This is a genomic window from Flavobacterium anhuiense (assembly GCF_900101855.1).
Classification (GTDB): domain Bacteria; phylum Bacteroidota; class Bacteroidia; order Flavobacteriales; family Flavobacteriaceae; genus Flavobacterium; species Flavobacterium anhuiense.
Genome location: NZ_FMVC01000006.1, coordinates 57,672 through 115,342, shown reverse-complemented (window position 1 = coordinate 115,342; position 57,671 = coordinate 57,672). Strand labels below are relative to the sequence as shown.

Annotated in this window: 65 protein-coding genes (2 of these 65 cut by a window edge); 1 reads left to right on the top strand and 64 read right to left on the bottom strand. The window is 31.4% G+C overall.

Annotation, left to right across the window (positions count from 1 at the left end; genetic code table 11):
* From BLP44_RS16515 to BLP44_RS16340, 36 genes are all read right to left on the bottom strand, one after another.
* Window positions 1-620 carry the 5' portion of a CatB-related O-acetyltransferase gene (locus BLP44_RS16515; RefSeq protein WP_091134580.1) on the bottom strand. It extends 73 nt beyond the left edge of the window, so the window shows 620 of its 693 coding nt (coding positions 1-620); it begins with the start codon at window positions 618-620; its stop codon lies off the left edge, out of view.
* A gap of 6 nt (window positions 621-626) precedes the next feature.
* Window positions 627-2,051 carry a class I SAM-dependent methyltransferase gene (locus BLP44_RS16510; protein WP_066033569.1) on the bottom strand — a complete coding sequence of 475 codons (1,425 nt, stop codon included), beginning with the start codon at window positions 2,049-2,051 and terminating at the stop codon, window positions 627-629.
* 5 nt (window positions 2,052-2,056) lie between these two features.
* Window positions 2,057-3,337 (bottom strand): ABC transporter ATP-binding protein, encoded by a 1,281-nt coding sequence (locus BLP44_RS16505; protein WP_066033568.1) that lies wholly within the window; start codon window positions 3,335-3,337, stop codon window positions 2,057-2,059.
* A complete protein-coding gene (locus BLP44_RS16500) occupies window positions 3,338-4,204 on the bottom strand; it encodes an ABC transporter permease (RefSeq protein ID WP_091134578.1) in 867 nt (288 codons plus the stop codon). It abuts the gene before it with no gap.
* Between the two features lie 150 nt (window positions 4,205-4,354).
* Complete coding sequence (locus BLP44_RS16495; protein ID WP_091134576.1) at window positions 4,355-6,322, bottom strand: polysaccharide biosynthesis protein; 1,968 nt, start codon at window positions 6,320-6,322, stop codon at window positions 4,355-4,357.
* Window positions 6,323-6,407: 85 nt separating this feature from the next.
* The gene (gene rfbA / locus BLP44_RS16490) at window positions 6,408-7,292 is read right to left on the bottom strand and encodes a glucose-1-phosphate thymidylyltransferase RfbA (protein ID WP_091134574.1); all 885 of its coding nucleotides are present in this window, start codon (window positions 7,290-7,292) and stop codon (window positions 6,408-6,410) included.
* A gap of 47 nt (window positions 7,293-7,339) precedes the next feature.
* Window positions 7,340-8,185 (bottom strand): dTDP-4-dehydrorhamnose reductase, encoded by an 846-nt coding sequence (rfbD, locus tag BLP44_RS16485; RefSeq protein ID WP_091134572.1) that lies wholly within the window; start codon window positions 8,183-8,185, stop codon window positions 7,340-7,342.
* The gene (gene rfbC, locus BLP44_RS16480; RefSeq protein WP_091134570.1) at window positions 8,185-8,733 is read right to left on the bottom strand and encodes a dTDP-4-dehydrorhamnose 3,5-epimerase; all 549 of its coding nucleotides are present in this window, start codon (window positions 8,731-8,733) and stop codon (window positions 8,185-8,187) included. Before rfbC ends, rfbD begins: the two co-directional genes overlap by 1 nt.
* A 15-nt stretch (window positions 8,734-8,748) precedes the next feature.
* Complete coding sequence (locus BLP44_RS16475) at window positions 8,749-9,876, bottom strand: DegT/DnrJ/EryC1/StrS family aminotransferase (RefSeq protein ID WP_091134568.1); 1,128 nt, start codon at window positions 9,874-9,876, stop codon at window positions 8,749-8,751.
* Window positions 9,876-10,298 carry a WxcM-like domain-containing protein gene (locus tag BLP44_RS16470; RefSeq protein ID WP_091134566.1) on the bottom strand — a complete coding sequence of 141 codons (423 nt, stop codon included), beginning with the start codon at window positions 10,296-10,298 and terminating at the stop codon, window positions 9,876-9,878. The genes BLP44_RS16475 and BLP44_RS16470 overlap by 1 nt, the downstream gene beginning before the upstream one ends.
* Window positions 10,288-11,259, bottom strand: coding sequence for an MraY family glycosyltransferase (locus BLP44_RS16465; RefSeq protein ID WP_091134564.1), 972 nt, complete (start codon window positions 11,257-11,259; stop codon window positions 10,288-10,290). The genes BLP44_RS16470 and BLP44_RS16465 overlap by 11 nt, the downstream gene beginning before the upstream one ends.
* A gap of 9 nt (window positions 11,260-11,268) precedes the next feature.
* A complete protein-coding gene (locus BLP44_RS16460; RefSeq protein WP_091134562.1) occupies window positions 11,269-12,201 on the bottom strand; it encodes a GDP-L-fucose synthase family protein in 933 nt (310 codons plus the stop codon).
* Window positions 12,202-12,240: 39 nt separating this feature from the next.
* Window positions 12,241-13,359 (bottom strand): GDP-mannose 4,6-dehydratase, encoded by a 1,119-nt coding sequence (gene gmd / locus BLP44_RS16455; RefSeq protein WP_091134560.1) that lies wholly within the window; start codon window positions 13,357-13,359, stop codon window positions 12,241-12,243.
* A gap of 15 nt (window positions 13,360-13,374) precedes the next feature.
* Window positions 13,375-14,292 (bottom strand): NAD-dependent epimerase/dehydratase family protein, encoded by a 918-nt coding sequence (locus BLP44_RS16450; RefSeq protein ID WP_091134557.1) that lies wholly within the window; start codon window positions 14,290-14,292, stop codon window positions 13,375-13,377.
* Complete coding sequence (locus BLP44_RS16445; protein WP_091134556.1) at window positions 14,293-15,495, bottom strand: glycosyltransferase family 4 protein; 1,203 nt, start codon at window positions 15,493-15,495, stop codon at window positions 14,293-14,295.
* A 3-nt stretch (window positions 15,496-15,498) separates the two neighbouring features.
* Window positions 15,499-16,344 (bottom strand): sugar nucleotide-binding protein, encoded by an 846-nt coding sequence (locus tag BLP44_RS16440; RefSeq protein WP_091134554.1) that lies wholly within the window; start codon window positions 16,342-16,344, stop codon window positions 15,499-15,501.
* Between the two features lie 19 nt (window positions 16,345-16,363).
* Window positions 16,364-17,485: a non-hydrolyzing UDP-N-acetylglucosamine 2-epimerase gene (gene wecB / locus BLP44_RS16435; protein WP_091134882.1), complete on the bottom strand. Its 1,122-nt coding sequence runs from the start codon at window positions 17,483-17,485 to the stop codon at window positions 16,364-16,366.
* Window positions 17,486-17,529: 44 nt separating this feature from the next.
* Window positions 17,530-18,567, bottom strand: coding sequence for a polysaccharide biosynthesis protein (locus tag BLP44_RS16430; RefSeq protein WP_091134552.1), 1,038 nt, complete (start codon window positions 18,565-18,567; stop codon window positions 17,530-17,532).
* Window positions 18,568-18,569: 2 nt separating this feature from the next.
* The gene (locus BLP44_RS16425; protein ID WP_091134550.1) at window positions 18,570-19,616 is read right to left on the bottom strand and encodes a glycosyltransferase family 4 protein; all 1,047 of its coding nucleotides are present in this window, start codon (window positions 19,614-19,616) and stop codon (window positions 18,570-18,572) included.
* Between the two features lie 9 nt (window positions 19,617-19,625).
* Complete coding sequence (locus BLP44_RS16420) at window positions 19,626-20,516, bottom strand: glycosyltransferase family 2 protein (RefSeq protein WP_091134548.1); 891 nt, start codon at window positions 20,514-20,516, stop codon at window positions 19,626-19,628.
* 3 nt (window positions 20,517-20,519) lie between these two features.
* Window positions 20,520-21,335, bottom strand: a complete 816-nt coding sequence (locus tag BLP44_RS16415) for a glycosyltransferase family 2 protein (RefSeq protein ID WP_091134546.1) — start codon at window positions 21,333-21,335, stop codon at window positions 20,520-20,522.
* A gap of 3 nt (window positions 21,336-21,338) precedes the next feature.
* A complete protein-coding gene (locus BLP44_RS16410) occupies window positions 21,339-22,457 on the bottom strand; it encodes an EpsG family protein (protein ID WP_091134544.1) in 1,119 nt (372 codons plus the stop codon).
* Window positions 22,454-23,458 carry a glycosyltransferase family 92 protein gene (locus BLP44_RS16405; protein WP_162927260.1) on the bottom strand — a complete coding sequence of 335 codons (1,005 nt, stop codon included), beginning with the start codon at window positions 23,456-23,458 and terminating at the stop codon, window positions 22,454-22,456. The genes BLP44_RS16410 and BLP44_RS16405 overlap by 4 nt, the downstream gene beginning before the upstream one ends.
* A 5-nt stretch (window positions 23,459-23,463) precedes the next feature.
* Complete coding sequence (locus BLP44_RS16400) at window positions 23,464-25,005, bottom strand: lipopolysaccharide biosynthesis protein (RefSeq protein WP_091134540.1); 1,542 nt, start codon at window positions 25,003-25,005, stop codon at window positions 23,464-23,466.
* A gap of 143 nt (window positions 25,006-25,148) precedes the next feature.
* Window positions 25,149-26,216 (bottom strand): Wzz/FepE/Etk N-terminal domain-containing protein, encoded by a 1,068-nt coding sequence (locus BLP44_RS16395; RefSeq protein ID WP_091134537.1) that lies wholly within the window; start codon window positions 26,214-26,216, stop codon window positions 25,149-25,151.
* A gap of 6 nt (window positions 26,217-26,222) precedes the next feature.
* Window positions 26,223-28,718, bottom strand: a complete 2,496-nt coding sequence (locus tag BLP44_RS16390) for an SLBB domain-containing protein (RefSeq protein WP_091134535.1) — start codon at window positions 28,716-28,718, stop codon at window positions 26,223-26,225.
* 42 nt (window positions 28,719-28,760) lie between these two features.
* A complete protein-coding gene (gene rfbB / locus BLP44_RS16385; protein WP_091134533.1) occupies window positions 28,761-29,807 on the bottom strand; it encodes a dTDP-glucose 4,6-dehydratase in 1,047 nt (348 codons plus the stop codon).
* 16 nt (window positions 29,808-29,823) lie between these two features.
* Entirely contained in the window at window positions 29,824-30,831 is a 1,008-nt protein-coding gene (locus tag BLP44_RS16380; protein WP_091134531.1) for a mannose-1-phosphate guanylyltransferase, read from the bottom strand.
* A 29-nt stretch (window positions 30,832-30,860) separates the two neighbouring features.
* Window positions 30,861-32,150, bottom strand: a complete 1,290-nt coding sequence (locus BLP44_RS16375; RefSeq protein WP_170830255.1) for a nucleotide sugar dehydrogenase — start codon at window positions 32,148-32,150, stop codon at window positions 30,861-30,863.
* Between the two features lie 282 nt (window positions 32,151-32,432).
* Window positions 32,433-32,897 (bottom strand): UpxY family transcription antiterminator, encoded by a 465-nt coding sequence (locus BLP44_RS16370; RefSeq protein ID WP_091134529.1) that lies wholly within the window; start codon window positions 32,895-32,897, stop codon window positions 32,433-32,435.
* A gap of 73 nt (window positions 32,898-32,970) precedes the next feature.
* Window positions 32,971-34,362: a UDP-glucose 6-dehydrogenase gene (locus BLP44_RS16365; protein ID WP_091134527.1), complete on the bottom strand. Its 1,392-nt coding sequence runs from the start codon at window positions 34,360-34,362 to the stop codon at window positions 32,971-32,973.
* A gap of 26 nt (window positions 34,363-34,388) precedes the next feature.
* On the bottom strand, window positions 34,389-35,372 hold the full coding sequence (locus BLP44_RS16360; protein WP_091134524.1) for an SDR family oxidoreductase: 984 nt from the start codon (window positions 35,370-35,372) through the stop codon (window positions 34,389-34,391).
* An 11-nt stretch (window positions 35,373-35,383) separates the two neighbouring features.
* Window positions 35,384-37,831 (bottom strand): polysaccharide biosynthesis tyrosine autokinase, encoded by a 2,448-nt coding sequence (locus BLP44_RS16355; RefSeq protein ID WP_091134522.1) that lies wholly within the window; start codon window positions 37,829-37,831, stop codon window positions 35,384-35,386.
* A 14-nt stretch (window positions 37,832-37,845) separates the two neighbouring features.
* Complete coding sequence (locus BLP44_RS16350) at window positions 37,846-38,634, bottom strand: polysaccharide biosynthesis/export family protein (RefSeq protein ID WP_066033535.1); 789 nt, start codon at window positions 38,632-38,634, stop codon at window positions 37,846-37,848.
* A gap of 68 nt (window positions 38,635-38,702) precedes the next feature.
* A complete protein-coding gene (gene recR, locus BLP44_RS16345) occupies window positions 38,703-39,323 on the bottom strand; it encodes a recombination mediator RecR (protein WP_091134520.1) in 621 nt (206 codons plus the stop codon).
* 151 nt (window positions 39,324-39,474) lie between these two features.
* A complete protein-coding gene (locus BLP44_RS16340; RefSeq protein WP_008464347.1) occupies window positions 39,475-39,840 on the bottom strand; it encodes a CoA-binding protein in 366 nt (121 codons plus the stop codon).
* A 153-nt stretch (window positions 39,841-39,993) separates the two neighbouring features.
* On the opposite strand from BLP44_RS16340, the gene BLP44_RS16335 reads away from it, so the two are divergent.
* The gene (locus BLP44_RS16335; RefSeq protein WP_008464345.1) at window positions 39,994-40,620 is read left to right on the top strand and encodes a MarC family NAAT transporter; all 627 of its coding nucleotides are present in this window, start codon (window positions 39,994-39,996) and stop codon (window positions 40,618-40,620) included.
* An 83-nt stretch (window positions 40,621-40,703) separates the two neighbouring features.
* On the opposite strand, the gene ctlX is transcribed toward BLP44_RS16335, so the two are convergent.
* The 28 genes from ctlX to rplV all read right to left on the bottom strand — a co-directional run.
* Window positions 40,704-41,639 carry a citrulline utilization hydrolase CtlX gene (gene ctlX / locus BLP44_RS16330; RefSeq protein ID WP_091134518.1) on the bottom strand — a complete coding sequence of 312 codons (936 nt, stop codon included), beginning with the start codon at window positions 41,637-41,639 and terminating at the stop codon, window positions 40,704-40,706.
* Window positions 41,640-41,715: 76 nt separating this feature from the next.
* Complete coding sequence (locus BLP44_RS16325; protein WP_008464340.1) at window positions 41,716-42,630, bottom strand: dimethylarginine dimethylaminohydrolase family protein; 915 nt, start codon at window positions 42,628-42,630, stop codon at window positions 41,716-41,718.
* Window positions 42,631-42,692: 62 nt separating this feature from the next.
* Window positions 42,693-43,970, bottom strand: coding sequence for a citrate synthase (locus BLP44_RS16320; RefSeq protein ID WP_091134516.1), 1,278 nt, complete (start codon window positions 43,968-43,970; stop codon window positions 42,693-42,695).
* A 153-nt stretch (window positions 43,971-44,123) separates the two neighbouring features.
* Window positions 44,124-45,416 carry a phosphopyruvate hydratase gene (gene eno / locus BLP44_RS16315; RefSeq protein WP_008464336.1) on the bottom strand — a complete coding sequence of 431 codons (1,293 nt, stop codon included), beginning with the start codon at window positions 45,414-45,416 and terminating at the stop codon, window positions 44,124-44,126.
* A 111-nt stretch (window positions 45,417-45,527) separates the two neighbouring features.
* The gene (carA, locus tag BLP44_RS16310) at window positions 45,528-46,637 is read right to left on the bottom strand and encodes a glutamine-hydrolyzing carbamoyl-phosphate synthase small subunit (protein ID WP_091134514.1); all 1,110 of its coding nucleotides are present in this window, start codon (window positions 46,635-46,637) and stop codon (window positions 45,528-45,530) included.
* Window positions 46,638-46,882: 245 nt separating this feature from the next.
* On the bottom strand, window positions 46,883-47,374 hold the full coding sequence (rplQ, locus tag BLP44_RS16305; RefSeq protein ID WP_008464331.1) for a 50S ribosomal protein L17: 492 nt from the start codon (window positions 47,372-47,374) through the stop codon (window positions 46,883-46,885).
* 62 nt (window positions 47,375-47,436) lie between these two features.
* A complete protein-coding gene (locus BLP44_RS16300) occupies window positions 47,437-48,429 on the bottom strand; it encodes a DNA-directed RNA polymerase subunit alpha (protein ID WP_008464329.1) in 993 nt (330 codons plus the stop codon).
* 21 nt (window positions 48,430-48,450) lie between these two features.
* Window positions 48,451-49,056, bottom strand: coding sequence for a 30S ribosomal protein S4 (gene rpsD / locus BLP44_RS16295; protein WP_008464326.1), 606 nt, complete (start codon window positions 49,054-49,056; stop codon window positions 48,451-48,453).
* A 92-nt stretch (window positions 49,057-49,148) separates the two neighbouring features.
* Window positions 49,149-49,532, bottom strand: coding sequence for a 30S ribosomal protein S11 (rpsK, locus tag BLP44_RS16290; protein ID WP_008464324.1), 384 nt, complete (start codon window positions 49,530-49,532; stop codon window positions 49,149-49,151).
* Between the two features lie 8 nt (window positions 49,533-49,540).
* Complete coding sequence (gene rpsM, locus BLP44_RS16285) at window positions 49,541-49,915, bottom strand: 30S ribosomal protein S13 (RefSeq protein ID WP_008464322.1); 375 nt, start codon at window positions 49,913-49,915, stop codon at window positions 49,541-49,543.
* 2 nt (window positions 49,916-49,917) lie between these two features.
* Window positions 49,918-50,034 (bottom strand): type B 50S ribosomal protein L36, encoded by a 117-nt coding sequence (gene ykgO, locus BLP44_RS16280; RefSeq protein WP_002987490.1) that lies wholly within the window; start codon window positions 50,032-50,034, stop codon window positions 49,918-49,920.
* A gap of 12 nt (window positions 50,035-50,046) precedes the next feature.
* Complete coding sequence (gene infA / locus BLP44_RS16275; protein WP_007136545.1) at window positions 50,047-50,262, bottom strand: translation initiation factor IF-1; 216 nt, start codon at window positions 50,260-50,262, stop codon at window positions 50,047-50,049.
* Window positions 50,263-50,269: 7 nt separating this feature from the next.
* Window positions 50,270-51,616 (bottom strand): preprotein translocase subunit SecY, encoded by a 1,347-nt coding sequence (gene secY, locus BLP44_RS16270; protein ID WP_008464318.1) that lies wholly within the window; start codon window positions 51,614-51,616, stop codon window positions 50,270-50,272.
* A gap of 13 nt (window positions 51,617-51,629) precedes the next feature.
* Window positions 51,630-52,082: a 50S ribosomal protein L15 gene (gene rplO / locus BLP44_RS16265; RefSeq protein WP_008464317.1), complete on the bottom strand. Its 453-nt coding sequence runs from the start codon at window positions 52,080-52,082 to the stop codon at window positions 51,630-51,632.
* An 11-nt stretch (window positions 52,083-52,093) separates the two neighbouring features.
* Window positions 52,094-52,276 (bottom strand): 50S ribosomal protein L30, encoded by a 183-nt coding sequence (gene rpmD / locus BLP44_RS16260; protein WP_008464315.1) that lies wholly within the window; start codon window positions 52,274-52,276, stop codon window positions 52,094-52,096.
* 12 nt (window positions 52,277-52,288) lie between these two features.
* Window positions 52,289-52,813, bottom strand: a complete 525-nt coding sequence (gene rpsE, locus BLP44_RS16255; protein WP_085949269.1) for a 30S ribosomal protein S5 — start codon at window positions 52,811-52,813, stop codon at window positions 52,289-52,291.
* A gap of 3 nt (window positions 52,814-52,816) precedes the next feature.
* Window positions 52,817-53,167 (bottom strand): 50S ribosomal protein L18, encoded by a 351-nt coding sequence (gene rplR, locus BLP44_RS16250; RefSeq protein ID WP_008464310.1) that lies wholly within the window; start codon window positions 53,165-53,167, stop codon window positions 52,817-52,819.
* An 11-nt stretch (window positions 53,168-53,178) separates the two neighbouring features.
* Window positions 53,179-53,721, bottom strand: a complete 543-nt coding sequence (rplF, locus tag BLP44_RS16245; RefSeq protein WP_008464308.1) for a 50S ribosomal protein L6 — start codon at window positions 53,719-53,721, stop codon at window positions 53,179-53,181.
* Window positions 53,722-53,740: 19 nt separating this feature from the next.
* A complete protein-coding gene (gene rpsH / locus BLP44_RS16240; protein WP_008464306.1) occupies window positions 53,741-54,139 on the bottom strand; it encodes a 30S ribosomal protein S8 in 399 nt (132 codons plus the stop codon).
* A gap of 78 nt (window positions 54,140-54,217) precedes the next feature.
* Window positions 54,218-54,487 (bottom strand): 30S ribosomal protein S14, encoded by a 270-nt coding sequence (gene rpsN, locus BLP44_RS16235; RefSeq protein WP_008464305.1) that lies wholly within the window; start codon window positions 54,485-54,487, stop codon window positions 54,218-54,220.
* Window positions 54,488-54,490: 3 nt separating this feature from the next.
* A complete protein-coding gene (gene rplE / locus BLP44_RS16230) occupies window positions 54,491-55,042 on the bottom strand; it encodes a 50S ribosomal protein L5 (RefSeq protein WP_008464302.1) in 552 nt (183 codons plus the stop codon).
* Between the two features lie 2 nt (window positions 55,043-55,044).
* Window positions 55,045-55,359 (bottom strand): 50S ribosomal protein L24, encoded by a 315-nt coding sequence (gene rplX, locus BLP44_RS16225; protein ID WP_008464300.1) that lies wholly within the window; start codon window positions 55,357-55,359, stop codon window positions 55,045-55,047.
* 11 nt (window positions 55,360-55,370) lie between these two features.
* A complete protein-coding gene (gene rplN / locus BLP44_RS16220) occupies window positions 55,371-55,739 on the bottom strand; it encodes a 50S ribosomal protein L14 (protein ID WP_007803649.1) in 369 nt (122 codons plus the stop codon).
* 2 nt (window positions 55,740-55,741) lie between these two features.
* Complete coding sequence (gene rpsQ, locus BLP44_RS16215) at window positions 55,742-56,002, bottom strand: 30S ribosomal protein S17 (RefSeq protein WP_008464298.1); 261 nt, start codon at window positions 56,000-56,002, stop codon at window positions 55,742-55,744.
* Window positions 56,003-56,019: 17 nt separating this feature from the next.
* Window positions 56,020-56,211, bottom strand: coding sequence for a 50S ribosomal protein L29 (gene rpmC, locus BLP44_RS16210; RefSeq protein WP_008464297.1), 192 nt, complete (start codon window positions 56,209-56,211; stop codon window positions 56,020-56,022).
* A gap of 12 nt (window positions 56,212-56,223) precedes the next feature.
* The gene (rplP, locus tag BLP44_RS16205) at window positions 56,224-56,649 is read right to left on the bottom strand and encodes a 50S ribosomal protein L16 (protein ID WP_008464295.1); all 426 of its coding nucleotides are present in this window, start codon (window positions 56,647-56,649) and stop codon (window positions 56,224-56,226) included.
* A 19-nt stretch (window positions 56,650-56,668) separates the two neighbouring features.
* The gene (gene rpsC / locus BLP44_RS16200) at window positions 56,669-57,427 is read right to left on the bottom strand and encodes a 30S ribosomal protein S3 (RefSeq protein ID WP_008464292.1); all 759 of its coding nucleotides are present in this window, start codon (window positions 57,425-57,427) and stop codon (window positions 56,669-56,671) included.
* Window positions 57,428-57,432: 5 nt separating this feature from the next.
* On the bottom strand, window positions 57,433-57,671 hold the 3' portion of the coding sequence (gene rplV, locus BLP44_RS16195) for a 50S ribosomal protein L22 (RefSeq protein ID WP_007803631.1). Its footprint extends 175 nt past the window's final position; the window shows 239 of its 414 coding nt (coding positions 176-414); its start codon lies off the right edge, out of view; its stop codon occupies window positions 57,433-57,435.

Here is a 57,671-nt window from a genome sequence, read left to right as displayed (position 1 = left end):
AAATCCCACCACTTAATTTTCAAAAGTTGCTCAATCTTAGCATCATCAAATCTATATTTTATTATTTTGACCGGATTTCCAACTGCAATTGCATACGCAGGGATGTCTTTAGATATAATTGCGCCAGCACCTATTACAGCACCATCGCCAATTTTTACACCATCTAGGATAGTGACATTCATTCCTATAAAAACATCGTTACCAATTACAATATTTTTTGTTTCTTTAATTTTATCAACTTCACTTAATGTGGTACCATTTTGTTTTTGTGTTGAGTAAAACATAGGATGTGTTGATAAGCCGTTAGTAGGATGTATTCCCCAGCCAGAAAGTAAATTTGGGCCTATTGAACAAAACTTGCCTATTGTAGTATTATTAAGAATCACATTATTTGCGATATATGTGTATTCTCCAACATTTGAATTCACAAGTCTGTAAGGTGTATATAACTTAACATTCTCATCTAAAATACTATTGTGAATCTGTTCTTTTTCTTTTAATTCTATATCATTAAAGAGTAATTTATAAATATTTGAATTAACTCCATAGACAGCTATTATAGTTTTTTTTATAACAAAATCTAAAAAGGAAATAATTTTATTTTTAATTACTTTTTTCATTTACCTCTATTTAATTTTTCCCACAAAAACAATTCTGTTTTCTTCTAATTGTTCTTCAATGATCAAACTGAAAGACTTTATAAACTCATCTCTAAACCATTCAATAGTGTACCATTCAGGCAATACTTGTTTTATTTTTGTTTCAATACTCCATAGCCCTAGAGGCATAAATTCTACTATCACATATTTATTGGAAAACATAATAAGTCTTTCAAAAATTGCTGCTAAAGAAAATTTACCAGTTAATATTAAATGATGTGTTACAGCCAAAGAAACAGCCAAATCGGACTTTAGCCTTTTAGAAGTTCCTAATAAATCAGGTGTAAACATGAAATTTAATAAAAGAGGCGTAACATTATTAACATTTAATTTCTTACTATTTAAATATGCTTCATTTATAGCATTTTCATCATAATCAACTAAAATAATTTTTTTTAGATTCATTTCTTTAGACAATAAAAAAGAAAAATAACCTTCATTACCTGCTAAATCGATAACTGTTTCAACATCTCTCAATTCATTGATAATTTCTAATAATCTTTTAAATCTATAAGAGTAATTAACATTTTCAATATCATTGTAAAACTTACCATGGTAACCTTTCCATTGACTATCTACGATAGATTTTGAAAGTAAATCTATATTGTTCTTTATTTCCTTTTTTGGAAAGTTATCTGTTAGTCTATTTACTTTTAGATCATATCTAAAAAGTTTACTTTTTTTATTAAAAATAATTTTTAATATCTTGTTTGTAGCTTTTACAAGAAAGCTTACAATGGTAATATGTTTTCTTGATGAAAATAATACCTTTTTTCTAAAAGAAAAATTGTATCTATCAACTAATAGTAATTTATACAATCCTGATTCTTCTATATTTTGATAAGGAATTGTGAACATTCTATGAAAATTACTTTCCAATAATTTTCTAACAATCAGAAGTTCATTTTTACTCCAAAATAATAGCGGGATAAAAAACGAATTTAAAAATTCCTCGTAAGCAATCCAATGATTTTTAGATCTGATTACATCTATACTTCCAATATCTACAAAAACAGGCTTATTGTTATTAAATAAGACATTTAAGGTATGAGCATCCTTTAATTCGTACCCATATTTATTACAAATGTCATTAATTTCTAACACCATTAAGGCAGCATCCTTAAACATTTGAAAGGTCCATTCATGTTGCAAACTTTCAACTAGTCGTTCATGTTCTAAAATAAGTTGTTTACTTTCTGGAAATTCGTCTGATACAAAGGTTTGAGGTATTAACTCTTTTTTGGCTAACTCTTTAAACATATCTGAGTTAAGCAATTCCAAACAAGTATTTTGTTTTTCTTTTGATATCTGTCTGAAAACTCTATTATTATAAAAAAAAACTCTGCCAAAATCATCTATCATTGACTTATGAGAGTATTGAATATTATCCATTTAATTTATTTTAACTGTGACCACTTATGTTTATAATATACTCTTGATAATTCTGAATCTTGTAAATTTTTACCAGTATTAAAATAATCTGCGTTTTCTATAGTAAACTCAAAAGCGTTCGTTAAATAATCGATTAAAACATTCTCGCTGAAAACTGCTATATTCAAATAATAATTATCAGGTTTAATATTTAAAGATTCCTCCAATTCACAAGAGATTTCTGATTCACTTTTATCAAGGCAAATAGCGAAATTTAATAAATTGGTATCAAATCTTAAATATCCTTCATCCATGAAATTATATATTCCAATAACAATTCTCACATTTTTTAAGCTGTCTTGTTTAAGCTGTTTTAACAATAAATTAATTGTAATCTTTTCTCCAAGAAAAAAGGTGTTCTTCTTTTCACCACTTGAAATCAGATTTAGACCTGAAACTCGATATTCTCCTGTTCCTTTTCTATTAAAATCTAAAAGTTTAGTGGTTATTTTTTGCGTTAAAGTTTGGTACTTTTTTAAACTTTCATCAATTCCTCCTTTAAAAATTACCTTTCCATGTTCCAAGACAATACCCTTAGTACATAAACTTTTTACAGCGGCCATATTATGACTAACAAATAATACCGTCCTACCTTCTCCTTTAGATATATCCTGCATTTTCCCAATTGCCTTTTTCTGAAATTCAGCATCTCCAACTGCCAAAACCTCATCAATTACTAAAATTTCAGGTTCTAAAAAAGCAGCCACAGCAAACGCTAAGCGAACTGTCATTCCAGAGCTATATCGTTTTACTGGCGTGTCAATATAACGTTCGCAACCAGAGAACTCAATAATTTCATCTATTTTTGAAGCGATTTCCTTTTTAGTCATTCCTAAAATAGCGCCATTTAAATAGATATTTTCACGTCCTGTCATCTCACCATGAAAACCAGTTCCAACTTCAAGAAGCGATGCAATTCGCCCACGAGATTTAATACTTCCTGTAGTTGGTGCAGTAACCTTAGATAATATTTTTAAAAGTGTAGACTTACCTGCACCATTTTTTCCTATAATCCCTAAAACTTCTCCACGTTCAACTTCAAAATTAATATCCTGCAAAGCCCACACATATTCTGAAGTTCCTTTAGTTGAGCGATCATTTACATCTCCTATTTTTAAATATGGATTTTCTTTTCCACGAATCTTATACCACCAGCGATTTAAATCGTGTTTTATTGTTCCTGTTCCGACTTCACCTAAACGATATTGTTTTGAAATATTTTCGGCTTTTAATATTATATCTTTCATTTATACGGTATCTATAAAGCTTTTTTCTGTTCTATTAAAAACCAATAATCCAGCAAAAAAAACAGCTAATGTGAGTGCCATTGTATATACTAAACCTAAAATTGATATACTTCCAATATTTAAGAGCATATAACGAGAAGTTTCTATAACATATGCTAATGGATTGTATTCCACAATCCAGCCAAATTTTGGCAATTTGGCTTTTATTAACTCCATAGGATACATTACGGCAGAGATATACATCAGTAATTGAATTCCAAAACCAAGTAAATTATTCAAATCTCGATACTTTGTAACCATGGATGAAATAAGCATTCCAAGACCAAGTCCCAAAATTCCCATAAAAGCAATTAGGATAGGAAAGAACACTAATGAGCCATTTAAGCTTAAATCTGCTCCCTGAAAATAAAAGAAAATGTAAAATACAACAAATATGAAAAACTGGATTCCAAATTTGATCAAATTTGAAATTACTATTGACAATGGAGTTATGATTCTTGGAAAGTAAACTTTACCAAATATTGCGGCATTAGATTTAAAAGTATCCGAAGTTCCAGTCAAGCAAGATGTGAAGTAGTTCCATACCATGATTCCTGCTAGATTAAATAAGAATGGAGGAATGGCTCCTGTATCGATACCAGCAACCTTATTAAAGATAATCGTAAAAGTGATCGATGTAAATAAAGGTTGAATTAAATACCATAGTGGTCCTAAAACAGTTTGTTTATAAACTGTGATTATATCTCTTTTTACAAACAGAAATAATAAATCTCTATATCTCCAGACTTCTCTAAGGTTAAGTGAAAAGAATTTGTTTTTGGGTGTTATTTCAAACAGCCATTCATTAGAATTTGGGGTAGGGTTCATTTTTAATTACATCAATTTGTAATAGGTTGTATATACAAAAACTTTTTAAATTAACAAGATTTTTAAACTTTTTCGAAATTCTCTAAAATAGAAAAAGGCGTTTTAAAAAAAAACACCTTCTTAATATTAAAATTTTGCCCAAATGTAAAATTATTTATCGAGAACTTCAAAAGTAGAATTCATACTTTTAAATTCTGGAACAATTTTTTTCATCTTTGCTACTATATCATCATTTTCGTAAAAATCAGCAATGCCAATTAATTCATCAACATCATTATGAAGGGTTTCGTACTCATCTTGAATCTCTTGTGCAATCATGATCTTATTATGATATGTTGGAAGAGTTTTAGAAGTGTCATTCAATAATTCTTCATAAAGTTTTTCTCCAGGTCTTAGACCAACAATTTTAATTTTAATTTCTTTATCTGGTATAAAACCGGCCAATTTAATCATTTTTCGTGCTAAATCAATAATTCTAACGGGTTTACCCATATCAAAAATATAGATTTCTCCACCATTACCCATCGCACCTGCTTCCAATACCAATTGGCAAGCTTCTGGGATTGTCATGAAATAACGAATAATATCTTGATGTGTAATGGTTACTGGCCCTCCTTCTGCAATTTGTTTCGTAAATAAAGGAACAACGGATCCATTTGATCCTAGAACATTTCCAAAACGAGTCGTAATAAATTTCGTGCCTCCTTCAACATTCTCTCTTTGATTTTTTAAGAACAAAGATTGAACATATTTTTCAGCAATGCGTTTACTTGCGCCCATTACGTTACTTGGATTCACAGCCTTATCTGTAGAAACCATTACAAATTTCTTCACTCGATACTTACAAGCTAAATCTGCAAGGTTTTTAGTTCCTTTTATGTTAGTTTGAATTGCCTGAGCAGGGTTTTCTTCCATTAAAGGCACATGTTTATATGCAGCAGCATGAAAAACAACATGTGGATTATAATTTTTAAATACTTTCTCAAGTGCTTTCTTGCTTCGTACATCTGCAATTACAGCAACAATTTTTGTGCTGAAATTCATTGCTTGCGTTTCTAAGCACAAATTATGCAATGGAGTCTCAGCATGATCCAAAACAATAACATTTTTCGGATTGAAATTCAGAACCTGTCTTACAATCTCGCTTCCAATTGAACCAGCAGCGCCAGTAATTAAAATTGTTTTGTCTTTTAATTGTTTAGAAATTGATTTACTATCTAGAACTATAGGTTTTCTTTCCAATAAATCTTCAATCTGTATATTTTTTACTTTTTGAGAAATTTCTTTTTGGTTTTCCCAATCAGATATTAGTGGAACGGTATATACTCTGTAGTTAAACTCTAAACACTGATCAACAATAATAAGTTGCTCGTCTTTAGTCAAGCTTTTGTCAGCAATAATTACACCTTCTGCAGCGACAGAGCGCATAAGAGCTGGAAGCTTTTTTCTTAAAATTAAGATAGGCAGATCAAGCATACGTTTAGACGCATTCTGATTATTCTTATCTACAAATCCAACAATTTTAAATCGTGAAGGAGTTTCAAATTTTAAAGCATTAGCTACTGAAATTGCATTTGCATCTGTACCATAAATAACTGTTCGCACGAGCTTTGTTGTAGCTTTTTCTGAAAAATACATTTCAAAAGTCTGTTTTACAATTACACGATATAAAAACAAACCACAAAAAGACAAAACTAAATTAATAAAAAGGGCAGTATTTAGAAAAGCTTTATGTCCTGTGTACAATTCAAATACTAAATTCACAAATAAGAAAAACACTAAAACTGACATCTGTGAAAAAAGCAGTTTTATGGCATCTATATAGGAAGAGTGCCTAATAATTCCAGAATATGTTCTAAAAAGCCAAAAGAAAAATATATTGACCGTTATTAAACTGGCTACAAAATAAAAATCGTGCGATGTTATAATATATCCTATTGCGGTTCCATCAAAGAGCAAATAAGTGAATGAAAATGAAAAGAACAAAACCATTACATCAATTGCAACAATAATCCATCTCGGCAAATAACTCAAATTATTGATATTTGCCCTAAGATTTCTTGGAGAAAAGGTTTTATACAATAAAGAGGTTATATTATTTGGTTTTTCTGTATTCAATTTAGCTTTTTTTAAGTCAGTAAAATTTGAACTTTATACAAAAATACAAATTAAAGGTTTTAAATAATTACTTAATAGGTGTAAATTAAATTTTAACACCTCTTTTCTTTTGTTTCAAAAACTCCAATAGGTAAGTTCCATAACCTGATTTAAGTAGTGGTTGAGCCAATTCCTCAAGTTGAGCATCATCAATAAATCCTTGTCGCCAAGCAATTTCTTCGATACAACCAACTTTTAAACCTTGTCTTTCTTCTAAAACCTGAACAAATTGTCCAGCTTGCATTAAACTATTAAAAGTTCCTGTATCTAACCAAGCTGTTCCTCGGCTTAATATTCCTACTTTTAGTTTTCCTTTTTCTAAGTAAACCTTATTCACATCTGTAATTTCATATTCACCACGGGCGCTAGGCTTAATATTTTTGGCAATTTCAACAACAGAATTATCGTAGAAATAAAGTCCTGGAACGGCATAATTTGATTTTGGCTCTAAAGGTTTTTCTTCTATAGAAATGGCATTTTTATTTTCGTCAAATTCAACTACTCCATATCTTTCTGGATCTGCAACATGATAAGCAAAAACTACTCCTCCTTCTGGATCAGCATTATCTTTTAAAAGTTGTTGCATATTAGTTCCAAAGAAAATATTGTCTCCGAGTACTAATGCCACCTTATCTTTACCAATAAATTCTTCGCCTATTACAAAAGCCTGTGCCAAACCATTCGGATCTGGCTGTTCTGCATAGCTAAATTTACAACCAATTGTGCTTCCATCACCTAAAAGTTTCTTGAAATGAGGTAAATCATGAGGGGTAGAGATAATTAAGATCTCATTGATTCCGGCCATCATTAAAGTAGATAATGGATAATAAATCATAGGTTTATCGTAAACAGGCATTAATTGTTTACTTACAGCTAATGTTAATGGATGCAATCTTGTGCCGGAACCTCCAGCTAATATAATTCCTTTCATAATCTTAATTTCAGATTTTTAACCTCAAAAATTCTAGTCTTAGATTTTTAAACAAACATTTTTTTTAAACTTTTTCTATAATCTGGAATATTCAGATTATAGACTGTTTTTATTTTTTCCTTATTTAATAATGAAAAGCTTGGTCTTTTTGCTGGAGTTGGGTAAGATGAAGATGGAATCCCTCCAACTTTACAATTATACCCTCCAAGCTCTTTAATGCTTAACGCAAATTCATACCAGCTGATTTCTCCTTCATTCGAATAATTATAAATCCCTGGAATCCATTTTGCAGATCCGATAATATCAATCATTGCTTGCGCAAGATCGGCAGCATAAGTTGGTGAACCAATCTGGTCATTTACCACATTAATTTCATATCTTTCCTGCATTAATCGTTGCATCGTTTTAACAAAATTATTTCCGAACGTGCTGTAAACCCAAGAAGTTCTAATAATAATTGATTCTGGGTTTTCTTTCAAACAAGCAATTTCACCAGCCAATTTACTTTCTCCATAAACATTTATAGGACTAGTTTCAGCTTCTTCATTTAAAGCTATAGACGAATCGCCATCAAAAACATAATCTGTCGAAATATGAATTAGTTTAGCGCTATTTTCTTTAGCATATTTTGCTATTAACTCTACTGCTAAATGATTTACTTTAAAAGCCAAATCTTTTTCTGATTCAGCTTTATCAACAGCTGTATAAGCACCGCAATTTAATATAATGTTTGGGTTAATTACTTCTAATTGAGATTGAAGTATTTCTAAATTATCTAATGTAATTTGAGTTCTATCTGCAAATACCCATTCATATTGAGTATGCAAAGGCGCTAAAACTGAAAGTTCAGATCCTAATTGTCCTGTGGCGCCAGTTACTAGAATTTTTTTCATTAAAATAAACTATTACAGTTTTCAATAAATGGCAAAATTTGATCTTTTTCCGAAACAATAGCCTCCTCAAGATTCATTCCCCAATCAATATTCAAAGATGGATCATCATATTTGATTCCTCCTTCAGAAGCTTTGTTATAAAATTGATCACATTTATACATAACCGAAGCAGTTTCACTAATAACAGAAAATCCGTGAGCAAATCCTTGAGGCACCAATAATTGTTTTTTATTCTCTGCTGATAGTAAAATGCTAAATGATTTCCCATAAGTTGGAGAATCTTTTCGTAGATCTACTGCAACATCAATAATTTCTCCTTCCAAAACACGAACTAATTTTGTCTGCGCAAAAGGAGGATTTTGGTAATGCAATCCTCTTAAAGTTCCTTTTTTTGAGAATGACTGATTATCCTGAACAAATTCAATGTTAATTCCTAAATCTTCAAGCTTAGTTTTACTATAGGATTCAAAAAAGTAGCCTCTTTCGTCTCCAAATACTGTTGGCTCTACAATTACCAAATCTTTTATAAATGTTTCTTCGATTTTCATTTTCTAATTTTATATTCATTTACAGAAATTAGTAATAACTTCTTTTATTCTACTTTTATCGGTATTAGTTAAATTTGATCCTGATGGCAAGCATAAGCCTCTTTCAAATAACTCTTCAGCAACTTTACTTCCATAATATGGGTATTTTTCAAAAATTGGCTGTAAATGCATTGGCTTCCATAATGGACGACTTTCGATATTGGCTTCATTAAAAGCAAGCCTTAACTTTTCTTTTTCTTCTTTTGTTTCTAGTAGTATTGTATTAAGCCAATAATTAGAAAAGAAATCATTGTTTAGATTATCAAAAAGTCTTACACTTTTAACTTCTTTAAAGGTTTCTTGATAAAACAAATGATTGTCTTGTCTTAAACTAATATTCTTTTCTAAGATTTTCATTTGTCCAAGACCAATCCCAGCGCAAATATTACTCATTCTATAATTGTAACCTATTTCGCTATGCTGGTAATGTATCGTTGAATCTTTTGATTGAGTAGCATAAAAAATTGCTTTCTCCTTGATCTCTTTAGACTTAGTTATTAATGCACCCCCGCTAGAAGTGGTGATAATTTTATTCCCATTAAAAGACAAAACGCCAAAAGTGCCAAAACTTCCACATTTTTTCCCTTTATAACTACTTCCAAGTGCTTCAGCGCTATCCTCAATAATTGGTATTTCATATTTATCAGCAATTGAATGTATTTCATCCACTCTATAAGGCATACCGTATAAATGAACCGCTATAATTGCTTTCGGTTTTTTTCCTTTCTCGATTCTATCTTTTATAGCGATCTCAAGATTTTTGGGACAAATATTCCAAGTATCTATTTCACTATCTACAAATATTGGAATTGCATTTTGATATAAAATTGGATTTGCCGAAGCTGCAAAAGTCATACTTTGGCAAATTACTTCGTCTCCATTTTTAACACCTAAGAGAATTAATGCTAAATGAATAGCAGACGTTCCTGAATTTGATGCTGCTACAAAATTTTCATTATTAAAATAATTCTGAAGTTCATCCTCAAATTCATCAACATTTGGTCCTCCAGAAGTAATCCAATTCGATTTTAAAGCTCTATCAATATATTCTTGCTCATAACCGCTTTCTTGAGATAATGACAAGTAAATTCTATTATCTTTCATTATTTGAATAACCAATAACTTGGTGGATAGCGAACATCATCATCGATTACATTTGCTAAAGGCAATGTAGAAAAGGATATTAATTTTGAATTCTCTTCAAGAGATTCTACTGCATTTGCATAACCGGCCGGTATGTGAACAATTTTGCTATCAGATTCTGTAACTAAAACAGTCTCAATAGCCAAATCTTTTGAAGGATTCTCCCAATTGTCAATTTTTATAAAATGAATTTTAAAAGACCCTGAAAGACAATAAAAATTTTTAGTATCTAATTTATGTCCTTGCCAAGCCCGAATTGGATTTTCTGTCGAATTACTTATAATATAAAACCTTTCAATATCTGTAAAGCTAAACTCATTCACATATGAGATACTTCCTCGATGATCTGAAAATTTTCCTCCCTGAATTATTTTAGGCTCCATGATTCAATCTTAAATTACTTTTGTTTAACAAATAAAATTTTGATGAATAAAGCAACATTAATGGTAAAATTACAATTAAGAATATAATCTCATCTTGAACTTTTTGATAAAGAAAAATCACTAAAAAAGAAGTTACTGTCTGAACTAAAGCATAAAAAAGAGATACTAACCGATGTTGGATTTTATATTCATTACTCAACACTTGATACAAGTGCAATCTATGTGCTTCAAAAATATTTTGTTTAAGGTAAAGTCTATGTAAAATTGTGCAAACTGCATCAACTCCATAAACTGCTAAAAACAATAACCAAATAAGCGATTCTGTTACTAGAATTAGTTTTACAACCAAATAAATTATCCAAAAAGCGATGGCAATACTTCCTACATCACCTGCAAAACATTTTGCTTTCTTTCTATAATTAAAAAATAGGAAAACTAAACTCGCAAGCATTGCATATTTTATAAACATTACATCAGTAAAAAGCTGAATTTTTATATTGACATACAATAATGATCCCATTACGACTAAAGTATACAGACCTGTAATACCATTAATACCATCCATAAAATTATATGCATTAATGAGTCCGATAGCTAAAACATATGCAATTACAACAACCCAAATAGGCATTAAATGAAACAAGTCTAGATCATAAAAAATTAATGTGATTGCTAGAAAATGAATAGATATTCGGATTTTATTTGATAAACTTTGAATATCGTCCCAAAAACTGACTAAACTAACTAAGGTTATTCCAGTAAAGAAAAAATAATTAGTTTGAATATGTTGCGCAAAATAAAGCAAAGCTGAAAACCAAAAAATTATTCCGCCGCCACGCAACGTGATTTCTGTATGGGAACTTCTTTGATTGGGTTTATCAATTATATTAAAATGATCTGCTACTTTAAAATAAAGTAGCATAATAATCATTAAAACAATTCCTAAAAGTGTATATTCCATTTTATGAAATTATTCCCAGTTAGTATCTTTTACTTCGTCATAAACTTTTTGAATACCTTCTTCTAAACTCATTTTAGCTTTCCATCCAAAACTGTTTAATTTTGAAACATCCATAAGTTTGCGTGGAGTTCCATCGGGTTTAGAAGTATCTGTTAGAATTTCTCCTTCGAAACCAACTATTTTTTTTACTAAAATAGCCAAATCTAAAATTGATATATCTTCGCCCACGCCAATATTCACTAATCCCTGTTCATTATAATTTTCCATTAAATACAAACAAGCCTCTGCAAGATCGTCTGCATGTAAAAACTCTCTTTTCGGACTTCCTGTTCCCCAAATAGTAACAGAAGCTTCATTATTGCGTTTTGCAGTAATAAATTTTCTTAGCATTGCTGGAAGAACATGAGAGTTTTTTAAATCATAATTATCATTAGGGCCATATAGATTTGTAGGCATAACAGAAATAAAATTACAGCCAAACTGGTCTCTGTAAGCATCACACATTTTAATTCCTGCAATTTTTGCGATTGCATACGGTTCATTAGTTGGCTCTAATTCCCCTGTAAGCATATATTCTTCTTTTAAGGGCTGAGGAGCCATTTTAGGATAGATACAAGAAGACCCTAAAAACATCAATTTCTTAACATTGTTTAAGTAAGATTGATGAATGACATTATTTTGTATCATAAGATTCTCGTAAATGAAATCTCCTTTGTAAGTATTATTCGCGATAATTCCTCCAACTTTTGCCGCGGCTAAAAAAACATAATCTGGCTTTTCTTCAGCAAAGAAATCTGCAACAGCTTGTTGATTTCTCAAGTCCAATTCTGAAGAAGTCTTTAATACGAAATTTGTATATCCTTTAGCTTTTAATTGACGTAAAATAGCAGAACCTACCATTCCACGATGCCCAGCTATATATATTTTATCTTTTAAATTCATATTCTTAATTTCAAGAATAAATTATTCTGATTTCTTAACTTAATATCTTATTGCTGATCTTACTTCACTTAACATCTTTTCTCTTTTAACATAATCAAGATCAGACATCATCATTTCTTTAACTAATCCTGCCAAATCATATTTAGGAATCCATCCTAATTTTGTTTTTGATTTAGTAGGATCACCAATAAGTAAATCTACTTCAGTTGGACGGAAATATTGTGGGTCAACAGAAATTACTTGCTTGCCAATTTCTATTTGATAATTTGGATTACTGCAAGAAGCTACATAACCTTTTTCATCTACCCCTTCCCCTTTAAATTCAATATCTATTCCTACTTCAGCAAATGACATTCTAACGAAATCACGTACATAAGTAGTTTCTCCCATAGCAATTACATAATCTTCTGCGACATCTTGCTGAAGAATTCTCCACATAGCTTCTACATAATCTTTTGCGTGTCCCCAGTCTCGTTGAGCATCTAAATTACCTAAATATAAGCACTCTTGCTCTCCCAATGCAATAGCAGCAGTAGCCATTGTTATTTTACGAGTTACGAAAGTTTCTCCTCGACGTGGTGATTCATGGTTAAATAAAATACCATTACAAGCAAATATATCATAAGCTTCGCGATAATTTTTCGTGATCCAAAAACCGTAAATTTTTGCTACTCCATAAGGTGAACGTGGGTAAAAAGGTGAGTTCTCGTCATATAATCCTTTTTCATTTTTATTCGCAGCCAAACCACCATATAATTCAGATGTTGATGCTTGGTAAATTCGTGTTTTCTTTTCCAATCCTAAAATACGAATAGCTTCTAAAATTCTTAACGTGCCAATACCATCCACATTTGCAACATATTCTGGCAAATCAAAAGATACTTTCACATGACTCATTGCTCCCAAATTGTATATCTCATCAGGTTGTACTTCCTGAATAATACGAATTACATTTGTAGAATCAGTCAAATCTCCGTAATGTAATTTAAAGTTCACATGCGTTTCATGCTGATCTTGATAGATGTGATCAATACGTTGCGTGTTAAAAGAAGAAGCTCTTCTCTTTACACCATGAACCATGTATCCTTTTTCTAATAATAACTCTGCTAAATATGATCCATCCTGACCCGTAATACCTGTAATAAGTGCTACTCTCATTTTTTTAAATTTAATTTAAAAGTTGTAATTTGATTCTTTACTTACAAAACTTTTAATTGTTTTTTCGAGTCCTTCTTTAGCTGTAAATGGGAGCTTTTCAATTCCAATAGCTAATTTTATTTTTTTATTTGAAACCCTATAATTTTCAGTCAACTTTTGAATGGTTTCAGAATTTAATGGTAATTTGAGTAAATCTCCCACTTTTGCTAGACTGGTTATTAATCTTTTTGGAATTTTAACTAACTTACTTCTTTTGTTTAAAACAGACGACATTATCCCTACTACATCATTAGTAGATAAAACTTCATCGTCAGAAAAATTATAAACACCCGAAGGAATTTCTTTATTTTCAAGAATTTCTTTAATTAAGAAATTGAGATTATCAATACCTAAAAAAGATCTCTCATTGTTAAAAGACCCTAAAGGATAAGGGACTCCCTTTTTAACTAAATTAAAAAGTAAATTTAAATTCCCTTTGTTTCCAGGACCATGGATCATACAAGGTCTTATTATAAAAATTCGCTTCCCTTCAGGGAGCTTCTTTGCCAGAATATAGTTTTCTGCTTGCCTTTTAGACTCACCATATGGTGTCTGAGGTTTAGTATTTACATCTTCAAATAGTATATCTTGAACTCTGTCAGCTACAGCCTTTACGCTGCTAAAATAAATAAAATCTCTTATGTTACTTTCTAAAAATGCATCAAATAATTCTTTTGTTAAATTTGTATTTATTTCAAAATAACTTGTGGCATCACTTGTATTTTTTACATCGTGAGCTTTACCTGCTAAATGAATTATGGCATAGCCTTGCAACTTCTGTCTCCAGTCATTATTTCTAAGTGAAATACTATTGATTGAAAAATTAAAATTAGATAAATAACTAACTAAATTTTGTCCAACAAAGCCTGAAGCACCAGATATAAATATTTCCATTTAATTTTTTAATATTTCAAGAAGTTTATCTATTAATTTTTCTCTTTCAAATTCATTTTTAAAATATTTCAAAGCATTATCTTGCATTTGAACTCTTTCTTCTAAAGACAAATTATAAAATTTAATAACATTTTCCGCAAATGTTGATGCATCTTCTGCAGGTGAAGAAAAACCTGCTTTTGATTCCTGCACGATTTTTGCGCCTTCTCCATCTAATGAAGCTAAAATAGGTTTCCCACAAGCTAAATAAGATTGTAATTTAGAAGGGATCGTCAAAGAAAATATTTTATCTTTTTTTAATGAAACGATTAAAGCATCTGAGCAAGAAAAAAAACTGGGCATTGTATTAGCTGGAAATGAACCAAGAAAATAAAAATTAGATTCCAAATCTTTTTCCTTTACTTTATTTATATAATATTCTTTTTGACGTCCATCACCTAAAAAGACCCAATTTACTTCAACTTTCTTTTCTTTGACAATCTTTGCAGCCTCAATTAATGTATCGATACCTTGTGCTTCACCTAAATTACCTGCAAATAAAAGTTTAAAGCCTTTAGGCAACATAGATTCATAATCTAAAGTAGGAATTAAAGGTTTATATAATTTTTCAGCAGAATTAGGATAGTAAATAAGCTTTTCTTTAAAGTCTCCTTGTGAATTAATGTAACCTTCAAAGCCTTTTGATTGAACCAAAATCTTTTTTGCGTTGCTGTATATTGTCTTTGTAATTCTATTAAAAAAATTTAAAACAAATTTGTTTTTTATTCCACCCGCTGCAGACAAGCTTTCTGGCCATAAATCCTGAACCCAAAAATAAAATGGTATTTTCATTTTTCGACTTGCTACAATTGCAGGAATTCCAACGGTTACTGGCGAAGGTTCATAAACAAATATTTTATCGAACTTTTCTTTAATAAAAAAGATCTTTATACTACAAAAGAAAACAAATGAAATATAGTTCAACAATAATCTTGCACTTCCGTTTCCTCTTGAAAATATTTTAGATCTATAAATTTTAATTCCATTCCACTCTTCATCATTATTTTTCCAAAAAGAATAATCCTCAAAAAAATCTCCTTTTGGATAATTAGGAATAGCTGTTAAAATTGAAACTTCATGCCCTCTCTCTTTTAGTCCTAATGCTAAATCATTGATTTTAAAACTCTCAGGCCAAAAATATTGCGTAACAATTAATATTTTCATTAACTAGTTATAATCATAATTACCCCTATCTACCCATTGTTTCATTTCTAAAATCATTTCTTCATAAGGCACAGCCTCATAATCAAAATCATTTCTAGAACTTTTCATGCTTTTATCTACCTTATAATTAGTATTTTCTAAAACTGTTAATGAGTTATTTCGAAAAATTTTATTGAAGATTTTTAACAAACTAAATTTATCAATTTTATTTTTACCTGAAACAATTATTAAACCTTTTAAATCTTGTAAAATTGCCCTATTAATCACTTTTGCTAATTCTACAGTTGTAATTCCTGACCAAAAAGCTTGCGAATATCCGTTTACTTCATTCTTTTGATTCATAAACCAGTGAAATAGCCCTATACCCTCCTTATTTAATTCTGGTCCAATAATCGATGTTCTAATTGTCAAATCTTTTTCGTTAACAATTTCACCTAAAGCTTTTGATGTTGCATAAAAGCCTTGGCCATCTTTAAAATCTAATTCAGTATAGTCTCCTCTTTTTCCTGAAAAAACACAATCTGTACTAATACTAATTACTTTTGTCTTGGTGTTTTTAGTAATTGACTCCAATAAGTGAGGAAAATAACTATTAAACCATATTGCTTTTTCAGGGTGATCTTCTGCATCTTTATTTAAAATTCCAATACAATTTACTATTATGTCAAAATTTATATTGATAATTTTCTTTAATTCTTCAACATTGTAAACATCAAGGTTAAAGATTCTATCGGTCGTTTCTATATTTCTGGCAACTCCATAAACATCATATTCTCCTAAAGTTGGCAGCATTTTAAACAATATGTGTCCTGCCATTCCCTTAATACCAATTATTAATACTTTTTTCATCTGAAATGATTTTAAATAATTATTTATCCCAAATAACCTTGTTCACGATTGGAGTATAACTTTGAATTATTCTTACTACTCGTTCTGAAGTATTTTTCACGGTATATTCAAATGGCAATTGTGAACTATCATCTATAGAAAGACCTTTAGTAATTTCAATTGAGTTAATCATACTTTCTTTAGTAATGCCTCCTAAAACAATTGTTCCTGCGTCAACTGCTTCTGGCCTTTCTGTACTTGTTCTAATGCTTACCGCAGGAAATCCCATCATAGCTGCTTCTTCGCTAATAGTTCCACTATCAGATAAAACTACATATGCATCTTGTTGTAACTTAACATAATCGAAAAAACCTAGAGGAGCAACATTTAATATTAAAGGATTAAAAACAATATTCGAATTTTCTATCTTTTTTCGTGTTCTTGGGTGTGTCGAAAAAATAACTGGCATCTTATATTTTTCAGCAACTGTGTTTAATGAATCGACTAAAATTTCAAAATGATTTTTCAAATCAATATTTTCTTCTCTATGTGCACTGACGACAATATACTTTCCGTTCTCTAATTTTAACTTTTCAACAATATTTGAACTTTTGATTTTAGTTTCGTTTTTCTTTAAAACTTCAAACAATGGTGAGCCTGTAACAAAGACATGGTCCTTTCTAAAGCCTTCACTCAATAAATACCTCCTACTATGTTCTGTATAAGTAAGATTTATATCTGAAATATGATCTGAAATTTTTCTATTAATTTCTTCTGGAACATTTTGATCAAAACATCTATTCCCAGCCTCCATATGAAAAATTGGAATTTTAAGCCTTTTAGCAGCAATTGTACTCAAAACACTATTTGTGTCACCTAATACCAATAAAGCATCTGGTTTTTCTTGTATAAGTATTTCATAAGATTTTGAAATAACGTTACCGATAGTCTCACCTAGATGATCTCCTGCAACGTTTAAGAAAAAATCAGGTTTTCTTAATTCTAAATCCTCAAAAAAAATTTCATTTAACTCGTAATCATAATTTTGACCTGTATGTATAACAACATGTTCAAAATACTGGTCACATAATTTAATACATTCTGCCAATCTAATAATTTCAGGACGAGTCCCCATTATAGTTGCCACTTTAATCTTTTTCATATTCATTTTTAGTTAAAATATTTTTCTATAAAAAATTCTTATTTTTAATTAGCTGAAACAAAAATATCTTCTCCAAAAACTTCTTTTCGGATTAATGGTAAGTTTGACAACAATTTCTTCATTCCTTGCACTCCAAGTTGTTCTGTGTTGTGAGAATGATAATCCTCAGCAGTTGCAATTTCTTCCTCACCTTCTGAAAAATACTTTGCATAGTTCAGATCACGATTATCTGCAGGAATACAGTAGAAATCTCCCATATCTATGGCTTTTATCATTTCTTCTCTAGTGCATAGCGTTTCATAAAGTTTCTCACCATGACGTGTTCCTATAATTTTAATTTCTGTATCTGCCTGACACAAATCTTTTAAAGCTTGAGCTAAATCTCCAATTGTTCCAGCAGGGGCTTTATTTACGAACAAATCTCCAGGATTTCCATGTTCAAAAGCAAATAGCACTAATTCTACCGCTTCATCTAATGACATTAAGAACCGTGTCATTTTTGGATCTGTAATTGTTATTGGGTTTCCTTCTTTAATTTGTTTTAAAAATAATGGAATAACAGAACCCCTTGATGCCATTACATTTCCATATCTTGTTAAACAAACAGTAGTATCGATTAAATTTCTAGCTGCTGCAATGGCAACTTTCTCCATCAAAGCTTTAGAAATACCCATCGCATTTATTGGATAAGCAGCTTTGTCTGTACTTAAACAAATTACTTTTTTAACTTTATTAATTCCTGCGGCATCAATAACATTTTGAGTTCCTAAAACATTTGTTTTTGTAGCTTCCAAAGGAAAGAACTCACACGAAGGAACTTGTTTTAAGGCGGCTGCATGAAATACATAATCTACCCCCCTCATAGCGCGTTCAACACTATTATAATCTCTAACGTCTCCGATATAAAACTTTAGTTTTTCATTTTTTAACTGATTACGCATGTCATCTTGTTTTTTTTCGTCGCGAGAAAAAATACGTATTTCACTAAAATGATCTGTATGTAAAAAACGATTAAGAACTGCATGACCAAACGATCCTGTTCCTCCTGTAATTAAAAGTGTTTTCTGTTTAAAAGTAGGCATAATTATTTTTTTAATAGTTTTTTATAATATAACAAGTGGTTTTCAGCCATCTTTTCTGCTGTAAAAAACATAGTTACTTTAGAGTTTGCTCGTTCTCCTCTTTGAAGGCGTTCTAAATACGCTGTTTTGATCGAGTTCCTTAACGAATTTAAGTTGTCTAATTCAAAAAAACATACTTCATCTGAATTAAAAATCTCATTGAAAGAAGGTATATTAGAACAAACTATGGATTTTTTTGCTAATGCAGCTTCAACCATTGCTAAACCAAACCCTTCAGAATAAGAAGGCATCATGTATACATCCATTAGACTTAAATAAGAATACGGGGCTTCAATATATGGTATAAATAATACTTGATTCGACAATTTGAATTTCTCAACATAACTTTTTATTGTTTCCAAATACGGTCCTTCTCCTATAAGCACAAAAACATAATCAGGAAGCAAATCAAGAACTTTTACAATTTGTAAAAGTCCTTTCCCTTGGGTAATCGTTGCATATGCCCCAAGAACTTTATACTTATGATTTTTATATTGTCTGATCAAATTCTCAATCTCTATCTGTGTTTTTGCTTCAGTTATGTCGCAACCGTTATAAATTGTTGTTATCTTTCCAGATAAGAGTTTATTATATTTATTCTTTAATTGGTTTGAAATTGCAACAACACCATCAAACTGACGCTGAACATAACACCAATAAAGTGTTATTATCGATGAGATAAATCTATTATATCTTATCGAAAAACTTGCAAAAGTGTCTTGATGTATAGTGGTTAATATTTTAGCTTTTTTGATCTTATTCTTCCATTTATAAACATACAGATCTGATCTAAGAGTATGACTATGGATTATATCGTACTTATCGAAATCAATAAATTGTGTTTTAGATATTTGATAGATATCGCACTCAAAATTTAAACTTGAGTTAGATTCATCAAAATAATAAACATCAATTAAATCTACACTCTTTTTGAGATTTTTTACAATATTATGTACTACAATTATTGGTCCTTTATTCACTAAAGACGGCAATATAAAAGCAATTTTCATCGACTTTTTTTATTTAATAACTTCCTTTATCAAAGAAAACCTTTCTTCCCTTGAATAATTAAGTTTCATTAAATCTTTTATTAAAATTAAAAACGAGAGAGTAAGAATCTGAAATTTGTAAATACCTCTAAAATGTTTATTAATGTAAAGTTTCATACCTTTTGTCATCATCATTTTTCTTCTAAAAGGCAACTTTTCTTCGAAGCTACCTCCTTCTAAATGAATTATATCTCTAACATTAATGATATATCTTTTTAAATTTAATTTAGACATACGTTTTTGGAGATCTGTTTCTTCATAATACATAAAAAAATCATGATCAAAACCATTTACCTTGTTAAAGGCCGTTTTAGGAATAAATAAGTCTGCTCCTGATACAAAATCAACTTCTAAAAATCCATTTTTTATAAGTTTTGCATATGTCTCTACCTCAAATTTATTTTTAAAGATTTTAAAGGTCTCTAATAGTCTTCTATAAATTCTCTTAGAAGTTATAAATTGCCCAAACGAAAGAGCATCCTCTTTATTTGAATTAATCAAACATGTTCCAACTGCTCCTAAATCCTCCTTTGAATACTTCTCAGCAAAAATAAAAAGCTTACTAATCACATCATCTAAAAGAATAGTATCAGAATTTAACAAAAAAATGTATTTCCCTTTAGACGCTTCAGCCCCCACATTGTTTGCTCTACCAAAACCAATATTTTCTTCCAAATATAAATACCTAATTCGTTTATCATTTGAGAAAAAATCTTTACTGCCATCGGTTGATGCATTATCAACTAAAATAATCTCTATATTTACATTTTTAGTAAATTTATGCAAACTATCAATACATTCATTAGTCATTTTCATAGTATTGTAATTTACAATAACCACAGAGACATCAACCTTTTCCATTTTTTAAAACTTTAAATAATAAGTTATTCTTAAAATAAAATACTTAGCAAAACCAATATCATATTTTGTGCGGATTACATTATATAGATCGTATGAATAGCTAAAATCTGGTATATGAAAATATCTTTGAAGAATAGGAAATCTATGTTTTTTATATGAAGCTCCAATAGCGTTATTGGTATGCTGCCTATAATAAATTGTCGGAATAGGTAAAGAAACAATAACTCCATTAGAAGAATCTACACAAAGGCTTATCCAGAAATCATGCATCAAAATATTACCAATATACTCTATAGATAAATCCCTTGCTTTACGGTTAAACATCATTGTGCATCCCGTCACATAATTCACTAATTTTAAGTATTTTCTTGTTATTTTTGCTGGAGTTATATTATCGTTTTCCCACAAAGACTTAGCTATAATATCCAAATTATTATCTGTAACTATAAGGTCAGTATGCACTATTATTGCTTTTTCATTAGATCTTTTGCTCTCAGATTCTAAAGCATCTAAGCTAATTTGCACCTTAGAAGGAAACCAGATATCGTCCTGATCACAAAACATATAATATTCTGCAGTAACATTTTTTAACAGCCACATAAAACTTTCACAAGCTCCCAAATTTGTTGTTTCACTCTTAAACACCCTAATATTTGAGTATTTACTAGCATATTCTTCCAAAATACTTATCGTAGAATCGGTTGAGCCATCATCTCTCACGAATAATTGGAACTCACTGTATGTCTGGCAATACAAACTTTCCAATTGATCGCGTAAATATTTCTCTCCATTATAGGTTGACAATAATATTGCTATCATAACTTAATAATCTCTATCAATAAATTTATTACTCTCAGATTCATAACTAAAAACAGAATAGTAAGGTATCCATTTAACATAATATCCCGCTGGCCAATAAAATGACATATAACCACTTGTAAACAAAATGAAAACAAATGTCGTTATTACAAATAGCTTGCTTGATGTAATAATTTTTTGTCTAAAAAATGGAATCATCACATCTGCTAATGTAATACAGTAAAATAGCATTAAATAATTAGTGAAACGGGTAAAAATTATAGTATTGAAAATTGAACAAACTCCCAATAATCCAAATACACAAATTAAGTACTCATATTTTATTACAATATTAAATTTATTTTTTGCCCAATAAAAAAGCCCTATTGGAATAAGAGTTCTAGTAGCAAAGAATAAAAAGGTAGATTTCCAGCCATACGAAGCTTCTGAATAATCATTCACCTTTTTATTAATTTTATCAATATTTTCAAAAAAAGTAAAAAGATAATTTAGTTGATTTAAAGCCAATAAAATAACAATCAACAATAAAATATAATGTCGATTAATACGCAAAAATTTCAAAAAAGGCAAAACTATCAAAAAAACTGCTGAAAGATGAAACATAATTGCAATAAAAACACCAATATAATATCGAATCCACTTGTTATTCTCAAGATTTTTATAGTTAATTATAAAAACCATTATTGCAAGAGATTCACGTAAAATTTCAACTGTAAAATTGATATAAAACATCAACAAACACAAAAATAAAACACTAAAGCGAAGTTTTGAATTTTTCCATATATAATAAAAAAGACAACTATTGATTATTAATACATGAAAAATTTGGAAAGTTGTAAAGCTAGAGTAAATAGCTTTAGCAAGAGAATTTAAAATGGTAAAAAGAGGTTGATATTCAGAATCCCATGAAAAATCTAATATATTATTGGTCGAAATATTATTAAAATATAACATATAAAAATAACTATCACCTCCAACCATATAGCGCAAACCTATTAAGCCAGATAAATAAATATAAAGCCCCATCCAAACCAAAAATTCAGCATTATTTTTATACTTACAGATATCAAATACTATTGCAGCAACAATTGTTACTAAAAATGGAATGATATAGGCAATCATTTAAAATTAAAATAATTAGAGTTATTTGTTAATTTTGTGTATAGCAGAAAACGTTGAATTTTATAGTCTCTAACTGTACACATTGATTCATGAGATCTTAATAATTGCCTTCTAGATTGAGCCATTTTAATATCATCTTGATGATAAACATCGCTACGATTTATTTTACTTTCAACAAAACTATCGTAAGCTTTACCCCAATAATGATTAATTTGTATTGTGGAACTCTGAAATGAAAACTTTAAATTCATACCTAAACTCATGATATTTTTATATTGATTGATTGGCGGAACTCTAAAACCAAAAACTTTTGAATTAAGAACATGTGGATTTTCAAACTCTGAAATTGGAAAATTCATATTACAAAACATCTTTGTGAATACACTTGGCTTCGGCCAACACTGAGTATACTGCTCTATTACAAGTTGTTCTAAATTGTGATTCAGCTTTCCATTTGATCCGAATTGTTTCCAATAAATCGCTACTCCATGATAATTTTTATATGATTCTAACCATGACTTAATGTTATCTGTAGCTAAAGGACAAACAAATTCATCGACATCAATAAATGCTAACCAATTTGTATCGTTTTTGTATTTTTTATAACAATCTTCATAAGCTAGCATTTGCGAGTGATTAAAAGGCCATTCAATTAAATCAACAATTCCTTTTTCAATATAAGGCTGAAGAACTTCTAAAAAATTATCATCAGAATTATTATTATATAAATAAAAATGATCAACCCCTATTACTAGATGATATCTAATCCATTCATCAAAATATCTTGCTTCATTTTTGAATATACAACAAATAGAAGCTGAATACTTAAATTCTTTAGTTTTTTTTTTAAAAAATCTATTTAACAAGATCAAAGAAAACACAAAAATAGATTGAAAAAAATACACACTAAAACGAGTAAAAGAATTCTTTAAAAAAGTCTGTCTAAATCGTTGTCTAGTAATAAAGTTCCCTCGAACATAATAACCCTGATTATCAAGCATAAAAATCATTTAATTAAATAGGTTTTACATCTAAAATAAAAATTACGCATTCCTCTTGTAAATATTGCAAATCCGATCAAAAGCAATATAAAAAAAATGAAAATAGTTATTAAGCTGTATAAAATAAAGTCAAATATTGTTCCGTATGGATTTATTGCCAAAATATTTACTAAATATTCAGTTGATACAAAAACAAACAGAACTATTAAAAAAAGTTTAAAATACATTTTAAAATATTTAATAACGTTTTGCTTAAATCCACTTTTAAATAAAAAAAAAGGCTTCCAAAGTAAAACGATGATAAACAGACTTGATAAAACACCAATTAATACTCCATTAATACCATAAAAATATCCTAATAAAACTGAGAGCCCTATATTAACAATAGTTTCAACTATTGGAGCTGCAATATCTTTGAAAAGCCCATAAGCATTTAAAAAAGAATCAACAGTAAGCCTAGTAATATTGATAAACATTATAAGTACCAATAATATTAAATTTGATTTTTCTAATAAATATTCTTTTCCTACCCAATATGTAATAAAGATTGGTGTGAACTTATACACACCGTAACAAGCTATGCTAGTTAAAAAAAACCTTAATGTAAATAATTCTTCAAAAACAACTAAAATCCTATCAATACTCGCTTGAGATACTAGGTTTCCAACTCCAGCATTTGTACTATTAAAGACAGCTCCCAAAAGAGCTGTAATTCCTGCAATAACTAACAAATAATTTCCATAACTCGCAATAAATGATAAACTTGTAAATGCAAATATTATCAAAGGCCCACTTTCATTTAATGCAAAGCCGGCTATTTTATGGGTAATTAATTGTTTTGTTTTATGAGTGATTTGAGGATACTCATTTAATAATTTTTTTCCTGAAGCGATACTAGTTTTTAGCCATGGATATTCTAAATGAAGAACATATTTTATTCCAAAAACAGTTGCTAAAACAGCAATTAACTCCCAAAAAATCCACCATATATATCCGTAAGAAAATAAAAATATAAATAATATCTGAATTATTACCTTAACAATTTTAACCCCCTGCAGTGCATAATTTAACTTAAATTCCTTTTGATCAGATATTAGAACAATTTGTTGATAATTTAAAAAATAACCTATCAACGCAGATAGCAATAAAACGCCAAAAGTTGCATACGCATACCAAAGTGGAACTTTAATATCTGAAAAAAAATAGGGAAAGAAAAACATTAAAATAATAGCTAATATTCCCACTAAGATACCTATCCTGCTATATAAATATCCTTGTACAGATACAATATCATTAATTTGTTTATGATCATCCGCTGCTAATGGCTTATACAAAGAATAACTAATTGCGGCACCTACTCCCATTTCCGCCAAATTAAGAAACTGCAATAAATTCATTGCAGTTGTATTTAGACCCAAAACTTCAGCGCCTAAATAATTTAAAAATACTTTTCTATAAAAAAATTGGAGTATTAAATTGCAACAATAAAAAAATAACGCAAACTTTGCATTCTTTAGACTTTTTTTTACTCTTGAATTGTCTTCCATAAATTTAGAGCATAACGCTCAGTTTTTTGCTCTTATATTAATTTAAAAATATAAAATTCAGCATTTACAATTAAAATTCACAAATAAACCTACAGATGTTGCCATTTCTACTTATTATATAAACTAAATTTTCTCTTAATTAACTACAAGCTAATTAAAAATCTTTTTAAAATTAGACCTAATATTGTTAGAAAAATTGTCAACCCTCCGCCTGCTATAATTCCTTTAACTTTACTCAGACTATCTTTCGGCAACGGCAAAATTGGTTTATCAATTACTTGAATTAAAGGCGTTTCTTTTCTTAAAGTTACTTTTGCGAGTTCACTTTGCTTAACTAGTTCAGTAAGAATAGCAGTATTGGCCTGTACATCAACTTGCCTCCTAGCAGATGGAGCTCTTCGAATATTCAATGCAGGATTCAAATTAAACGTATTATCATTCGCGACTGCAACTCCTGTTATCGCACCATTTAATTCTGCCCTAATAGAATCAACCTGATGTTCTAAAATACTCATGTTTAATCTAGCTTTTTTACTTTTAGTCTCAACATAAAAAGCTCCCACTTGTTTAGCTAAAGCTTCACAAAAATATTTTGAAAACAATTCATTTGTGGATGAAACATCCATGTTTATTATGGCTATTTTTTTATCTTTTTGTCCAACAGACAAACCTGATGTTGATAAATTTTGATACATCTTTCCTAAAATACTATCTTGCACTCTTGTAAAAGTTTTACGATTAGAATGAGGTAAGAATTGTATTTTCGATAATTTTGGATCTTTTGACCAACTCTCTCTCCATTTATTATTTTGTATATACATTTCAGCTAAAGAAATCTCTTTACCATTCACTTCAATGGAAGATAAAAGTGTTTTTTCTACCATAGATCTTGATTTAAACAACTCTGTTAAATTTGACCCCGTAAAAATTCCACCACCGCTTCCTCCTAAATCTAATCCAAATGAACTAGCTAAACCTAAAGCTCCACCTAATCCACCAGCACCACCTTTATCATCTTCCAAAGCAAATGATAATGAAGCGGTATAAATAGGTTTTTTAATCATAGAATATATCAATCCTAAACCAGATCCAACCATCCCTGCTAATAGAATGATTTTCCATTGAGACATTAGATAACAATACCAATCCTTTACTTTACCTAAAAGTTCTTTTAACGAAATTTCTTCATTATCAACATTTTTATTGTTCATAGTAAATTATTTAAAAGCAGTAACAATTAACAATGCCAAACTAGATATAACACTCCCGATTCCGACCCATTCTCCAGCAGTCATCTTTTTCTTCTCAGGTTTTTCAGGAACCACAATTTGTGAATCTGGTTCTACTTTAGGGTAAGATCTAAAAAACAAAAATGAGTTTGTTACAGCTGCTTTTCCATTTGGATAAATAATATAAGCTTTTCTTTTCCATCCTTTATTATCCACGCCTCCAACAGAATTAATATAATATTTGAATCCTTTTCCATTTCTGTACGGTATCTCGGATGTCAATAACACGTTACCCGTAACTTTCACGCTTTCATTATATACAGCTACTTCAATTTCATCACCAGGAAATAGCGTTACATTCGAATAGTGATTTTTATCTTTTACAATTTTTTCCCAATTAACAGGGATAGTTGTGTATTTTAATTCATCCCTTAATTTTTTTGATAATTTAGATTTGAGTGTATCTTTACTTTTAAAATTTGATTCTTCTAAAGTTCCTTCCTTTTTGTCCACCGTTTCTTTTTTCTCCAGATTAAGATTAATACTTTCCAATTGCTCAATCTGTTCTTCTTTTATAGGCCTTTTTATCTTCATACCATCCAAATTTGCAATAGATGTTAATCCTCCTGCTCTCATGACGACATTATAAACTCTTTCTTTTTTATTGGCTAGGACATATTTACCTGGATATGTTACAGCCCCGCTTACTTTAACCATTTCTGGTTTCTCATAAACCGCCATTCGACGAATATTAATAACATCAAAAGGTTTCAAAACGAAATTTTTAATTTGCTCATTATTATCCGCCGTTATCTCTAATTCAACTAATTCTATTCGCTTAGGATCTGCATCATCAATGGCATCAGATTTAATCATTCTTGCGATTTCGACTCTCTTAGAAGCGGAACCTGTTAATCCTCCTACTTGAACTACTAAGTCGTTTAAAGTAAGATTTTCGAAATATTCATATACACCAGGATTTTTGACTTCACCGTCTATGGTTACTTTATACTCTTCTCTAAAATCTAAAATAGAATATACAGTCACTATATCTTCTCTTTTAAGCTCAATATCTGCATTTAAGTCGCCAGATAAAGCTGCGCCTAAATCTACGTTAACAATTTCTGTTGTTAAATCTGTTTTTAAACGAATAATTCTTGCTCTTTTACTATAGGCGTCTTCTTTTAATCCTTCTGCCCTTGTAATAAGATCTGAAATTCTCATTCCTTCTGTAAAAGAATAATAGTCTGGTCTAAAAACAGCCCCTTCAATCTTGATACGATTTTCAAATCGATTCAAAATCTTAGTAATTCTAAAAACATCTCCCGACTGAGGCTGATAAGAATTATATTCACTTTCATTAATATCGTGAACTTTAAATTCTTTTCCTGTTTTTTGTAATACATTTACCGATGCTGTATAAGCAAACTCATTGAATCCAGAAGCAAAATTTAATAAATCAGAGAATTTTTCTCCTTTTTTCATTTCAAATATCCCTGGTCTCTTAACTTCTCCTTCAACAGTAACTCTCTGACTGTAGGCTGGAATTCTAATTACATCATTTTCTTTTAAAGCAACATTATCAGATTGATCTCCTTTAACTAAGAATCTATAAATATCAATATTCTTGTAAACTTTATTGTTTCTTATTAACTCTATGTTTCTATAACTACCATTTTTTCCAGGTCCACCTGCTAAATGTAAAGCATTATAGACAGTGGCTAACGAAGAAATCGAATAATTACCTGGTTGCTTACCTCCAACTATTGTTACTTTTATAGTGCGTATTTTTCCTAAACTAATGCTTACTTGAGATTGCCCAGAACGAACTGTACTATAAACTTTAGCAATTGCTGCTTTTATTTTTTGTGTTGCGGCCTCAATAGACATACCAGAAACAGAGATTTGCCCTACATAGTCTATGCTTACTTTTCCTTCTACATTTACAGGAATGTTTGCATTATATTCTTGAACACCATAAACACTTATCTGTAACTCATCACCTGGCCCAAGAACATAGTTCATAGGAGTAGCCAAATTCAGATCTGGCTCAAAATTTAAAGTAGGATTATCAAATAGCTCTGATCCAAAAATCAATGCATTTAAAGAATCTTTTACTTTCTCATTTTTAATTTCATCCTGTTTCCTTCCAAACTCTGACGTTTTCTCTCCTGTTTTTGATTTACTATCCTTATTTTTATCTTTTTTATCACCTTTAGCATTTTTCTTTTCAAAATCATTGAGCTTAATCTTAAGTTTATTAAACTCTGTTTGGCTCATCCCTTTTGAGAGCGCCATTGACTCAACTTGATCAATAGTTGCATTATTGCTTTTTAACTGAGCGCTAATTTTTGCCAAATCATCATCTGATAAATAGTCTACTTTTACTGTACTTAAATCTTTAGATTTCATTATATCTTGTGCAGTTGCATTAAAAGTAACTAATGCAAAAAATAGAGTAAGAACGTATAATATTTTTTTCATGTTAAAGGAAAAATTATTTAAAGATATTTTTTTATAAATATTTTATGAGTATTGTTTTTGATAATAATCTTTGTAAGCTCCTGAAGTAACATTTTTAAGCCATTCTTGGTTATTTAGATACCAATTGATAGTTTTTTCTAATCCTTCTTCAAAAGTAACTGAAGGCTTCCAGCCTAGCTCTTTATTAATTTTTGAAGCATCTATGGCATAACGTAAATCATGACCTGGTCTATCTTTAACATAGGTAATTAGTTTTTCAGAAGTACCAGCCTCTCTTTCCAATTTTCCATCCATTATTTTACATAACAACTTAACCAGATCTATATTTTTCCATTCATTAAATCCACCGATATTATAGGTTTCATGATTCTTCCCTTCATGAAAAACTAAATCAATTGCTATCGCGTGATCTTCTACAAACAGCCAATCTCTAGTATAATTACCGTCGCCATATACTGGAAGAGATTTGTTATTTATAATATTATTAATAAAAAGAGGAATTAGTTTTTCAGGAAAATGATATGATCCATAATTGTTTGAACAATTAGTTAAAACATATGGAAGCCCATAAGTTTCACCATAAGCCCTAACAAAATGATCTGAACTGGCTTTTGAAGCCGAATATGGAGAATTTGGATCATAAGGAGTTTCTTCAGTAAACAATCCTGTTGCTCCTAATGAGCCATAGACTTCATCAGTACTTATATGATAAAATCTTTTACCTTCAAAATTACCTTTCCATTGATTCTTAGCTGCATTTAATAAATTCATTGTTCCAATAACATTGGTTTTAACAAATGCAAGTGGATCTTCAATAGAGCGATCGACATGTGATTCTGCCGCTAAATGTAGAACCCCATCAAATTTATGAAGCTCGAAAAGTTCATTAATAAAACTTTCATCGACAATATCGCCTTTAACAAATGTATAATTAGGTTGATTTTCAATATCTTTTATGTTCTCAAGATTGCCTGCATAAGTTAAAGCATCCAAATTAAAAATTTGATACTCCGGATATTTATTCACAAAGCGTCTTACTACGTGAGAACCAATAAAACCAGCACCGCCAGTTATTAGAATTTTTTTCATTTTTAAATTCTTTATATTAATTTAACAAATCTGAATTTTGTTTTTCCAACTCGTTATATATATCTTTTACATCTTGCGAATTTTCTTTTTGCAAGATCAAATTAGCAGTATCTGTATGGACAAAAATAGTATTTCTTAATCCCAAAAAAGTTGTATGACTATCACAACCAATTACCATATTGCCATTAGAATCTACAGGATGTCCCTTTGAAACCAAATATTCATATACTGATTCAAAAGAACCAAGATCAGACCAAGAGAAAGATGCAGGAACTACTTTTATTTTTTTACTTCTTTCCATCACAGCATAATCAATACTAATTGATGGAATTTGCATTGATAATTCTAAATCTAAAAACCCTTTTTCAGAAGATTCCCAAACTGCTTTAGATTTTTCATAAACATCTGGCTGAAATTGCTTTAATTCATCCAATAAAACACCCGCTTTAAAGCAAAACATACCACTATTCCATAAGAAATTACCTTTTGAAATAAATTCTTTTGCAGTGGTTTCGTTTGGCTTTTCACGGAAAGAAATTACATTATCTCCTTTTGCTTCAATATAACCATAGCCTGTTTCTGGTTTAGTAGGTATTACTCCAAATGTTACTATAAATCCTTCATTGGCTTTTATAACCGCCTCACTGATCGCTTGATTATAGTTTTCCTTTTGATCTATAATATGATCTGATGGAGTAATAATTAAAATATCTTCTGGTTGAGATGCAAATGCTGCAAAAGCAATTGCCGCAGCTGTATTTCGTGGAGTTGCTTCAATAATATTTATGTACTGGGTATTGGTTTTACGCATTACTTTCCCACTTAATTGATGATTATCAATATTTCCAACCACCATTACTTTGTTTGCCAAATAACTGTTGCGTTCAACTGTCATTTCAAATAAAGACTTTCCATCAAATATTTCAAGGTATTGTTTTGGGCGACTTTTACGAGAAAGTGGCCATAAACGACTTCCTACTCCTCCAGTAAGGATAACATGCGTTATAGTTTTATCTGAATTCATATATTATAAAATAAAAAAGAAGCTAAAATCTACAGCCTATTGTCAGCTAAAGATCCTAAAACTCCTTTTACGTCATAAATTAAACTTTTTTCTTTCTGCAAATTTGAAAATTCTAATTCTAAAAACTCCGCATGCGAAACTCCTAGAACTATTGCATCAAATTTATTATTGGGAACAGAGTCTAATGTTACTAAATTATATTCTTTTTTTACATCATGCACATCTGCTAGCGGATCAAATATCGTTACAACAATTCCATAATCTTTTAATGCTTTAACAACATCTACTATTTTAGTATTTCTAACGTCTGGACAATTTTCTTTGAACGTTATGCCTAGCATTAATAATTCAGCACCATTAACAGAAATACCTTTTTTTATCATTAGCTTCACTATTTGTGAAGCCACATATTCTCCCATACTATCATTCAAACGTCTTCCTGCTAAAATGATTTCAGGATGATAACCGAACTCTTGTGCTCTTTGTGCTAAATAATATGGATCAACCCCTATACAATGCCCACCAACAAGACCTGGTTTAAACGGCAAAAAATTCCATTTTGTTGCCGCCGCTGTCAAAACTTCTTGTGTATCAATATTCATTAAATTGAATATTTTCGCTAATTCATTAACAAAAGCGATATTAATATCTCTCTGAGAATTTTCAATAACCTTAGCTGCTTCTGCAACTTTTATAGTCGGTGCTAAATGGGTTCCAGCAGTAATTACGGACTTATATAAAGCATCTACTTTTAATCCTATTTCAGGTGTTGACCCAGAAGTAACTTTCAGAATTTTTTCAACTGTATGTTCTTTATCCCCTGGATTTATTCTTTCTGGCGAATATCCTGCAAAAAAGTCTTCATTAAATTTTAATCCAGAAACCTGCTCTAGAACTGGCACACATTGCTCTTCTGTTACTCCAGGATAAACAGTTGATTCATAAATAACGATATCTCCTTTTTTTAGAACTTTACCGACAGTTTCGCTAGATTTATAAAGAGGAGTTAAATCCGGCCTATTATTTTTATCAACTGGAGTAGGTACAGTAACTATATAATAATTGCAATTCTGAATATCATCTATCGAAGTCGTACAATATAGACCTGCTTCTTCATCAGAATTCGTAATTAATACTTTTTGTAAAACATCATCTTCAACCTCTAAAGTTGTATCGGTTCCCGATTTCAAAGAATTGACTCTAGATTCATTTATATCAAAACCAATTACTGAATATTTTGTTGCAAATAATCGAGCTAATGGTAATCCTACATACCCTAAGCCAATAACTGCAATTTTAATATTTTTATCTAATTCCATTTTCTTTATTTCTTTAGGCTACCAAAAATTCACGGCTTCGCCATTCCAAGTCACAATATCTGACTCAGATGCCTAAATTAATCATTTTCGCGCAAATATAGTATAATAAGTCTAGTTATTCAATACGGTTTCCCGTAATACTCACCAACAAATTGTTAAATAAAATGCACTTAACCACAATCTATTATTAATCAGGCTGTAAATAATTCCTTCATAAAAAAAACAGAAGAAAAAATCTAAAAAAAAGACTTCTCTTCTGTTAATTTTTATTTGATAACGTCGTTATTTATATTTTATTTTTAGAATACATCCTAAAGTTTCCAAGATTAGAGTATAATAATTATTAGAAACTTCTTGAACAATTGCATTTTGATTAATAAATGCACCTGACTCTAATTTGATTTTATCTCCCACTTGAAGCGCGGAAACAGTAACCTCACTAATATTTGTTGCTTTAAGACTATTTTTTATCGCTTCGATTTCCTGATCTTTTACAATTGCGGGCTTCCCTAACCAAAATAAATATCTTACAACTCCGGCAACCTGAAAAACTAAATTCCTGTCTGAATCTTCCAATTGAACAAAAACATAAGAATTAAAAAGCGGAGCTTCAATCTTTTTTTTTCTATCAGACCATTGCTTAATTTGGGTAATAAGTGGGCAATAGCATTCAATTCCTAATTGGTTAAGTTTATCTGCAACTTTTTTTTCCCATTTCGGCTTTGTGTAAACTACATACCAATTCATCTTTTTATTTATAACGAAGCAAATCTTACTACTTCACATTTTCACATCCTTTTTACTTCACTACCAGACAAACTTATGAACCTATTCCATTGTAAACAAAACCGATTGATTCTAATTCTTTAGCATTTAAAATGTTTCTTCCATCAAAAACAAAAGCGGGCTTATGCATAGAATCGTAAATCTTTTTCCAGTCATAAGTAGTAAATTCATCCCATTCTGTTAAGATTGCAATTGCATGAGCATCCTTACAAGCCTCATAAGCATTATCAAAGACATTCAACGCTTTTACGTTTTCTTCATTTGCTCTTGTTTCTAAATAGTTAAGATCGTTTAACATCTTATTTTCAGAAACTTTTGGATCGTAAACAGAAATATTGGCTTGCTCATTTATTAAGTCGTCAGCCACATAAATCGCGGCAGATTCTCTTGTATCGTTTGTATCTTTTTTAAAAGCCCAGCCTAAAAAAGTAATTTTTTTATCGGCTACTGTATTGTATAATGTTTGAACGATTTTATTTGAGAATCTTCTTTTTTGATGATCGTTCATAATAATGACTTGTTCCCAATAATCGGCAACTTCATTTAATCCATATGATTTTGCTATATAAACTAAATTCAGAATATCTTTTTGAAAGCAAGAACCACCAAATCCAACAGAAGCTTTTAAGAATTTAGGACCGATTCTGCTATCCATTCCTATTGCCCTCGCCACTTCATTGACATCTGCACCAGTTTTTTCACATAATTCAGACATCGCATTAATAGATGAAATTCGTTGCGCTAAAAATGCATTTGCAGTCAATTTAGACAACTCTGACGACCAAACATTTGTTGTTAAAATCTTTTCTTTGCTTACCCAATTTGCATAAACGTCTACCAAAGCATTAATCGCTTCCTCACCATCAGGAGTAGTATCTCCTCCGATTAAAATTCGATCTGGATTTAACAAATCTGTAACAGCAGTACCTTCTGCTAAAAATTCTGGATTAGACAAAATTTGAAACTGAACACCGTTTCCTGTATTATCTAATATACTTTTAATAGCTTCGGCAGTTCTAACTGGCAAAGTTGATTTCTCTACAACTATTTTATTTTGTTTTGCTACTCTTGCTATTTGCCTTGCGCATAACTCAATATATTTTAAATCTGCAGCCATCCCTTTGCCTTTACCATAAGTTTTGGTTGGCGTATTTACTGAGATAAATATCATTTGTGCATCATCTATTGCCTTATCAACATCTGTAGAAAAAAATAGATTTCTACCTCTAGCCTCCGCTACAATTTCAGAGAGACCTGGCTCATATACTGGAATATTTTCAGGATTTGGATCATTCCAATCCGCTATTCTTTGTTCGTTTAAATCAACAACTGTAACTTGAATGTGTGGACATTTTTGAGCTATAACCGCCATAGTTGGCCCACCAACATATCCTGCACCAATGCAGCAAATTTTTGTAATTTTCATTTGATCTATTTTATCTTGATCTGTTTTTATTTTAAATTATTCCAATACCATCCCACAGCTTCTTTCAATCCATCTTGCAAAGAATATTTTGGATTATACCCTAGTATCTTTTTTGCTTTTTCAATGCTCGCCAATGAATGCGGAATATCTCCTGCTCTGTTTTCTCCATAAATAACCTGAACGTCCTTTATTTTCGGATCAAACTCTGATAAATATTCTTTTAAATATTTAACCAAATCATTTAATGTATTTCTATTACCAAATGCAGTATTGTAAACTGAATTAATGGCTTCTGGATTTTGAGAAGTCATTGCCAATTCATTCATCTGAATAACATTATCGATATAAGTAAAATCACGAGAGTAATTCCCATCTCCATTAATCACAGGACTTTCATGATTCATAAACTGTTTTACAAATTTTGGTATTACTGCAGCATACGCTCCGTTAGGGTCTTGTTTTCTTCCAAAAACATTAAAATAACGAAGGCCAATTGTTTCCAAACCATAGGTTTTACTGAAAATTTCCGCATACAGCTCATTTACATACTTAGTAATAGCATAAGGAGACAATGGTTTTCCTATAACATCTTCTACTTTTGGCAGTCCCTGAGAATCTCCATAGGTTGAAGAGCTAGCAGCATATACAAATCGTTTTACTTTAGCATCAAGAGCTGCTGTAAGCATATTTAAAAATCCAGAAACATTTACTTCATTGGTTGTTATTGGGTCTTTTATTGACCTTGGAACAGAACCTAAAGCAGCTTGATGTAAAACATAATCTGCTCCTTCTACTGCTAAATTACAATCAGCTAAATTTCGAATATCACCTTCAATTAACTTAAAATCAGGATTGCTTAAAAAATTTTTCAAATTATGACGATGCCCTGTGGAAAAATTATCCAAACAGACAACTTTATAGTCTAAACCTAAAAAATACTCGGTCAAATTTGAACCTATAAATCCAGCTCCTCCCGTAATTAAAATAGTATCTTTTGTTTTATTTTCCATTTATCCAACTTTTAGCTTTTTCTAATTCGATTCATGAATGTTTTCCAAAATCCAACTTTGACTTCTTCTTCGTGGTAACCATTCGAATAAGCTCCATAGCCGTAACCATAACCGTAACCAGTACCATATTTAGCCTTATTTTCATAACCATTCAGTACAATACTCACGTTACTCAACTCACCACGTTTAAGTCTAGTATTCAATAACGTTATCATATCTTTCTTGGTATAATTCTGCCTTACGATATATAATGTCACATCTGCAAATTGAACTAACTCTAATGAATCTGCCACCAAACCAACTGGCGGAGTATCCAAAACAATATAATCATATTTCTGCTTTAGTTCATCAATTAATTCCTTCATTCCATCACTTAAAATTAATTCTGAAGGATTTGGCGGAATTGGTCCAGAAAGAATTACATCCAAATTCGGCACTTGTGTGGAATTAGTAATTTCTTCTAAACTATTTTGTTTTATTAAATAATTGACAACACCCAAAGGTGATTTTATTTGAAATTCATCTGCTAATCTGGGTTTTCTCAAATCTAAACCAACAATTACCGTTTTCTTTTCGCTTAAAGCGAAAACCGTAGCAATATTTATAGAACAAAATGTTTTTCCTTCACCACTAATAGAAGAAGTAATCATTAATGTTTTTGATCCGCTAACTTGCTGTTTTTTGTACAAAAACTGAAGTGACGATCGAATCCCTCTAAATGCTTCTGAAAGTGCTGATTTTGGTTTGTCAAAAACTGCTAAACTTCCAGAATCCTTATTAACCCCAATTACACCAAGTAACGGAATTTGAGTCAATTTGCTAATATCCTCAGTATTCTGAATTGAATTATTAATGAAAAAAATCACCAGGACAAACAGTAAAGGAATTAAAATTCCTAAAAATAAAGCCATTACATAATTTACAGAAGTCTTAGGACCTATCAAACCTCCTCCAATATCTTTTGCTGGATCAATAAAATGAATGTCTGACAGGTTAGATGCTCTTACAATTTCTGCTTCATTTCTTTTCTGAAGAAATTCTGTATAAATATTATCATTTAAATCATATTTTCTTTTGATTTTCAATAACTCTTGCTGTTCAGCCGGAAGTCTTTTTACTGTACTTTCAGCTTGACCAATTTTGGCATTTACCAAAGATAAGTCATATAACAAAGAAGCTTTTGCCGTAACAATATTCTCTTGTAGGACATTTTTTACTGCAGCCATTTGATTATCAAAATCTTTAAATATTTTTTCACTCTTTACGGCATAAGCCATTTCTGATCTTTGAGTAGAAAGCGCAATAAGTTTAGAAACATTCGCAACAATGTTTGGATCTTCAATTCCTGCAACAGAAGGAGCAGGCAACCTCGAATAATCGACACTGCTGTTTAAATATGCTTTTAACGAATTATAGTAAGCTATTTTTCTCGTTATTTGGTCCTTTTCAACATCAAAATCCATTATCTTCTCCGAAACTTTAGAACCGCCGTCTTCTATTTGATAAATATTTTTATCCTTTTGAAAAGATTTTAATTCGTTACCAGTCTGTTTAAGCTGAGATTCCATTGCCACAAGAGTACTATCAATAAACCTAATAGTATTTGTAGCAAATTGATTTTTGCCGTCGAGCTGAATTTTGATAAGCATTTTTACAGTAGAATTCAAATAATCAACCATTCTGGTTTTATTTGTTCCCTGCATTGACAAAGTCAACAGTGACCCGCCGCTTTTACCAGAGTCTACATTTATCCCTTTATATCGAGATACCGTCCCGTCAAAATCATTAAATCTGACAAAATATTCTTTACCCTTGTAAAAACCTGGATTATCATTGATTTGTAGCTTCCAATTCAAAAACGGGAGATTTACGGTTTCCCCAACTTTGTATTTTTTTATGAAGGTTACAGGCTGTACAGAAGTATTGCTATAAGAATTATTGCTATATGTAATCAATGAAACGGAGTTGCTTTCAAATGGAATCTGAATTTGATATTCGTTTTCATTTAAAAACTTTATATTAATTAATGAATTTACAATCTGCCCTTTTGTCTTATCAATATCGATATAAAATGGAACAGCACCGTAAGAGTCTATTAAATTGTATTTTCCTTGCTCTAAATAGTCAATATAAAACTGAAGCTTATCTACAACCAATTCATTATGGGATCTTGACTGAAGAATTGTAGAAATTCCATTTACTTGATCAGAGATTCCTCCCCAATTAAAAACTAAACTGGTATTTGAAGTAAAAAAGGGATTGCTTTCTTCTTTAATAGAAATCATGGTCTGCATTCCGTAAATTTTTTCTTTACGAATATTTACCTGATAAGCAATCGTGAATGCAATAATCAAACTTGCCAGAAACCATTTCCAGTAGCTAGCAATTTTCAACAGAAATCCTTTAAAATCAAAATGAGAATGATTTTCAAAAATGGCAAAATCTTTAATGTCTAACATTTTAAAAATCTATTTTATTTTATAATTAGGTAAACTGTTGTAGCTAAAGATAACAATGTAATGATTGTTCCAATAGATTGTATTCCTGTTTGACCGGTTCCCCAAGTTTTTTGTCTCAATGGTTTTACATAAATATAATCATTCGGCTGTAAATAATAATAAGGTGATTTCATTACATTCACATCAGTAAGGTCAATATTATGCATTTGCACACCTGTTGGAGTCTGACGAATTACTGTTACTTCTTTTCTATTGCCCACAGTAGTAATATCACCTGCATTTGCAACAGCCTCCAAAATAGTTACATTCTCTTTAAACAATGTTTTTGTTCCTGTATTTCCAACTTCTCCGTTAATGGTATATCTAAAACCTGCCAATTTAACAGTGACAAAAATATTAGCCTCACTTTTAAAATATTCTTCTAGTAATTTCTTTTCAATTTTTACGCGAACTTCTTCAAGAGTATAACCAATCACATTTACTTCTCCGAGAATTGGCATTCTAATATTTCCATGGTCATCAACTGTAAAACCGTCAAAGTATAACCCTGCTTCAGACTTAGTTTGACTAGATTGATTTTCTGTAGTATTAAAAATAGAAACTAGCTTAGAATCAATTGCTTTTATATTAATACTTAAAACATCATTGACTTGTAATCTATATGGTTTTGATTCGACTGCAGCAATTGCTGTCTGTTCTACGGAATCATTTTTATCCTGAAGATAAACCAAATCTTTAATCGGAATACATGAGGTAAATAATGTTGAGATTAATAAGAATAGAAAAAAACTTTTTTTTGTCATTCGTTCAATTTTATCGCAAATATTTTTTCCGTTACTATCAAGAAAACTACTTGCTATTTGGGGTTTAGTTAATTGTTTTTAAATGTTTTTTCAAAAGGTACGCGATGTAAAATACTTCTTCCTAATGTAATTTCGTCTGCATATTCTAATTCGTCTCCAACCGATATTCCTCTCGCGATTGTTGAAATTATAATATCAGAATCTGCAATTTGCTTATAGATGTAAAAATTGGTTGTATCTCCTTCCATAGTTGAGCTTAATGCAAAAATAATCTCCGCTACATTTCCAGATTTTACTTTTGTCACCAAACTAGAAATATTCAACTGATTGGGGCCAACTCCTTCAATTGGAGAAATTTTTCCGCCAAGGACATGATATATTCCTTTAAACTGTCCAGTATTTTCTATTGCCATCACATCTCTAATATCTTCGACAATACATATTGTCTCGTGATTTCTAATTGGATTAGCGCAAATTTCACAAATTTTAGTATCAGAAATATTATGGCAGCTTTCACAAAATTTAATATCCTCTCGCATATTTAATAATGATTGCGATAAAAAGGCCGTTTGTTCCTTAGGTTGTTTCAACAAATGAAGAACCAATCGAAGTGCTGTACGTTTACCAATACCTGGCAATTGCGACATTTCGTTTACTGCTTTTTCAATTAATTTTGATGAAAATTCCATGACGACAAATGTAATACTTTTAATGGTTTAGCCTACACTACAACCATTAAATTCAAGCCTTAACGATATTTAAAAATTATTACGAAACCCCTTTCTTTTCTATCCAAAATAAATGCATTATGCAAACCTATTTCTAAGATATTTAAAAAGTTTAATATTGATTTGTAGCTAACAAAACTAAGGTGCAAGCAACTTCTACATCAATACTATTAGACTCTAACAATTGATAGAATTCTGGGTTTTCTGTTCCTGGATTAAAAATTACACGTTTAGGATGCGATTCTATAATATAATTATAATAATCTCTTTGACGAACAGGATTTAGATACAAAGTAATGGTATCGATATTTTTAACTGGCATTGCCTTAGTCTGAATTTTCACTCCTGCAACCTCTCCCGCTTTTTGTCCAATTGCTAATACTGAATGCCCTTTACCAACCAACATATTAACAGCTCTAAAAGAGTAACGTTCTGGATTTGTAGATGCTCCTATAACTAATGTTTTTTTACTTTTCATAGTTTTTATTTAGACTGCAAAAGTAATCAAAAAAGAATGATTAAGTCCTACATCTTTGATTCAGAATCGATAACCAATAAAAACATAATCATAACATATTTTCATGCAAAAGCATCAAAAAATAACTACATTTACTCCACTAACCAATATCATATGGAATTATTCATTTATCTATTTGCCGCATTGTTTTCGGTATTAAATCCAATAGGAACAGTACCCATTTTCGTCGGATTAACACAACATGATTCTCAAAAAGAAAGATCTAGAATTTCTCTTTGGACTGCTATTAATGTTTTTATTATATTATTGGTTTCTTATTTTATTGGCCAATATGTTCTAACTTTTTTCGGCATTAGTATAGACGCCCTAAGAATAGCTGGCGGAATTGTAATTGTTAACTCTGGATTTTCTTTACTCTCTGGTAAATTCAATAAAAAACGAGGGATCAACAAAAAAATTGAAAATGAGGCACAACACAGAAATGATATTGCTCTTACACCATTAGCAATACCAATGCTTGCCGGGCCAGGATCAATGTCTCTTTTAATTGCTTTTTATCAGGAACATCATCAAATAAACGAAATCATAATTTCGTCATTAGCCATTTTTGCTATTGCTGTAGCTATTTTTGCTATTTTAAAAAGCGCACATTATTTAGCTAGAATTTTAGGAGCATCAGGAATTGTTGCTATTTCAAGAATTGTTGGTTTTATAGTTATTTCTATCGGCATTCAATACATTGTAAGTGCCATCGTTAATATTATTAAAGGAAATTTTTAATCAAGATTAATTAATATTTATTCAAAAGAAAAAGGGATGAGATTTTCAATAAATCTCATCCCTTTTTCTTAGAGGCTATATTTTTAATTTCTTGGCAAAAAGACTTCTGCCATCATACATCTGGCACTTCCTCCTCCACAAGCTTCGATTGTATCTAAACTTGAACTTAAAATTTCTGCATGATTTTCTAATTGGGCAATTTGTTTTGGAGTCAAGCTTTGATGTGCAGAAGCACTCATTACAATATATCTCTTATCATCTTTTCCACGAACTTCAAGCATATTTCCTGCAAAATTATTTACCTGATCTTCTGTAATTAAAATAATCTCTTTCTTATCTTCTTTTAGATTATCCAAAACCATTTTGCGTTCTTTTTTATCATCAATAGAATCTGCGCAAATAACTGCAAAAGTTTCGCCCAAACACATCATCACGTTAGTGTGATAAATCAGTTTACGCTCACCATCAACAGTTTGAAAAGCTTCAAAAATTACAGGAGCATAATCAAAATCTTCACAGAATTCTATAAACAATTCTTCATCGGCTCTTGGAGATAATGCGCAATACGCTTTTCCGTTTGCTCTGTCTAATAATAAGCTCCCTGTCCCTTCTAAGAAAATACCATCTTCTTCTGCAGAAGTATAATCCATGATATTAGAAATTTCAAATCCTTTTTCTTCCAAAGTATCTAAAATATCTTCTCGACGTTCTTGACGACGATTTTCAGCAAACATTGGATAAAGAGCTACATCTCCATTTTCATGAAATGAAACCCAATTGTTTGGAAAAATACTATCTGGAGTATCAGTCTCTAAATTGTCATCAATAACAGTTACATCAACACCAACCGCTCTTAGCTTTTCTACAAAAGCATCAAATTCCTGCTGCGCTTTAGCATTAACTGTGCTAGGCAAAAGCCCATCCAATACTTTTTGATAATAATTATTCACCGCCGTCTGTTCATTCATTCTGAATGCAACTGGCCTAATCATCACGATAGCATTAGTAGTTTGTTTCATTTTTTATGTTTTTTTGTTTTAAATTTCAGGTGTCAAATTCTGGAAAAACTTGAAACTTGAAACTTGAAACAATTATTTAATCCCTAATTAATGGCAAAGTTGAACATCTTAACAAACCTTCTTGTTTTGAAATTTCGGCATACGGAATTTCTTCAACAGTAAAGCCATTTTCACGAAGCCAGTTGTTCAATCTCGTAAAATTCTTCTCAGAAACAACAATATTTTCATCGATCGAAAATACGTTTGAGAACATATTATACATTTCGTTTCTCTCAATATGAAATAGATTTTCTTTTCCGAAAAGCTTCACTAGATAAAGATAATCTGCTTCTTCTCTAAAACCTCTTTTATAGATTATCCCTTTATCTTTTCCTACTGGCTGAAAACAGCAGTCTAAATGCAATGCATTATCTCTTGCTTCTAATTTTGATTTTACTAAATCAAATTCCTTTACAATCTTATTAGGGAACAGAGATTTAATATAATTTACACCATGCATATTGGTTCTTGCGGTAATGTAATCTTTATAATCGCTTCCCTTATAAGTTCCTATAAAAATATGATCATTCCAAAGCATAACATCTCCACCTTCTATATGAACTTCTTCTGGAGGACGAACTACTTTTAACGGATCAATCTGATCAATTACATATTGAATAGCATCCAATTCGCGTTCTCTATCTGGCAGAATATTAGATTTTACAAAAACATCGTCAATTACAAATCCAATATCACGGGCAAAAATCTGATTGTAATTTTCAATCATTTCTGGACGATAAACAGTTACATCATATTTCTGAAAAACAGCATTAAAAGCCTCCATTTCAGCAACCATATCTTTTTCTACAGGATAAGTTCCTGCCTTAATATGTTCCAATGATTTAGGGTCATAAGCCTCTTCTATAGTTGGAGTTGGACCATTATGAACAGCAGAACCCAGAACTACAGCACGAAGCCGAGACGTTTCGTTCTTTACATTTAATTGCAACATAACTTTATTATATTTTGAGCAAATATAAAAAAAGCTTCACAGTAAAGTGAAGCTTTCGTTTTTTATTTATTAGACTTAAATTCTCTTAAAGGATGCCCTGTATAAATTTGTCTTGGTCTTCCGATTGGCTCTTTATTTTCACGCATTTCTTTCCATTGTGCAATCCAGCCAGGCAATCTTCCAATTGCAAACATTACAGTAAACATATCTGTTGGAATTCCTAAAGCTCTGTAGATAATTCCAGAATAGAAGTCAACGTTTGGATATAAGTTTCTTGACTTGAAGTATTCATCTTCAAGAGCAGCTTTTTCTAATTTTCTAGCAATATCTAAAATCGGGTCTTCAACACCTAATGTTTCCAATACTTCTGTCGCTGCTTTTTTGATGATTTTAGCTCTTGGATCAAAGTTTTTGTAAACTCTGTGACCGAATCCCATTAAACGGAATGGATCATTTTTATCTTTTGCTTTCGCTAAAAACTTTTCTGTATCTCCACCATCTTTGTTTATTTCTTCTAACATTTCAAGAACAGCTTGGTTTGCGCCTCCATGAAGAGGCCCCCAAAGTGCAGAAACTCCTGCAGAAACTGAAGCGAATAAACCAGCATGAGAAGAACCTACCATTCTAACTGTAGAAGTAGAACAATTTTGTTCATGATCAGCATGTAGAATAAATAACTTATCTAAAGCATTTACGATTACTGGATTTGCAGTGTAAGGTCCTGTAGGCAATTTAAACATTAATTGCATGAAGCTTTCTACATAACCTTTTGTGTTATCATAGTAATTTAAAGGATAGCCCATAGATTTTCTATAAGTCCATGTGGCGATCACTAAAAATTTTGCCATTGTTTTACAAATAGCTTCGTACATTTCTTTTTCGTTATCAACGTTAACTGCTTTAGGATTAAAAGCTGTTAAAGCGCTTGTTAAAGCTGATAACACTCCCATTGGATGAGCTGTTTTAGGGAAACCGTCAATAATATTTTTCATCTCTTCGTTTACCAAAGAGTGTTTTTTAATACCATTTTCAAAATCTTCTAATTGTGCAGCCGTAGGTAATTCACCAAAAATCAAAAGATATGAAACCTCTAGGAAGCTTGCTTTTTCAGCAAGATCTTCGATAGAATATCCTCTGTAACGTAAAATTCCTTCTTCTCCATCTAGGAAAGTGATTTCACTTGTACAAGATCCTGAATTCTTATAACCTGGATCTAGTGTAATATAACCTGTTAAATCACGTAATTTGTTAATATCGATAGCTGATTCGTTTTCACTCCCTGTGATTACTGGAAGCTCAACCTTTTTACCATCTATTTCTAATGTAGCTATTTTTGACATAATATACTGGAAATAATTCTTTAAATAATAATTTATCAAATCTAATGAATTTAAGACTAATTAAAAAAAGAATACTGCTATGAATTTGTTAAAAGTCCAAAAAAAAACCATCCGCCGCTGCGGATGGTTTTTTCCAATATATAATTTGTAAAATTATTTGATTTTAAAGGCGTTTAAACCAGGGAAATAAGCTGTACTTCCTAGTTCTTCTTCAATTCTCAATAATTGGTTGTATTTAGCCATACGATCTGAACGAGAAGCAGAACCTGTTTTAATTTGACCACAGTTTAAAGCTACCGCTAAGTCTGCAATTGTATTATCTTCAGTTTCTCCAGAACGGTGAGACATTACAGATGTATATCCAGCGTTTTTCGCCATGTTTACAGCAGCAATTGTTTCAGTTAAAGTACCAATTTGGTTTACTTTTACTAAAATTGAGTTTGCAATTCCTTTTTCAATACCAGTTGATAAACGAGCAACATTAGTAACGAATAAATCATCACCTACTAACTGTACTTTATCTCCAATCTTTTCAGTTAAAGCTTTCCATCCATCCCAGTCATCTTCGTACATACCGTCTTCGATAGAGATAATTGGATATTTAGCAGCAAGTTCAGCTAAGTATTCAGCTTGTTCAGCAGAAGTTCTGATTTTTCCAGTTTCACCTTCAAATTTAGTGTAATCGTATTTACCATTTACATAAAACTCAGAAGCAGCACAGTCAAGAGCAATCATAATTTCGTCACCGAAAGAATATCCTGCTTTTTCAACTGCAAGTTTAATAGTATCTAAAGCATCTTCAGTTCCTCCAGCCAAATTTGGAGCAAAACCACCTTCGTCACCTACTGCAGTACTTAAACCTCTGTCGTGTAATACTTTTTTCAAGTTGTGGAAAATTTCAGTTCCCATTTGCATAGCATGTGTAAAAGAGGTTGCTTTTACTGGGAAAATCATAAACTCTTGGAATGCGATCGGCGCATCAGAGTGAGAACCTCCGTTGATGATGTTCATCATTGGAACTGGTAATGTATTAGCAGAAACACCACCTACGTATCTGTATAACGGCAATCCAAGCTCGTTAGCAGCAGCTTTTGCAGCAGCTAAAGAAACACCTAAAATAGCGTTTGCACCTAATTTAGATTTGTTTGGAGTACCATCTAAATCAATCATTAATTGGTCAATTGTGTTTTGTTCGAAAACAGAAGTTCCAACTAATTCTTCAGCAATAATAGTATTTACATTATTCACTGCATTCAAAACACCTTTACCCAGATAAGCTTTACCTCCATCACGTAATTCAACAGCTTCGTGCTCTCCAGTTGATGCTCCAGATGGAACAGCAGCTCTACCTAAAACTCCATTTTCAGTTACTACATCAACTTCAATAGTAGGATTACCTCTAGAATCAAGAATTTGTCTTGCGTGAACTTTAATTATAATACTCATTATTTTTGTTTTTTATTAATAAATTATATTTTTTTTTCGAAATTATAAAAATATTTAATACTATAAACGAGCTTTACTCATTAAACCCGTTTATTTATTAACTACATCGTTTTAGACTTTGCTAGTTTTAATATTCTCCACAAATTGATCAAATAAATAAGAAGAATCATGTGGTCCTGGACTAGCTTCTGGGTGATATTGGACTGAAAAACAATTCTTATTTTTCATTCTCATTCCAGCAACAGTATCATCATTTAGGTGTATATGTGTAAGCTCTAATTCTGGATGACCTTCTAAAGCTTCCCTTTTTACAGCAAATCCATGATTTTGAGAAGTAATCTCTCCTTTACCAGTAAGAAGATTTTTTACAGGATGATTAATACCTCGGTGTCCGCCAAACATTTTGTAAGTCTGAACCCCATTGGCTAAGGCAATAATCTGATGTCCTAAACAAATTCCAAACAAAGGCTTATCATCTGCAATAATTTTTTTAGCAACATCTATTACTCCATGTAAAGGATCTGGGTCACCGGGTCCATTTGACAAGAAATAACCATCTGGATTAAATGCGCTTAATTCTTCATAAGTTGTGTCATAAGGAAAAACCTTAATATAACAATCTCTCTTTGCAAAGTTTCTTAGAATATTCTTTTTAATTCCCAAATCAAGCGCTGATATTTTATATGTAGCATTTTCATCTCCAACAAAATAAGGTTCTTTCGTAGACACTTTTGATGCCAGCTCAAGACCTTCCATATTTGGAACATTTGCTAATTCTTTTTTAAGATCTTCAATTGAAGTTCCATCTGTACAAATAACAGCATTCATTGCACCATTATCGCGAATGTAACTTACAAGAGCGCGAGTATCAACATCAGAAATACAAATAAGATTTTGTTTTGTAAAATAATCCTCCAGACTTCCTGAAGCACCTTCCCTAGAATAATTAAAACTAAAGTTTTTACAAACTAAACCAGCAATTTTCACGCTGTCTGATTCAACTTCTAAATCATTTATACCGTAATTCCCGATATGCGGATTAGTAGTAACCATAATTTGACCAAAATACGAAGGATCTGTAAAAATCTCTTGATATCCTGTCATTCCAGTATTAAAACAAACTTCACCAAAAGTTTTACCGCTAATACCGATAGACTTTCCGTGAAAAATTGTTCCATCACTTAGTAATAAAATGGCGCTTTGTCGTGTTGTGTATTTCATTATTTAATTTGTATTGTTTTTTTAATCAAGTTATAAAACCTAATCAAGGTTTTAAGTGTAATTAGAATTTTGCAAATTTACTTCTTTAAAATAGCCCTTCCAAGATTTTTTAAAACTTTCACTCGTAAAAATAAAACCTATCATTTTAAATAAGTTAGATTTTTGCAGTTTCAAAAAAATCAAAAAAAAAGGATAAACTAAAAATTAGTTTATCCTTTATCTTTATAGAATGATTACTTTCATAATTATTCAGAAGCTTCAGTAGTCGTTTCTGATTCAGCAGCAGGGGCTTCAGGAGCAGCAGTTTCAGCTTTTTTAGCTTTACCACCACGACGGCTTTTCGCTTTTTTAACTTCTTTTTTACCTCCGTTGTAAAGTTCATTGAAGTCAACAAGTTCGATCATCGCCATATCAGCGTTATCTCCCAAACGATTTCCAACTTTAATGATACGTGTGTATCCACCTGGACGGTCACCTACTTTAGCAGCAACATCTCTGAACAAATCAGTTACAGCGTATTTGTTACGTAAGTAAGCAAAAACAATACGACGATTGTGAGTCGTATCCTCTTTTGATTTTGTGATTAAAGGCTCAACAAATTGTTTAAGCGCTTTAGCTTTAGCAACAGTAGTGTTAATACGTTTGTGCTCAATAAGAGAACAAGCCATATTAGCTAACATAGCTTTTCTATGTCCAGTCTGTCTGCTTAAGTGGTTGAATTTTTTTCCGTGTCTCATGACGTGTTTTTTTTATCTTCATCTTGCTACAATCCACCATGGAGAGCAAAATATGAAGTAAATTATTCTTTATCTAATTTGTATTTAGCTAAATCCATTCCGAAAGTTAAATTCTTCACTGCAACAAGTTCATCAAGTTCAGTTAAAGATTTTTTACCAAAATTACGGAATTTCATTAGGTCATTTTTATTGAACGATACTAAATCACCAAGTGTATCAACTTCAGCCGCTTTCAAGCAATTTAATGCTCTCACAGATAAATCCATATCAACAAGCTTAGTTTTAAGCAATTGTCTCATATGCAATGACTCTTCATCATACGATTCTGTTTGTGCAATTTCGTCAGCCTCAAGTGTAATTCTTTCGTCAGAGAATAACATGAAATGGTGAATTAAAACTTTAGCAGCTTCAGTAAGAGCATCTTTAGGATTGATAGATCCATCAGTTTTGATTTCAAAAACTAATTTTTCGTAATCTGTTTTTTGCTCTACACGGAAATTTTCGATTGCATATTTTACATTTTTTACCGGAGTAAAAATAGAATCTGTAAAAATCGTTCCAATTGCAGCATTCTGTTTTTTGTTCTCTTCAGCAGGCACGTATCCTCTACCTTTTTCGATAGTTAAATCGAAATTCAATTTGATTTTAGAATCTAAGTTACAGATAACAAGGTCTGGATTTAGAACTTGGAAACCTGAAATAAATTTCTGAAAATCACCTGCTGTTAATTGATCTTTACCAGAAACAGAAATAGTAACTGATTCATTATCGATATCTTCGATCTGACGTTTGAAACGTACTTGTTTTAGATTAAGGATAATTTCGGTAACATCTTCAACAACACCTGAAATAGTAGAAAACTCATGATCTACACCTTCGATACGAACAGATGTAATTGCATAACCTTCTAATGCTGAAAGCAAAACTCTTCTAAGTGCATTACCAACTGTCAATCCGTAACCAGGTTCCAAAGGTCTAAATTCAAATTTACCTTCAAAATCGGTTGAATCGATCATGATAACTTTATCGGGCTTTTGAAAATTAAATATTGCCATAAATTTCGACTAAGTCAATTATTATTTGTTGTACAACTCTACGATTAATTGTTCTTTAATGTTTTCTGGAATTTGAAGTCTTGCAGGTACAGAAACGAAAGTTCCTTCTTTAAGATCATTGTTCCAAGTAATCCATTCATAAACATGACTTGAATTTGATAAAGAACGTTCGATAGCTTCTAAAGATTTAGATTTTTCACGAACTGCAACTTTATCACCAGGCTTAAGGTGGTAAGAAGGAATATTAACTACCTCTCCATTTACAGTAATGTGTCTGTGAGAAACGATTTGACGCGCACCTCTTCTAGATGGAGCAATTCCCATTCTAAAAACAACATTATCTAATCTTGCTTCGCATAATTGTAATAGAACTTCACCAGTTACTCCTTTAGTCGCTGATGCTTTTTCGAATAAATTTCTGAATTGTTTTTCTAAAATTCCGTAAGAATATTTAGCTTTTTGCTTTTCCATTAACTGAACAGCGTACTCAGATTTTTTTCCTCTTTTTTTAGCCATCCCGTGTTGTCCAGGTGGGTAATTTCTTTTTTCGAAAGATTTATCATCTCCGAAGATTGCCTCGCCAAATTTACGAGCGATTTTGGTTTTAGGACCAGTATATCTTGCCATTTTAAAAAAAATTTTAAGGTAGAAATTATGAATTCAGGTCTAATCCTTCGATAATTTATGTTCTACCTTGATTATACTATAAAAATAAAAAATTAAACTCTACGTCTTTTTGGAGGACGACATCCGTTGTGTGGCATTGGAGTAACATCAATAATTTCAGTAACTTCAATTCCACCGTTATGAATAGAACGGATAGCAGACTCACGTCCGTTACCTGGTCCTTTTACATAAACTTTTACTTTTTTAAGTCCTGCCTCAAGTGCTACTTTAGTGCAATCTTCTGCTGCCATTTGAGCTGCATAAGGAGTGTTCTTTTTTGAACCTCTGAAACCCATTTTACCAGCTGAAGACCAAGAGATAACTTCACCTTTCTTATTAGTCAAAGAAATAATAATGTTATTAAAAGTGGCAGAAATATGAGCCTCACCCGTTGATTCAACGATAACTTTACGTTTTTTTGCAGTTGCTTTAGCCATATTACTTATTATTTAGTTGCTTTTTTCTTGTTAGCAACAGTTTTTCTTTTACCTTTTCTTGTTCTTGAGTTGTTTTTAGTTCTTTGTCCTCTTAATGGAAGACCAGATCTGTGACGAATTCCTCTGTAACATCCAATATCCATTAAACGTTTAATGTTTAAAGAAATTTCAGAACGTAATTCTCCTTCAATTTTGTAAAATGAAACAGCTTCACGAATTGCTCCGATTTCATCATCATTCCAATCTTGAACTTTTTTATCTTGGCTAACTTGAGCTTTTTCTAAAATCTCAATAGCTCTACTTTTTCCTAATCCGAAGATATAGGTAAGTGCAATAACACCTCTTTTGTTTTTTGGGATATCTACCCCTGCTATTCTTGCCATAATTATCCTTGTCTTTGTTTAAATCTAGGATTCTTTTTGTTTATTACGTACAGTCTCCCTTTTCTACGCACGATAATGCACTCGGCACTTCTCTTTTTTACTGATGCTCTAACTTTCATAGTGAATATCCTTTAATATCGATAAGTAATTCTTGCTTTTGACAAATCGTAAGGACTCATTTCTAGTTTCACTTTATCACCAGGTAATAATTTGATGTAATGCATTCGCATTTTACCAGAAATATGAGCAATTACAATATGTCCATTTTCTAACTCTACACGGAACATAGCATTTGACAATGCTTCTATAATTGATCCGTCTTGTTCTATTGCTGATTGTTTTGCCATAAATATATTAAGCTACTGCTTTTCTATTTTTACCAGTCTTCATTAAACCATCATAATGTTTGTTTAACAAGTATGAATTGATCTGTTGAATAGTATCTATTGCAACACCAACCATAATTATTAATGAGGTACCTCCAAAAAACATTGCCCAAGATTGTTGTACATCCATAATACTTACAACAATAGCTGGGAACACAGCAATCAAAGCAAGGAATAAAGATCCTGGGAAAGTTATTAAAGACATCACTTTATCAAGGAAATCAGAAGTTTCTGCTCCTGGACGTACGCCTGGGATAAAACCACCGCTTCTTTTTAAATCATCAGCCATTTTGTTAGTAGGAACGGTGATTGCAGTATAAAAGAATGTAAATACAATAATTAAAGTTGCAAAAACAAAATTATACCAGAAACCAAACATATTACTAAATGCACCAACAATAGATTGTGATGTATCTGATTTAGACAATCCAGCCACAGCTGCAGGGATAAACATAATTGCCTGAGCAAAAATTATTGGCATAACTCCAGAAGCATTAAGCTTTAGAGGAATCCATTGTCTATTACCTCCTGCCAAATCTTGTTCGTAATCTCCAGTTGTAGTACGACGAGCATACTGTACTGGGATTTTACGTACTGCCATTGTAAGCAATACACAAGAAATGATAACTAACAGCCACACAATAATTTCAATAACTAATAACATTGGACCTCCATTGTTATTGGTAACACGAGTTGTAAACTCTTGGATAAAAGCTTGTGGTAAACGAGCTAAAATACCAACCATAATTAACAATGAAATACCATTTCCAATACCTTTATCTGTAATTTTTTCTCCAAGCCACATAGCAAAAATTGTACCAGTAACTAAGATAATAACTGACGAGAACAAAAATTCAGGTGAATTAAAGCCTAGCAAAAATGCATTACTAGGCAATGTTCTGTATAAATTATAGATATAAGTTGGACCTTGAACCAATGTGATAGCGATTGTCAACCAACGAGTGATTTGATTAATCTTTTTTCTACCACTTTCCCCATCATTTTGAAGTTTTTGTAAATATGGAATCGCAATCCCCATCAACTGAACAACAATAGACGCAGAAATATAAGGCATGATACCTAAAGCAAAAACTGAAGCTTTAGAGAAAGCACCCCCGGTGAACATGTCTAGAATAGATCCTAGACCATTTTTAGTTTGTCCCGCTAAACCAGTCAATTGCGTTGCGTCAATTCCAGGAAGCGTAACGTGTGCTCCAAAACGATATACTAAAAGTAATCCTAAAGTAATTAAGATTCTATTCTTTAGTTCTTCGATTTTCCAAACATTACTTATTGATTCAATAAATTTCTTCATCTTAATAGATAAGTTATATAGTTACAGCTTCTCCACCAGCAGCTTCAATAGCAGCTTTTGCAGTAGCAGTAAATTTGTGGGCAGTTACTTTTAATTTTGCTTTCAATTCTCCTCTACCTAAAATCTTAACGATTTCATTTTTAGAAGCTAGACGATTTGCTACGAAATCTGCCATTGAAACAGAATCAGTAATTACACCGTTATCAACTAATAATTGAAGAGTATCTAAATTAACACCTTCGTATTCTTTACGATTGATGTTTTTGAAACCAAACTTAGGTACACGTCTTTGAAGTGGCATTTGTCCCCCTTCAAAACCAATCTTTTTAGAATAACCAGAACGAGATTTTGCTCCTTTGTGTCCACGTGCAGCAGTACCACCTTTTCCAGAACCTTCTCCTCTACCTAATCTTTTATTTTGATTGTGTGTAGATCCTTCAGCAGGTTGTAAGTTACTTAAATTCATAACAGTATTTGTTATTTAGCTTCTTCAACAGAAACTAAGTGTTTAACTTTGTTTATCATCCCAAGGATAGCAGGATTTGACTCATGCTCCACAACTTGTCCAATTTTGCGTAGACCTAAAGCCTCCAACCCTCTCTTTTGAGAAAGAGGACAGTTGATTTTGCTTCTTACTTGTTTTACTAATAATTTAGCCATAATTTCCTTGAATTAACCTTTAAAAACTTTCTCTAAAGAAACCCCTCTTTGTTTTGCAACAGTGTGAGCGCTTCTCATTTGCAATAAAGCATCAAAAGTTGCTTTTACTACGTTATGTGGATTTGATGATCCTTGAGATTTAGACAATACATCGTGAATACCTACTGACTCAAGAACTGAACGAACAGCTCCACCAGCAATAACTCCAGTACCATGAGATGCTGGAATTAAGAATACACGTGCACCACCAAATTTACCTTTTTGTTCGTGAGGAACAGATTGTCCATTTAAAGGAATTCTAACTAAGTTTTTCTTAGCATCTTCTACTGCTTTCGCAATTGCTTCAGAAACGTCTTTAGATTTTCCTAATCCGTGACCAACTACTCCATTTTCATCACCTACAACTACAATAGCAGAAAAACCAAAAGCCCTACCTCCTTTTGTAACTTTAGTAACACGATTAACACTAACTAGACGATCTTTTAATTCAAGACCACTAGGTTTTACCAATTCTACATTTTTGTATTTAGACATAATATATTAGAATTTAAGTCCAGCGGCTCTTGCGCCTTCTGCTAATGATTTAATACGACCGTGATATAAATATCCACCTCTATCAAAAGTGATGGTATCAATCCCAGCTTTTAACGCTTTCTCTGCAACTAGTTTTCCAACAGCAGCAGCTACTTCAACGTTAGTACCTTTTCCTATTTCTTTTTCTCTAGAAGATGCAGCTAAGATAGTAACTCCATTTACATCATCAATAATTTGAGCGTAAATTTCTTTATTACTTCTAAAAACAGAAAGTCTAGGTCTTGCAGCAGTACCACTAACCGATTTTCTAATTCTGAATTTAATTCTCTGTCTTCTTTCAGATTTTGTTAATGACATAATCTTATATTTTAAGCTGATTTACCTGCTTTTCTTCTTAATACTTCACCCACAAATTTAACACCTTTTCCTTTGTATGGCTCAGGCTTACGGAAACTTCTGATTTTCGCAGCAACTTGACCTAAAAGTTGTTTATCAAATGATGTTAATTTTACGATAGGGTTCTTACCTTTTTCAGATATTGTTTCTAAAGATACTTCTGGAGCAATTTCTAAAACAATATTGTGAGAATATCCAAGAGCTAAATCTAATTTTTGACCTTGGTTTGAAGCTCTATAACCAACTCCAACTAATTCAAGTTCTTTTGTAAAACCTTCAGATACACCTACAATCATGTTATTGATTAAAGCTCTGTATAATCCGTGTTTTGCTCTTTGGTCTTTATAATCAGACGATCTTTCAACTGAAATCTGATCGCCTTCAACTTTTACAGTTACGTCCGAGAACTCCTGAGTTAGTTGACCTTTCTTTCCTTTTACTGTAACAACACCTTCGTTAACTTCAACAGTTACACCAGCAGGGATTACAATTGGACTTTTACCTATTCTTGACATCTTATTTAGTCTTTAAAAATTAGTATACGTAACAAATTACTTCACCACCTACATTTAATTGCTTCGCTTGTTTTCCAGTCATCAAACCTTTTGATGTAGAAACGATAGCAATTCCTAATCCATTAAGGATTCTTGGTAATTTGGCAGCACCTGCATATTTACGTAAACCAGGTTTACTAATTCTTTGGATATCTTTAATTACAGGCTCTTTAGTATCTTTATCATACTTTAAAGCAATTTTGATAGAACCTTGAACTGTGTTCTGCTCAAATTTGTAACTTAAGATGTAACCTTGATCAAATAAGATCTTAGTTATCTCTTTTTTAAGATTAGAAGCTGGAATTTCAACAACTTTGTGGTTTGCAGCCACAGCGTTACGAACTCTAGTCAAATAATCTGCAATAGGATCTGTATACATATGTATTTGATTGCGATTATGGTTTTCAGGAAGCACCCCGCTTCCTGAACCTTTAATCAATTTATAAACTTTTTTAAATTACCAGCTTGCTTTTTTCACACCTGGAATTAATCCATTGTTAGCCATTTCACGGAAAGTTACACGTGAAATACCGAATTGACGGATGTAACCTCTTGGTCTTCCAGTCAATTTACAACGGTTATGCAAACGAACAGGTGAAGCGTTTTTTGGTAATCTTTGTAAACCTTCATAGTCTCCAGCTTCTAATAAAGCTTTTCTCTTTTCAGCATACTTAGCTACCGTTTTCTCTCTTTTCACCTCGCGGGCTTTCATTGATTCTTTAGCCATGTCTTAATTCTTTTTAAAAGGTAATCCTAATTCAGCCAATAATGACTTCGCTTCCTTGTCTGTTTTTGCAGTAGTAACAAATGTAATATCCATTCCTGAAATTTTGTTTACTTTGTCAATATCAATTTCTGGGAAAATGATTTGCTCTAAAACTCCAAGATTGTAGTTACCTCTTCCGTCAAAACCAGTAGCTTTAATACCATTGAAATCTCTAACACGTGGTAAAGCAGAAGTAATAAGTCTATCTAAAAACTCATACATTCTTTCTCCACGTAAAGTTACTTTTGCTCCAATAGGCATCCCTTTTCTTAATTTGAAAGACGCAACGTCTTTCTTAGAAATTGTAGATACTGCTTTTTGTCCAGTGATCTTTGTCAACTCATCAACTGCATAGTCAATAAGTTTTTTATCAGATACAGCTGCACCAACTCCACGGCTCAAAACGATTTTTTCAAGTTTAGGAACTTGCATTACGTTTGTATATCCGAACTCTTCTTTAAGAGCAGAGATTACTCTACTCTTATATTCTTCTTTTAGTCTAGGTGTATATGCCATTACTATAGTACTTGATTAGATTTTTTTGAAAATCTTACTTTCTTATCTCCTTCTACTCTAATACCTACTCTAGTTGTTTCCTTAGTTTTAGGATCAATTAAAGCAATGTTAGAAATTTGAATAGAAGCCTCTTTCTTAACGATACCACCTTGAGGGTTTTTAGCACTTGGTTTAGTGTGTTTTGAAACCAAGTTAACACCTTCAACTATCGCTTTGTTTTTTTCACGGTAAACACGTAAAACTTTACCTTCAGCACCTTTATGGTCTCCAGCAATAACTCTTACGATATCTCCTGATTTTATTTTTAGCTTTATCATCTTAAAACGAATTAAAGCACTTCTGGTGCTAATGATACAATTTTCATGAATTGTTTTTCACGAAGTTCTCTTGCTACCGGACCAAAAACACGAGTTCCTCTCATTTCCCCTGCAGCATTCAAAAGAACACATGCATTGTCATCGAAACGGATATAAGAACCATCAGCTCTTCTCACTTCTTTTTTAGTACGCACAACAACTGCAGTTGAAACAGCTCCTTTTTTCACGTTTCCGTTTGGAGTTGCATCTTTGATAGAAACTACAATTTTGTCACCAACAGAGGCATATCTTCTTTTAGTACCTCCTAAAACACGAATAGTTAAAACTTCTTTAGCTCCCGTGTTATCTGCTACTTTTAGTCTTGATTCTTGTTGTACCATAATTATTTAGCTCTTTCTAAGATTTCAACTAATCTCCAACATTTTGTTTTACTTAAAGGACGCGTTTCGCTAATTCTTACAGTATCACCAATGTTACAGTCGTTTTTTTCGTCGTGTGCAACATATTTTTTTGTTTTCAACACGAACTTACCGTATAATGGGTGTTTTACTTTTCTTACTTCAGAAATAACGATAGATTTATCCATCTTATTTGAAGTAACAACACCTATTCTTTCTTTTCTTAAATTTCTTTTTTCTTCCATCTTTCAGCAGAATACAATTATTGTAACTCTCTTTTAGTTAACTCTGTAGCTAGTCTTGCAACTGTTCTTCTAACGCTTCTGATTTGAAGTGGGTTAGCAATTGGAGAAATAGCGTGAGCCATTTTTAGGTCAGCATATACTTTCTTAGTTTGACTAAGCTTTTCTTGCAACTCCGCTGCAGAAAGATCTTTTATTTCTGATTGTTTCATAATAAATATAAATTATGCTTCGAAATCTCTAGCAACGACGAACTTAGTTTTTACTGGAAGTTTTTGAGCTGCAAGACGCAAAGCCTCTTTTGCAACTGATAATGGAACCCCTCCAACTTCAAACATAATTCTTCCTGGTTTAACAACAGCAGCCCAATACTCAACTGCTCCTTTACCTTTACCCATACGTACTTCAAGAGGTTTCTTAGTGATAGGTTTGTCTGGGAAAATTTTAATCCATAATTGTCCTTCTCTCTTCATGTAACGAGTTGCAGCGATACGTGCAGCTTCGATTTGACGAGATGTTAAGAACATTCCATCTTCATGTACAGATTTAATACCAAACATTCCATTTGAAAGTTCATGCCCTCTTTGAGAGTTACCCTTCATTCTACCTTTTTGTACCTTACGGTATTTTGTTCTTTTAGGCTGTAACATTTTTCTTTAGTTTAAAAATTTACTTTCTTTTACGAGCGTCTGGTTTTCCACCTTTGTTAAAGTTAGATTTGCCTCTAGGAGCATCTCCACCTTTTCCACCACCTGTACCAGATTGTTTTTTGTCCATTCCAGCAAGTGGAGAAAGTTCTCTCTTACCGTAAACTTCACCTTTCATGATCCATACCTTGATACCCATTCTACCATAAGTAGTGTGAGCTTCAGCCAAAGCATAATCAATGTCAGCTCTGAAAGTTGATAGAGGAATTCTACCTTCTTTGAAACCTTCTGAACGCGCCATCTCAGCACCATTTAAACGACCAGAAATCAAAACTTTGATACCTTCAGCGTTCATACGCATAGAAGCAGCAATAGCCATTTTGATTGCACGTCTGTAAGAAATACGGCTTTCGATTTGACGAGCGATGCTTGTAGCCACAAGATAAGCATCTAGCTCAGGTCTTTTAATTTCAAAGATGTTAATTTGAACCTCTTTGTCAGTAACTTTCTTAAGTTCTTCTTTTAACTTGTCTACCTCTTGTCCGCCTTTTCCGATAATAATACCAGGTCGAGCAGTAGTGATAGTAACGGTTACAAGTTTCAAAGTTCTCTCGATGATTACTTTTGATACACTAGCTTTTGATAAACGAGCATGGATATACTTTCTGATTTTGTGATCTTCAGCTAATTTATCGCCGTAATCATTTCCACCATACCAGTTTGAGTCCCATCCTCTGATGATACCAAGTCTATTTCCAATTGGATTTGTCTTTTGTCCCATGCTGCTTAAGAATTGCTTTGTGTGTTATTGATAGCTCCAAGCACGATTGTTACGTGATTAGAACGTTTTCTTATTCTGTGTGCACGACCTTGTGGAGCTGGACGAAGTCTTTTTAACATCATTCCACCATCTACTCTGATCTCTTTAACAAATAATCCAGCCTCTTCTAAATTACCTTCACTATTTTTTTGCTCCCAGTTATTGATTGCAGATAATAATAGTTTTTCTAATTTTCTTGAAGCTT

Excerpts from the sequence above, each read along its gene's own strand:
- BLP44_RS16510 (WP_066033569.1), bottom strand. The coding sequence starts at position 2,051 with ATGGATAATATTCAATACTCTCATAAGTCAATGATAGATGATTTTGGC.
- BLP44_RS16505 (WP_066033568.1), bottom strand. The coding sequence starts at position 3,337 with ATGAAAGATATAATATTAAAAGCCGAAAATATTTCAAAACAATATCGT.
- BLP44_RS16500 (WP_091134578.1), bottom strand. The coding sequence starts at position 4,204 with ATGAACCCTACCCCAAATTCTAATGAATGGCTGTTTGAAATAACACCC.
- rfbA (WP_091134574.1), bottom strand. The coding sequence starts at position 7,292 with ATGAAAGGAATTATATTAGCTGGAGGTTCCGGCACAAGATTGCATCCA.
- rfbD (WP_091134572.1), bottom strand. The coding sequence starts at position 8,185 with ATGAAAAAAATTCTAGTAACTGGCGCCACAGGACAATTAGGATCTGAA.
- rfbC (WP_091134570.1), bottom strand. The coding sequence starts at position 8,733 with ATGAAAATCGAAGAAACATTTATAAAAGATTTGGTAATTGTAGAGCCA.
- BLP44_RS16475 (WP_091134568.1), bottom strand. The coding sequence starts at position 9,876 with ATGAAAGATAATAGAATTTACTTGTCATTATCTCAAGAAAGCGGTTAT.
- BLP44_RS16470 (WP_091134566.1), bottom strand. The coding sequence starts at position 10,298 with ATGGAGCCTAAAATAATTCAGGGAGGAAAATTTTCAGATCATCGAGGA.
- BLP44_RS16465 (WP_091134564.1), bottom strand. The coding sequence starts at position 11,259 with ATGGAATATACACTTTTAGGAATTGTTTTAATGATTATTATGCTACTT.
- BLP44_RS16460 (WP_091134562.1), bottom strand. The coding sequence starts at position 12,201 with ATGAATTTAAAAGATAAAATATATATAGCTGGGCATCGTGGAATGGTA.
- gmd (WP_091134560.1), bottom strand. The coding sequence starts at position 13,359 with ATGAGAGTAGCACTTATTACAGGTATTACGGGTCAGGATGGATCATAT.
- BLP44_RS16450 (WP_091134557.1), bottom strand. The coding sequence starts at position 14,292 with ATGGAAATATTTATATCTGGTGCTTCAGGCTTTGTTGGACAAAATTTA.
- BLP44_RS16445 (WP_091134556.1), bottom strand. The coding sequence starts at position 15,495 with ATGAAAATATTAATTGTTACGCAATATTTTTGGCCTGAGAGTTTTAAA.
- BLP44_RS16440 (WP_091134554.1), bottom strand. The coding sequence starts at position 16,344 with ATGAAAAAAGTATTAATAATTGGTATTAAGGGAATGGCAGGACACATA.
- wecB (WP_091134882.1), bottom strand. The coding sequence starts at position 17,485 with ATGAAAAAGATTAAAGTGGCAACTATAATGGGGACTCGTCCTGAAATT.
- BLP44_RS16430 (WP_091134552.1), bottom strand. The coding sequence starts at position 18,567 with ATGCCTACTTTTAAACAGAAAACACTTTTAATTACAGGAGGAACAGGA.
- BLP44_RS16425 (WP_091134550.1), bottom strand. The coding sequence starts at position 19,616 with ATGAAAATTGCTTTTATATTGCCGTCTTTAGTGAATAAAGGACCAATA.
- BLP44_RS16420 (WP_091134548.1), bottom strand. The coding sequence starts at position 20,516 with ATGGAAAAGGTTGATGTCTCTGTGGTTATTGTAAATTACAATACTATG.
- BLP44_RS16415 (WP_091134546.1), bottom strand. The coding sequence starts at position 21,335 with ATGATAGCAATATTATTGTCAACCTATAATGGAGAGAAATATTTACGC.
- BLP44_RS16410 (WP_091134544.1), bottom strand. The coding sequence starts at position 22,457 with ATGATTGCCTATATCATTCCATTTTTAGTAACAATTGTTGCTGCAATA.
- BLP44_RS16405 (WP_162927260.1), bottom strand. The coding sequence starts at position 23,458 with ATGCTTGATAATCAGGGTTATTATGTTCGAGGGAACTTTATTACTAGA.
- BLP44_RS16400 (WP_091134540.1), bottom strand. The coding sequence starts at position 25,005 with ATGGAAGACAATTCAAGAGTAAAAAAAAGTCTAAAGAATGCAAAGTTT.
- BLP44_RS16395 (WP_091134537.1), bottom strand. The coding sequence starts at position 26,216 with ATGAACAATAAAAATGTTGATAATGAAGAAATTTCGTTAAAAGAACTT.
- BLP44_RS16390 (WP_091134535.1), bottom strand. The coding sequence starts at position 28,718 with ATGAAAAAAATATTATACGTTCTTACTCTATTTTTTGCATTAGTTACT.
- rfbB (WP_091134533.1), bottom strand. The coding sequence starts at position 29,807 with ATGAAAAAAATTCTAATAACTGGCGGTGCTGGTTTTATTGGTTCTCAC.
- BLP44_RS16380 (WP_091134531.1), bottom strand. The coding sequence starts at position 30,831 with ATGAATTCAGATAAAACTATAACGCATGTTATCCTTACTGGAGGAGTA.
- BLP44_RS16375 (WP_170830255.1), bottom strand. The coding sequence starts at position 32,150 with ATGGAATTAGATAAAAATATTAAAATTGCAGTTATTGGCTTAGGGTAT.
- BLP44_RS16370 (WP_091134529.1), bottom strand. The coding sequence starts at position 32,897 with ATGAATTGGTATGTAGTTTACACAAAGCCGAAATGGGAAAAAAAAGTT.
- BLP44_RS16365 (WP_091134527.1), bottom strand. The coding sequence starts at position 34,362 with ATGAAAATTACAAAAATTTGCTGCATTGGTGCAGGATATGTTGGTGGG.
- BLP44_RS16360 (WP_091134524.1), bottom strand. The coding sequence starts at position 35,372 with ATGGAAAATAAAACAAAAGATACTATTTTAATTACGGGAGGAGCTGGA.
- BLP44_RS16355 (WP_091134522.1), bottom strand. The coding sequence starts at position 37,831 with ATGTTAGACATTAAAGATTTTGCCATTTTTGAAAATCATTCTCATTTT.
- BLP44_RS16350 (WP_066033535.1), bottom strand. The coding sequence starts at position 38,634 with ATGACAAAAAAAAGTTTTTTTCTATTCTTATTAATCTCAACATTATTT.
- recR (WP_091134520.1), bottom strand. The coding sequence starts at position 39,323 with ATGGAATTTTCATCAAAATTAATTGAAAAAGCAGTAAACGAAATGTCG.
- BLP44_RS16340 (WP_008464347.1), bottom strand. The coding sequence starts at position 39,840 with ATGAAAAGTAAAAAAACATTAGTTATAGGAGCATCTACAAATCCAGAA.
- BLP44_RS16335 (WP_008464345.1), top strand. The coding sequence starts at position 39,994 with ATGGAATTATTCATTTATCTATTTGCCGCATTGTTTTCGGTATTAAAT.
- ctlX (WP_091134518.1), bottom strand. The coding sequence starts at position 41,639 with ATGAAACAAACTACTAATGCTATCGTGATGATTAGGCCAGTTGCATTC.
- BLP44_RS16325 (WP_008464340.1), bottom strand. The coding sequence starts at position 42,630 with ATGTTGCAATTAAATGTAAAGAACGAAACGTCTCGGCTTCGTGCTGTA.
- BLP44_RS16320 (WP_091134516.1), bottom strand. The coding sequence starts at position 43,970 with ATGTCAAAAATAGCTACATTAGAAATAGATGGTAAAAAGGTTGAGCTT.
- eno (WP_008464336.1), bottom strand. The coding sequence starts at position 45,416 with ATGAGTATTATAATTAAAGTTCACGCAAGACAAATTCTTGATTCTAGA.
- carA (WP_091134514.1), bottom strand. The coding sequence starts at position 46,637 with ATGAAATACACAACACGACAAAGCGCCATTTTATTACTAAGTGATGGA.
- rplQ (WP_008464331.1), bottom strand. The coding sequence starts at position 47,374 with ATGAGACACGGAAAAAAATTCAACCACTTAAGCAGACAGACTGGACAT.
- BLP44_RS16300 (WP_008464329.1), bottom strand. The coding sequence starts at position 48,429 with ATGGCAATATTTAATTTTCAAAAGCCCGATAAAGTTATCATGATCGAT.
- rpsD (WP_008464326.1), bottom strand. The coding sequence starts at position 49,056 with ATGGCAAGATATACTGGTCCTAAAACCAAAATCGCTCGTAAATTTGGC.
- rpsK (WP_008464324.1), bottom strand. The coding sequence starts at position 49,532 with ATGGCTAAAGCAACTGCAAAAAAACGTAAAGTTATCGTTGAATCAACG.
- rpsM (WP_008464322.1), bottom strand. The coding sequence starts at position 49,915 with ATGGCAAGAATAGCAGGGGTAGATATCCCAAAAAACAAAAGAGGTGTT.
- ykgO (WP_002987490.1), bottom strand. The coding sequence starts at position 50,034 with ATGAAAGTTAGAGCATCAGTAAAAAAGAGAAGTGCCGAGTGCATTATC.
- infA (WP_007136545.1), bottom strand. The coding sequence starts at position 50,262 with ATGGCAAAACAATCAGCAATAGAACAAGACGGATCAATTATAGAAGCA.
- secY (WP_008464318.1), bottom strand. The coding sequence starts at position 51,616 with ATGAAGAAATTTATTGAATCAATAAGTAATGTTTGGAAAATCGAAGAA.
- rplO (WP_008464317.1), bottom strand. The coding sequence starts at position 52,082 with ATGAATTTAAGTAACTTACAACCTGCTGAAGGATCTACACACAATCAA.
- rpmD (WP_008464315.1), bottom strand. The coding sequence starts at position 52,276 with ATGGCTAAATTATTAGTAAAACAAGTAAGAAGCAAAATCAACTGTCCT.
- rplR (WP_008464310.1), bottom strand. The coding sequence starts at position 53,167 with ATGTCATTAACAAAATCTGAAAGAAGACAGAGAATTAAATTCAGAATT.
- rplF (WP_008464308.1), bottom strand. The coding sequence starts at position 53,721 with ATGTCAAGAATAGGTAAAAGTCCAATTGTAATCCCTGCTGGTGTAACT.
- rpsH (WP_008464306.1), bottom strand. The coding sequence starts at position 54,139 with ATGTATACAGATCCTATTGCAGATTATTTGACTAGAGTTCGTAACGCT.
- rpsN (WP_008464305.1), bottom strand. The coding sequence starts at position 54,487 with ATGGCTAAAGAATCAATGAAAGCCCGCGAGGTGAAAAGAGAGAAAACG.
- rplE (WP_008464302.1), bottom strand. The coding sequence starts at position 55,042 with ATGGCATATACACCTAGACTAAAAGAAGAATATAAGAGTAGAGTAATC.
- rplX (WP_008464300.1), bottom strand. The coding sequence starts at position 55,359 with ATGATAAAGCTAAAAATAAAATCAGGAGATATCGTAAGAGTTATTGCT.
- rplN (WP_007803649.1), bottom strand. The coding sequence starts at position 55,739 with ATGGTACAACAAGAATCAAGACTAAAAGTAGCAGATAACACGGGAGCT.
- rpsQ (WP_008464298.1), bottom strand. The coding sequence starts at position 56,002 with ATGGAAGAAAAAAGAAATTTAAGAAAAGAAAGAATAGGTGTTGTTACT.
- rpmC (WP_008464297.1), bottom strand. The coding sequence starts at position 56,211 with ATGAAACAATCAGAAATAAAAGATCTTTCTGCAGCGGAGTTGCAAGAA.
- rplP (WP_008464295.1), bottom strand. The coding sequence starts at position 56,649 with ATGTTACAGCCTAAAAGAACAAAATACCGTAAGGTACAAAAAGGTAGA.
- rpsC (WP_008464292.1), bottom strand. The coding sequence starts at position 57,427 with ATGGGACAAAAGACAAATCCAATTGGAAATAGACTTGGTATCATCAGA.